The sequence below is a fragment of the Pseudomonas sp. URMO17WK12:I11 genome, from assembly GCF_007677725.1.
Classification (GTDB): domain Bacteria; phylum Pseudomonadota; class Gammaproteobacteria; order Pseudomonadales; family Pseudomonadaceae; genus Aquipseudomonas.
Genome location: NZ_VEDF01000008.1, coordinates 223,756 through 281,426, shown reverse-complemented (window position 1 = coordinate 281,426; position 57,671 = coordinate 223,756). Strand labels below are relative to the sequence as shown.

The window sequence follows — 57,671 nt, the reverse complement described above, 5'->3', positions numbered from 1 at the left end:
CAGGCACGCGAAGGCCAGCAGCAGATCGATGCCGCGGTCCACAGCGTCGATCGGCTGAGCCAGGAGATCGAGCAGTCGGCGCAGTCGATCCAGCAGCTGGAGCGTGACAGCAACGCCATCCAGTCGATTCTCGGCACCATTCGCTCGATCGCCGAGCAGACCAACCTGCTGGCGCTCAACGCGGCCATCGAAGCGGCCCGCGCCGGGGAGCAAGGCCGCGGCTTCGCCGTGGTGGCCGATGAAGTCCGCGCGCTGGCCAAGCGCACGGCCGACTCCACGGCCGAAATCGACGGTTTGCTAGGCAACCTCGCCAGCCGCACCGCCGAGGTGGCCGAGCAGATGCATGCCAGCCTGGAGGTCTCTCAACAGTCGGTCAGCCGCATTGGCCTGGCGCGCGACAGCTTCGGGCAGATTCGTGAGTCGGTGGACGTCATTCGCGACATGAACACCCAGATCGCCACCGCCGCCGAGGAGCAACACCAAGTCGCCGAGGATATCAACCGCCACATCAGCCAGATCCATGGCGATGCGCAACTGGTGGCCGAGCTGGCCCAGGCCGCGCGCCAGGATTCCGAGAGCCTGGCCGGGCTGTCCAACGAGCTGGATGCGCTGGTACGGCGTTTTCGCACCTGAGCAGTGATCCGCTACTGGCCGTCGTCGGTAGCGGATCGCTACAGTTTCAGTTCGCCGGGCGTGGCACCGAACAGCTGCTTGAACGCCGCGATGTAAGCCGAGGTGGAGTCATAGCCGCAGGCCAGAGCCGCCTCGGTCACGCTCTGCCCCGCCTCCAATGACGCCAGCGACGACAACAGCCGCATGCGCTGGCGCCAATGGCGAAAGCTCAAGCCAGTCTCACGCTGGAACAAGCGCATCAGGGTCTTTTCCGAGCAGCTCAGCTGCGTGGCCCAGGCCTGCAGGGTCTGCGCCCGCTCCGGTTCGGCAATCAAGCCGTTACACAAGGCCAGCAGGCCTGGATGACGCGGCAGCGGCAGGGAAAACCCCACTTCGGGCAAGGTCCGCAACTGATCGAGCAGCACCGCCACCAGGCGCGCCTCGGCGCTGTCACCTTCGGCGTATTCGGCAGGCAAACGGCAGAACGCCTTGATCAGCTCACGGGCCAGCGGCGTGACTTCGAGCACTCGACAATGCGCCGGTGCCCACACGCAGGCATCGCAGCGGATGTACAAACTGCGCATCTCCGCCTGACCTGAGGTGACCACCTCATGCTCGGCATCAGCCGGAATCCAAACGCCCCACTGCGGCGGTGCGAAGTAACTGCCGTCTGCGGTGTAGACCCCCAGGACGCCACTGATGGCGTAGGAAAACTGCACCCAGGAATGGCGGTGCCGCGTCGTCCACGATCCGGCGCCAAGGCTTTCGGCGCGGGCGTACAACGGCCGCGGCAATTGCGCCAGGCTAGGAAGGGCACGCGGCTGTCCGGTGGTGTGCATGGCGGTGTCGGGTAGTGGCGAGCAGACAAGCCTATCAGAGATCGACAGCCGCTCAGCGTTCGACGATCACCGTCACCCCTTGCCCACCGGCGGCACAGATCGAAATCAGCCCGCGGCCCTTGCCCGCCTGCGCCAGCAACTTGGCAAGGTTGGCCAGAATGCGCGCCCCGGTTGCGGCAAACGGGTGGCCAGCGGCCAGGGAGCTGCCTTTGACGTTGAGCTTGCTGCGGTCAATGGCGCCCAGAGGCGCATCCAGGCCCAGGCGATCGCGGCAGAAATCAGGGTCTTGCCACGCTTTCAGGGTGCACAGCACCTGAGCTGCGAACGCCTCGTGAATCTCGTAGTAGTCGAAATCCTGCAGGCTCAGGCCGTTGCGTGCCAGCAGGCGCGGCACCGCGTAGGCCGGGGCCATCAGCAGACCTTCATGACCACTGACGAAGTCCACCGCAGCGGTTTCGCCATCGACCAGGTAGGCCAGCACCGGTAAACCTTGTTGCGCGGCCCACTGCTCCGAGCCCAGCAACACCACCGAGGCGCCATCGGTCAGGGGCGTGGAGTTGCCCGCGGTGAGCGTGCCCTGGCCTGAGCGATCGAAGGCGGGCTTGAGTTTGGCCAACTGCTCCAGGGTCAGCTCAGGCCTTAAGTTGTTGTCGCGCACCAGGCCCATGAACGGCGTCAGCAAATCATCCTGCCAACCCTCGGCATACGCTGCGGCCAGCTGCCGGTGGCTGTGCAGCGCCAAGGCATCCTGCTCGGCGCGCTCGATCGCCCAGGTCTGGGCCATGCGCTCGCAGTGCTCGCCCATCGACAGGCCGGTGCGCGGCTCGCCGTTGCGCGGCAGCTCGGGCTTGATATGGCCGGGGCGTAACTGCAGAAAGGGTTTGAGCCGCTCGCCGAGGGTCTTGCCGCGCCCGGCCTGCAACAAGAGGCGGCGCAGCCCTTCATTGACCCCGATCGGCGCATCGGAGGTGGTGTCGACCCCGCCCGCCACGCCACTGTCGATCTGTCCGAGGGCGATCTTGTTGGCCACCAGCAGCGCCGCTTCAAGGCCCGTGCCACAGGCCTGCTGGATATCGTAGGCCGGCGTCGCCGGCGAGAGGCGCGAGCCCAGCACGCATTCGCGGCTCAGGTTCATGTCCCGTGAGTGCTTGAGCACCGCGCCCGCCACCACTTCGCCAAGGCGCAGGCCGTGCAGGCGGTAACGTTCGACAAGTCCTTCCAGGGCGGTGGTCAGCATCGTCTGATTGCTGGCCGTCGCATAGGCACCGTTCGAGCGTGCGAAAGGAATTCGGTTGCCGCCCAAGATGGCGACCCGGCGAGTGGAACCCATGCGTTTTTTCCTCCTGAAACAAATTGTTCGGTACAGCCTAGGCGTTTTTGCCCCATTCGAACGACCCTGCCTGAAAGTTGGTCCACACTTGCAAGCTTGCTTTCAGGAGACCCGCACATGAGCGATCGCTATCTCGGCTTTGCCAACTCCAACCTCGGGCGCCGCCTGGTCGACGCGCTCGGCCTGCCCAGCCCGGCTCCGCTGGAGCGCTGGCAGGCCGGGCGCCTGCGCCCGGTCGACGGCGCCCTGGTAGTGGGCGGCGGAGCGCTGGCCGGTCAGGTCGAAGCGATCGCCCCGCGCCTGACCGACACCGTGTACAGCTTCGCTGGCAGCGGCCTGCAGGCACCGGCCTGGGTCGCCGGGCTCGGCCCGAAGATCAAGGCGCTGGTGTTCGATGCCAGCCATTTGTCCGACACCGACGCGCTCAAGCAGTTGCGCGAATTCTTCCAGCCCCTGCTGCGCAGCCTCGACCGCTGTGCCCACGTGGTGATTCTGGGCCGCGCGCCGGAGACCCTCGACGACCCGCTGGCGAGCGTGGCCCAGCGCGCCCTCGAAGGCTTCAGCCGCTCGCTGGCCAAAGAACTGCGCAATGGCGCCACCGCGCAATTGCTGTACGTCGAGCCAGGTGCGGATGCTCAGCTCGAAGGCGCCTTGCGCTTTTTCCTGTCACCGAAAAGCGCGTTCATCTCCGGTCAGGTCCTGCGCCTGCAAGCGTGCGCCGCGCAGGTCGAAGACTGGACGCGTCCTCTGGGCGGGCGCCGCGCCCTGGTCACGGGTGCCGCCCGCGGCATCGGTGCGGCCATCGCCGAAACCCTCGCGCGCGACGGCGCCCAGGTGCTGCTGCTGGACGTGCCGCAAGCCCAGCAGGAGCTCGATGCCCTCGCCGCACGCCTGGGCGGTAAAGCCCTGGCGCTGGACATCTGCGCCAGCGATGCACCTGCTCGTCTGCTCGAGGCCCTGCCCGATGGCATCGACATCGTCGTGCACAACGCCGGCATCACCCGCGACAAGACCTTGGCCAACATGACTCCGGAGTACTGGGACGCGGTCATGGCGGTCAACCTGAAAGCTCCGCAGCTACTGACCCAGGCGCTGTTCGATGCCGGGGCGCTGGGCGAACACGCGCGCATTACCCTGCTGGCCTCGGTCAGCGGCATTGCCGGCAATCGCGGCCAGGCCAACTATGCCGCGAGCAAGGCCGGCCTGGTCGGCTTCGCCCAGGCCTGGGCAAGCAAGCTCGCCGAGCGTGGCGCCAGCATCAATGCCGTGGCGCCCGGGTTCATCGAAACGCACATGACCGCCGCGATGCCCGTGGGCCTGCGCGAAGCCGGGCGACGGCTCAGTTCGCTTGGCCAAGGTGGGCGCCCCCAGGATGTCGCCGAGGCCGTAGCCTGGCTCAGCCAACCGGGTTCGGGGGCGGTCAACGGTCAGGTCCTGCGGGTGTGCGGCCAAGCGTTGATGGGAGCCTGAACATGAACCGTCAATGGCAAGATCTGCATAGCCCCGACTCGCGCGCCAGCCTGTACCTGCGTGCGGCCAGCAAGCGCAAGATCAGCGGCGCGAGCCTGCCTACACGCGGCTTGCGCAGCATGATTCGCGTGCAGCCGGACAACCTGGCCGCCTACCGCCGGCTTTGCCACTTCCCCGATGATGGCCGGCTGCCCTGCAGCTACCCGCATGTCATGGCGTTCAACCTGCAGTTGCAGTTGCTGACCGCGCAGGATTTCCCCTTCCCGCTGCTGGGGCTGGTGCACCTGCACAACCGTATCGACGTCGTGCGCCCGCTGGGCGGGATCGACGCCTTGCAGTTCGCCGTCTACGCCGACAATCTCCAGGCCCATGCCAAAGGCGGTACGTTTGACCTGGTCACCGAAGCCGAAGACGGTCTTGGCGTGCTCTGGCGGGAGACCAGTCGCATGCTGGTGCGCGGTCTCAAGGTTGACGACCAGGCGCCGCCAAACGACGAGCCTGAGCCTGATGGCCTTGCGCAGGTGACCCGTTGGTATGCCGACAGCGATATCGGTCGGCGCTACGCCAAGGTTTGCGGCGACTACAACCCGATCCACCTAAGCGCAGCCAGTGCCCGCCTGTTTGGGTTTCCCACCGCCATCGCCCATGGCATGTGGAGCACTGCCATGGCATTGGCCGCCCTGCGCGGGCACATGCCCAACAGCGGTTACCGCTTCGAGGTGGCGTTTCGCAAACCGGTGCGCTTGCCCTCGGAGGTGCTCCTCAGCGCCAGCGAGGCTGGCCCGGCTGGCAGTTTACGCCTGCAAGGCCAAGGCGATCTGGAGCATATGGTGGGGCGCTGGGCAGTGCTCTAGCACGTTGATTTGCGCTTGCTTTGCAGCGGGCCTGGGCAGAAGCTATGCGGCATTTGGAGAGCCCCGATGAACCTGCAAGAACTCACCCAACGCCTGCACCGAATCCGCGACGCCAATGATTGGCGAGGCTTTCACAGCCCCAAGAACCTGGCCATGGCTGCCAGCGTCGAGATGGCCGAACTGGTGGAGATCTTCCAGTGGCTCACCGAGGAGCAGTCGCGCCAGTTGCCAGCCGACCAGCTTACCCACGCAGGCCAGGAAGTGGGCGACATCGTGCTGTACCTGTTGCTGTTGTGCAGCGAGCTGGGACTGGACCTGGAGCAGGTGGTCAAGGCCAAGCTGGCCGACAGCGAACGGCGCTTCGCCCGATGAACGACCGTCATTTCGATGAGCTGGCCACGCGCTTTGCCGAAAAAATCTACGGCGGCGCCAAAGGTGCGATCCGCCTGGCCGTGTTGCAGGCGGACCTGGCCGAGGCCCTGCCCGATCGCCCGCTGCGTGTGCTGGATATTGGTGCAGGCCTTGGCCACATGGCCCTGTGGCTGGCGCAACGCGGGCATCAGGTCACGTTGGCAGATCCCGCCGCGCCGATGCTCGAAGGGGCCCGGGCGCGTTTTGCACAAGCCGGTCAACAGGCGACGTTCATCCAGGCGCCCTGGCAAGACCTGCTGGGCCAGCTCACCGAACCTTATGACCTGGTGCTGTGCCATGCAGTGCTGGAATGGCTGGCCGAACCGCCGAGCATCCTGCCTGTGCTGCATCAGCTCACCGCCGCGGATGGCTGGCTGTCACTGGCGTTCTACAACCGCGACGCGCTGGTCTATCGCAATCTGCTCAAGGGGCATTTCCGCAAGCTGCGCAGCAATCGCCTGGAAGGCGAGAAACAGAGCCTCACGCCGCAAAAACCGCTTGATCCGCGGCAGCTGCAGGCGCAACTTGAACCGTTGTGGCAGGTCGAAAGCGAAAGTGGCGTGCGGGTCTTCCACGACTACATGCCCAAGGAATTCCAGGACAAGGCCGAGCTGCTCGACCTGCTGGAAATGGAGCTGGCCCACCGCCGTCACCCAAGCTTCGCCGGCCTTGGCCGCTACCTGCATTGGATGTGCCGCCCTCGCTGACTCATTCCTGAGGAGCAACCCATGCTGTACCGCGCTTTTTGCCTGGCCCTTGTCGCGTTCGCCCTGGCGGGCTGCCAGGGCAGCAACCCCTATGTCGCCAGCAGCCGGCCGCTGCCGCCGGCACCGGCGCAAGCGGCACATACCTTCGATGCCAGCGCCTACCCGGCCGCACCGCGCGACTATGGCCGCTACCGCAGTTGGAGCTGGCGGGCCGGTCAGTCGCCCAGCGGCGTGGCAGGTGGCGACCCGGGGCAGCTCGCCGATGCAGTCAGCGGCGCCCTTGACCAGCACGGTCTACGCCCGGCTCGCGGCGGCCGTGGCGACGTGCTGGTCAGTGCCGACATGCGTGTAGAGCGGCGTTTGCGCCAGGTGCGCGACTACGACAGTTACGACCCCTACTACGGTCCCTACCCATACGGCGGCGTCGGCGTTGGTGGCTATCGCAATGGCTACGGCGCCTACGGCAGCGTTCCGGTGGTGCGTACCTATGAAGTAGAGGTACTGGTGGTGCGCATTGACCTGTTCGACGCCGCTACTGGCCAGCCGGTATGGAGCGCCAGCGCCGAAACCTCCGGTGACAAAAGCTCGCCGCGGGCGCGTGAAAGGGCCCTGCGTGAGTCGGTCGACAAAGCGCTCAGCGGCTATCCTCCCAGTTGATCCCTAACGGAGAACCATCATGTGGCATCGTCTCGTTCTAGTGACGGCCGTGTTGTTGCTCGCGGCCTGTTCGAGCACTAACGTGCAGCAGGATTTCGACGCCAGCCGCGACTTTGCCGCCTATCGCAGCTGGGCCTGGCAGGAGCCGGCGCTGCAGTACCGCCCGGATGACCCACGCATCAAGAGCGACCTGACCGAACAACGCATCCGCACGGCGGTGGCGCAACAGCTCGATCAACGCGGACTGCGCCCGGCCCAGGGCACGGTCAAGGCGGATGTGAAAGTGCGCGCCTACCTGATCGTCGAGCAGCGTCAGCAACAGATCACCACCAATTACGGCGGCGCCTGGGGCGGCTACTGGAACGGTTACTGGGGCGGCCCGATGTACAACGAGACGCGCAGCGTCGATTACAAGGTCGCGACCATTCAGGTCGACCTGTTCGATGGCCGTGATGGCAAGTTGGTGTGGCGCGGCAGTGCCGAACAGATCATGAACAGCTACCCGCCGAGCCCCGACGAGCGCAACAGCGCCATTCAGAAAACCGTCGCGCAAGTGCTCGGCAACTACCCCCCAGGCCGAGCGAAGTAGACCGCTCGTCAGCTGCTGCCGGGCCTGTTGCGACGCCGAATCGCCCCTGCAGCGACGCTTTTTGCCATCCCGACCTGTCCGTTCGTCAGATCGCGTCTACCCTGATTAGGAAACCTGACCGATCGGGTAGACGTGTTCAATGATTAGGATGGCGGGCTGCCGATGCAAAGCATGGTCCTTCTGATGTGGCTTGCCTTGTGCACCGAACAAGATCTGCGCCAGCGTCAGATCGCCAACATGCTGACCGTGGGTGCCGCCACTGGCGCCCTGGTCTGGCTTTTCGCAACCGGCCACAGCTGGATCGGCGCCGAGGCCAGCGACGCCGGCTGGGCCTTGGCCATCGTGATGTTGCTGACCTTGCCAGGCTACATGCTCGGGCGCCTGGCAGCCGACGACGTCAAGCTGATGGGCGCCCTGGCCTTGGCCACCAGTCCGCATTATGTCCTCGGCACGTTTATCGGCGCCGGGGTCAGCGTGGTGCTCTGGCTGCTGTTGCGCAGGCGGCTGTGGAAACTGCTCAACCCAAAACTGAAAAAACACCTGACCGCCCTCACCGAACAGATGGGCGACAGGCAGGCGTTCGTTCCGTACGTGCTCACCGGCTTTCTCCTGACAGCCGTATGGATCCAATAACCCCCCCTGTTGTCGGATGACTTGTAGGATGTTTTGCAGATTCGCTGACAGCGGCTACCGTTAAGCTGCCAGAGCGTCTGGCCCGGGAGCAGGGCCGCTTGAGAACATGGAGGTGGGGTGTGAGCAAGTCTTACAGCGAGGTAAAAGTGCTGGTCGTCGATGACCAGCCAGTCATTGTCGAACAGTTGTGTGAGTATCTCGGCATCAAGGGCTACCAGTGCGCTGCGGCCCATTCCAGCGATGAAGCCATCGAGCAGTTCATCGCCGACGAGACCATTGGCTTGGTGCTGTGCGACCTGCATATGCCCGAGCGCGATGGCGTCGAGTTGGTGCGCGCGCTCAAGGCACTGGGCGGGCGTGAGCGGCTGTTCGAAGCCATCATGCTCACCGGGCGCGCAGAGAAGCAGGATGTGATCCGCGCCCTCCGCGAAGGCTTCGCTGATTATTATCAAAAGCCCATGGACCTCGACGAGCTCCTTGAGGGCGTGCGCCGGCAAGAGCAAGTGCTGCTTGAACGCAAGGCCAATCTTCAGCACCTGGGCAATCTCAACCAGCGCCTGCAGGATCTGGCAGGCTCCATCGATGAGCTTTACCAGGACCTGGAGAAAGCCCGTGGCCAAGGTGTGCATCGTCGCTCCAGCGACGTGCTGGAAAGCGACGCCGAGCTGCCTGCAGCCTTCGAGAAGCTGTCGCCTCGACAGATGGAGGTTGCGCGCCTGGTCAGCAAGGGCAAGACCAACTATCAGATCGCCTGTGAACTGGGTATTACCGAGAATACGGTGAAGTTGTATGTGTCGCAGGTGTTGCGGCTCACGCACATGCATAACCGCACCCAATTGGCTTTGGCGCTGACGCCGAGCTCTTCACCGGTGTTCCAGCGCTTCACCACCCATTGAGGCGCGTTGCGGCGCGCCTCAATCGTTGACCTGAAACGCCACCCGGGCCGTCTCGCCGCTCTCGTCCAGGGCGCTGAGCTCGAATTGCCCGGCGTGATCGAAGCGCACCGACAGGTTCTGCTGGCCGTCGCTCTGCCCCACCGGTTGGCCATTGAGGAACCACCAGCGCCGACAGCCGCCGCCCAATGCCGAGACCTGAACCTGCAACACCTCGCTGCTGGTGGCCGGGCGACGCAGGTGATCGCCTGCCCGAACCCCGACGATCGCCAGCGGCGGCGCGCTGGCCGGCACCTGCGGCGGGCAAAGCGGATCGATCCCCGGCAGGCGCGCTGCGCGCCGCTCGACTTTCGGCAGCCAGGGTTCCAGGGGCGCCGGCCACAGGGCGATGTCGTGGGACGTGGCGCCTGGGCAACTGCTGTCGACGCGCAGCCCCTGGGTGTTGGTCCAGACGGTTTCATGCAGCCCTAGCCCCAGGGGTTGGTCGGCCGCCTGCAAGGTCGGTGGCGTGGTGCCATCGAGGGTCCAGGCAAAGCGCTGACGCCGACAGTTCGGGTCTTGCCGGCTCATCGGCTGGCCCAGGGGCCAACAGATCGCAGCCACGCCCACGCTGGCCGGCACGCGCTCCACGGGTAACCGGATACCGCGCTGGCTGTCGCGGTTGCTCAGCAGATCATGCACCTGCAGCATCAGCGGCGCCGCCGAGGCCAGGCCGAATTGCCCTGGCACCGGCGTGCCGTCCGGGCGGCCGATCCATACGCCGATCAGATAACGCGGGCCCACGCCGATCGACCAGGCATCACGAAAGCCGTAACTGGTGCCGGTTTTCCACGCCAGCTGCGGGCGCTGCACCAACTCGGCATGCGGATCGCGGTCCGGCCGGGCCTGTCCGCTGAGGATGCGCCGGACAATCCAGGCAGCGCCGGCTGACATCAGCCTGCGCTCGAGCAGCGGGTCCTGCGGTTGCAGGCGCATCCGCGCGCTGTTGCCGCCGCGGGCCAGCGCCGCGTAACCGCCGACCAGATCCTCCAGGCGGCTGCCGGCACCGCCGAGAATCAGCGACAGGTTCGGTTCGGCAAGCGGTGGCAGCGCCAACGGCACCCCAGCCATGCGCAGCTGCCCGGCAAAGCGCTTGGGGCCATAAGCCTCGAGCAACTGCACCGCTGGCAAATTGAGCGACAGCGCCAGCGCCGAGCTTGCCGATACCGGCCCACTGAAGCCCATCGAAAAGTTGCCAGGACGGTAGTCGCCGTAGCGCCGCGGTACATCCTGCAACAACGATTCGGAATGGATCAGCCCGTCATCCAAGGCCAAGCCGTACAGAAACGGCTTGAGCGTGGAGCCCGGCGAGCGCAGCGCACGGACCATGTCGACATGGCCGAAGCGGCGTTCATCGGCCATGTCCACCGAGCCCAGGTAAGCCCGCACTGCCATGCTTTGCGCCTCGACCACCAGGATCGCCGCCGACGTGCGTTCCGGCAGGCGCGCACGCCAACCCAGCAACAGGTCTTCGAGGCGCCGTTGCAACGAGGCGTCGAGGGTGGTGTGGATCAGCGTCGGGCTGTCAGGGCTGTTGAGCCGCCGTGCCAGCAAGGGCGCAAGCGCCGGCTCCTGTCGCGGGGCCAGCAGCAGCGGCTCTTCGGCAGCTTCCTTGAGCACCTGGGCCGGCCACACCTGGTATTCGCCCAGGCGCTCGAGCACCTTGTCGCGGGCGTGCTGGGCACGGGCCGGGTGACGGTCCGGGCGCAGCCGGCTGGGGGCCTGGGGCAACACCGCCAACAACGCCGCCTCGGCGTGGGTCAGGTGCTGCGGCGATTTGCCCAGATATGCCCAGCTGGCTGCGGCCACCCCTTGCAAGGTGCCACCGAAGGGCGCGCGATTGAGGTACAGCTGCAAAATCTCACGCTTGGACAGGTGCCACTCCAGCTGCAGGGTGCGCCACAGTTGTCGCAGTTTGCCGGTGAAGGTGCGGTCATGCGGATCGAGCAGGCGCGCCACCTGCATCGACAACGTGCTGCCGCCCGACACCACCCGCCCTGCGCGCAGGTTGAGCCAGGCTGCGCGGACCATGGCCATCGGGTTGACCCCCGGATGCTGGTAGAACCAGCGGTCCTCGTAGGTCAGCAAGGCCTGCAGGTACAGCGGCGACACTTGCTCGGGGCTGACCGGGTAGCGCCACACGCCATCGGCATCGGCAAAGCGCCACAGCGGCGTGCCGTCTTCGGCCAGCACTACCCGGGCCAGGTCGTTGCCCGGCATCGGCAACGGCCATAGGCGATCGGCCAGCCACAGCAGGCCCAGGGCAATCAGCACCACGATCACAATGCTGCGTACATGCCTCGCGCCACGGGTGTGGGGCCGGGCTAAGCTTGGCATCGGGAACCGACCCTGGCAGATAATGGCCAAAGGCTTGAAAGCGGCAAACTCGCCGATTCGTTGATCAGGAAGCAACTATGCATGTAGAAGGTTTTTTCGAATGGCTGGGTCAGGCCCTGGGGTCGGTGATCAGGATCATCGTCGACGCCCTGAGCGGTCTGTTCAACGTACTGGCCAATGCCGGCGGCAACTTCATCGATGGCCTGGCCCGCACGCTGGGCATGGACACCTCCCTGGTGAGCATCCTGGCCCTGATCGTCGGCTTGCTGCTGTTGTACTCGGCCATCCGCGCCTTCATGCGCGCATCCATCATCCTCGGCATCATCTGGTTGGCCCTGGGGCTCTGGGTCATGAGCTGGGTCGTGCATTGAGCGCTGCGAGCCGCAAGCTGCAAGCAGAAGCAGATCTGCTTTTACCTGCAGCTTGCGGCTTGAAGCGCGTCAGCGCGCCCTGACCGTGAGGTCCCCCGTCGTTTCGCCCAGGGCCTGGAGGTTGGGACGGTACATCGACTCGACCTGGGGCGGCGGTACTCGGTAGGTGCCTGGGGTAACGGCGCGGGCCAGGTACAGCAGGTGCGTGGTGGCGTAGCCGTCCAGTTGCACGGCCGCCACGTAGCGGTCGTCGCGGTATTCCTGGTGCACGATGCTGGCATTCTGCATCGACTCGCGCCATTGCTTCACGGCGCTGCTGGCGTTGTCCAGGCTCGCGGCGCTTTGCGCCAGGTTCTGGTTTTCCAGTTCAAGGCCTGCCGGAAGCAGATCGACCACCAGAGCATCGGGCACGCGCTCGGCAGACTTGACCGCCAGGTGCACCAGCACCAGCTCGCCACTGCGCAGGTTCTGCAGGTTCAGCGCCTGGCCGTTCATGCCCAGATACTCGCGGCGGATCTCCATGCCAGTGCCGCCTGCAGCCGGCGCCTGACGCGGGTAGCCGGACAGCGTCAGTTGCTGATAGAGGGTTTCGCTGCCCTGGTTCTGCACGCTCAGCGGCGAGGCCAGCAAGGGGCCTTCGAGCTTCATGCCCGCTTCGCCATCGCTCAATTCGCGCACTTCCCCAGCGCTGTCCAGCCGTGCCTTCCAGGGTGCCTGCGGTTTACCCAGCAGGCCGCGGCCGGCCAGGTACAGGGCGTTGCGTTCCTGAGTCGACAGCCAGCGGTTGGCAGCCAGTTCGTCCGACAGTGCGAACAGGCGTTGATCGACCTGATCGCTGGCCAGCTGGCTTTCCTGCAACAGCGCCAGAATCAACGCCTGGTCCCGCAGGCTGCTGCCGTAATCGGCCATCCAGCCCTTGCTGCGGCTGATCCCAAGCCCGGCTTGCAGGACCTGCTGCGAGCGCGGTTTGTCGCCCATCTTGTCCAGGGCCACTGCCAGTTGCACCAACGGCAGGCCGGAGCGGGCATCGGCGCGGCGCTCGAACAAGCTGCGCAATGCGCCCAACGGTGCCTGCTGGCTGCGCGATAACACCAGGGCCGCGTAGGCCTGCACGGCAAAGCGGGTGTGCTCGGCATTTTCGCTGTAATCGACTTCGATCAGGTTGCGCTCCTGCACGTAGCGCAGCAGGCGCTCATTGGCCTTCTTCAAGGCCTCGGCGGGCACGCCATAGCCTTGGTCGCGGGCGCGCAACAGGAAGTCGGTGACATAGGCGGTGAGCCAGTACTCTTCCTCGCTGTCCGAGCTCCACAGACCAAAGCTGCCGTTGTAGCGCTGCATGCCCAGCAGGTGTTCGATGCCCATTTCGATCTTGCGCTTGCGTACGGCGCCCGGCTCGCCCTTGATGCCCAAACGCTTGAGGCTGGCCTCATCGGCGTACAACGAGGGATAAAGCCCGCTCGCGGTTTGCTCGAGGCAGCCGTAAGGGTAGGCCTCCAGGGCACGGATCTGCTCGGCAAGGTTCAGCGGCGGCCGGCTCGACAAGGCCAGGCTGGCCTCAAGGCCAGCTGGCTCGAACGCCGCCAGGTCGCCCTCGGGCAGGAACCAAGGCTGATCGTTCAGGGCAACCCGGTAGTGCTTGAGCATGGCCGGATAAGCCGGACGCACGCCCAGCGTCCATTCCCGCTCGAAAGCTCCGCCAGGCTCGCCGGGCAGTTTCAGGCCATTGACGCGGACTTGCACCTTGCCCTGGCCCAGGCCACCTGCGGCCACCACCGGGACCAGCAGGGTAGTGCGCTGGTCTTCGGCCAGGGCGATGTTCTGCTGGGCGCTGCCGGCCAGACTCAGCTGCCCGTCGGTGCTGATCTCGACCTGCAATTGCTGGGCACGCCCGGACAGGTTGGCCAGGTCCAGGGCCAGGCTGGTACGGTCGCCCCCGGCCAGGAAACGTGGCGCAGACAGCTCGGCGACCAGCGGCGCGGCCACCACGGTCTTGCCTTCGGCGACACCGAAGTGCTCATCGGTCCAGGCCTGGGCCATCAGGCGCAGTTCGCCGTTGAAGTCCGGGATGTCCACCGTCGCCTGCCCCTGCCCTTGCTCATCGAGGGTCACGGGTAGGCTTTGCTGGGCAACGATGGTGACGGTGGTGTTGGGGCGCTTGCCACCTTTGGCCATCGCCGCGTCGCCACCGAAGGCCAGGCTGGCCAAGCGGCCCTGCCCGGCCTCGATCAGCTGGCCGTAGATGTCCAGCTGATCGGCGCCATAGGCTTTGCGCCCGAACAGGCTGGCGAACGGGTCAGGGGTCTTGAAGTCGGTGATGTTGAGAATGCCCACATCCACCGCAGACACCAGCACATGCGCCTGCTTGGGCACGCTGCCATCAGCGTTGGCAGCCTTGATCTTCACCGTCAGCGGCTGCTTGGGGCGGATTTTTTCCGGCGCCTGCAAGCTCAGCGCCAGCTTGCGCTCGGCGCGGGCCAGCGGCAGGTGCAGTACGCCGACGGCGCGCTTGGGCGTGGCGTTGGCCTTGCGCTCACCGGGGCGAATCACCAGGGCGCTGATGTACAGGTCGTGACGCGCCCACTTCTTGTCCAGTTCGACCGCGAAGGTCTTGCCCTCGGCCGGCACCTGGATTTCCTGCCACCACAGCGGGCCGTCGCTGGATTCGATCATGAGGTAGCCGCTGCCGGCGGCAGGCGGGGTCACAGTGACCTGGGCGGTGGCGCCGTCGGCGTAGGCCGGCTTGTCCAGCGCCAGCTTGACCTGATCGGGCCGTACCGCGCCGCCCTCGGCGTTATCCTGGGCGCGGTAGCCGGCCCAGAAGCGCGCGCTGGAAATCAGGCCCGTCTGCGGGTCTTCGACCTCGACGCGGTACGGCCCCCACTCGACCTGGAAGCTGAGCTTGGCGGTCGAGCCGGCCTTGATGCTCAAGGTCTGCTCACTTTCGGTGAGGAATTTCTCGTTGTAGTTGTAGCTCCAGCCGTCGCTCTGCGAGTAGTTCCAGTAGTAGTCGCGCCGCTCGCGCACCAGCCGCACCTTGAGGTCGTCGCCGGCAAGCTTGTGGCCGTCGCGATCGGCCAGCAGGAACTCGAACTCGACCGGGGCGTCGCCGTCGGTTTCTTCACCGTCGAACAGACCGCGCAGGCCCGGCAAGCGCTCGGCCGGCCAGATCGGCTGCTCCAGGCGCCGGGTGATCGGGCGCCCACCCGATTCCTGCAGGCTGGCCTGCACGGTCAACTGCAGCGGTGAGCGCGCCTCGCTCCAGCGGCTCGGGATATCGACGAGCGCCTTGCCGGCCTGATCGAGGGTAACCTCGTCCAGTTCCAGGTCCTGGGTCAGCTCGCCTTCGGTGACCGAGCCAAACTGATAGCCTGGCAGCGCCGGCACCGCCTCGCGCAGCGGGCGTACGTAGGCTTGGCCGCTCAGGCGATTGCCGGCGGCCGGGGCGCCGTAGAGGTAGCGCCCATTGACCTGGATGCGTGCATCCTGCTCGGGCGCAAGCGGCGTGGCGCTGCCCTTGAGCTCCAGCGCCAGGCGCTCAGGCAGGAAGTCTTCGACCAGGAATTCGTACACCTGCTTGCGCCCACCGCCAAGGTCCAGCAGCAGCTGCCAGCGCCCAGTGGGCGCTTCGCCGGCCAGTTGCAGCTGGTATTGGTACAGGCCATTGGCGTCGGCCTCCCAGACGAACTTGCGGCTGACTTGTTCATCGGGACGACGCACCTCGACGCTGACCGGCTGAGCCTTGACCGGCTTGCCGTCCTGATCGCGCAGCAGGCCGTTGAGCAGCACTGTCTCGCCCGGGCGATAGAGATCGCGCGGGCCGAAGATGAAGAATTGCAGGGGATTGGACTGCGGGCCGGTGATATCGAACTCGGCCAGATCCAGCGCAGCGGTATTCAGGCGCAGCAACGTGGTATGCACGCCCTGCGTGGCGATCAGGGTATCGGCCTTGGCCGTGATCGGCAGCTCGGCGTGGCCGGCGCCGTCAGTCTTGGCCTGGGCCAGCAGCTTGCCCTTGTCGTCGTGGACCTCGAGGTTGACCTCGCTCAAGGCCTTGCCACCCTCCAGCGCCTGCGCGAATACGTCCAGGCGGTCACGGTAGCGGTGGGCGGAGACGCCGATGTCGCTGAGGGTGAACAGGGTCGCCGGTTGCGAATAATCATAGGTGCCCGAAGCACGCATCACCGCCAGGTAGACCCCCGGCTCTTGCAGCGGCTTGATCCCGGCCAGCGGCAGCAGCACGGTCTCACGGGTATTGCGCGCCGGGTTGAGGTCGAAGCGGCCGCTGTAGACCAGCTCGGCCATGTCCAGGGTTTCCTTGGACTGGTAGTAGTACAGGCTGCTGTTGCGCCCCCAGTTGACGAGAAACGCCGAAAGCATCTCGGGTTTGACCCGGAAGAACTCGACATCGACCTTGGCCACGTTCAACGCGATCACCGGCAAGCCTTCGGCCAGGCGCGTAGGCAGCAGCGAGCCACGGCTGGCGAAGCCCACGGTGGGCTGCATGTCGCGGGTTTCCAGGCGGCTCACCGCCTCGCTTTCGAGCTGTTGGCCATTGACCGCCAGCAGGCCCTTGTCGAGGGTCAGCACCAGCTTGCGCTGTGGCTCCAGATGACGCAGGCGCAGTTCCATCTGGTTGTCGGACAGTTCCCAGGCGCCGTCGACCTTGCCATTGACGGTATCGACCAGGTGCACCTTGCTGGCGAAGTCCTGCTGGGCGTCCAGCGGCGCCGAGAAGCTCACCGACAACGTGCTGGCACCGTCGAGCTGGACCTCGGAGACGTCCAGCACGCTGAGGGCGCGACCTTCGTAGCGCTTGGCCAGCACCGCCGGGTCTTCGCGCTTGGCCGGTGCCGCTTGCGGCGTGCTCGCAGGCGCTTGAGCGGAGGCCGCTGGGGCCTCGGGCGTCGAGGAATCACAGGCACTGAGCAGGGCCAGCGCGCAGGCCAGCAACAATCCTTTGTTGAACATGGAAGAAACTCTTCGGCAGCGTGTACGTGAGGGCAGCAACTATAGCGCAACGGCGCTGGCAGTACTTGCGCCGTTGCGTGCTTCAGGCCGCGGTGGCGCGCTCTGCCTGCCTTGGCGCTACAATGCCGCGCAATCGATCAGCGCGGATGCCACGCGGCCCTCCCGATCCAGGTATTTGAATGTCGCAACTGTCCACCGACTGGCAGCACCGGCCGACCCACCGCAAGGTCTGGGCGCTGGCCGCGCCGATGATCCTTTCCAATGTATCGGTGCCACTGGTGGCCCTGGTCGACAGCACCGTGATCGGCCACCTGCCCCATGCCCACCAACTGGGCGCGGTGGCCGTGGGCGCTACCTTGTTCACCTTCATGGTCGGGCTGATGGGCTTTCTGCGCATGGGTTCCACCGGCTTCGCCGCCCAGGCCGCCGGGCGGGCCGACGGCGCCGCGCTGCGCCAGGTGCTGCTGCAAGGCCTGCTGCTGGCAGTGGCCTTTGCGTTGCTGATCGGCGCGCTGGCCGTGCCCTTCAGCCAGCTGGCCCTGCATGCGATGCAGCCGAGCGCGGCACTGCAGCAAGCCACTGAAGATTTCTTCCATACCCGCCTGCTCGGCCTGCCCGCCGCGTTGGCCAGCTACGCGCTGGTCGGCTGGTTCCTCGGCACCCAGAACGCGCGGGCACCGTTGGCGATTCTGTTGACCACCAACCTGCTCAATATCGTCCTGAATCTGTGGTTCGTCGTGGGCCTGGACTGGGGCGTGCTGGGTTCGGCGCGGGCCTCGGTGATCGCCGAATGGAGCGCAGCGCTGCTGGGCCTGGCCCTGACCCGTCCGGCCCTGCGCGCCTATCCAGGGCGCATGGCCTGGCCGGCGCTGCGGCGCTGGCAGGCCTGGCGTCCGTTGCTGGCGGTGAATCGGGACATCTTTCTGCGCAGCCTGGCGCTGCAACTGGTGTTTCTGCTGATCACCGTGCAAGGCGCGCGCTTGGGTGAGGCGACGGTCGCGGCCAACGCGCTGTTGCTCAACGGCCTGCTGCTGACCGCTTACGCGCTGGATGGCTTGGCCCATGCCGTGGAAGCCCTGTGCGGGCATGCCATCGGTGCCCGCGATGGCACCACCTTGCGCCGTGCGCTGGTGGTGGCCAGCGGTTGGTCGCTGATCACCAGCGTCGTATTCGCCGGCCTGTTCCTGGCGGGCGGCCACCTGTTCATCGACCTGCAGACCGATATCCCGAGCGTGCGCGCGGCGGCCTATCCCTACCTGCCCTACCTGGCCGTGCTGCCGCTGATCGCGGTGTGGAGTTACCTGCTCGACGGCCTGTTCATCGGCGCCACCCGCGCCCGCGAGATGCGTAACGCCATGCTGGTTTCGGTGTTGCTCGCGCTGCCGGTGGCGGCGCTGCTCGGTGGCCTGGGCAATCACGGCCTGTGGCTGGCGTTTCTGGGCTTCATGGCAGTGCGTGCAGTGACCTTGGGCTGGGTCGCCTGGCGCTTGCAGGCGCGCGGCCAGTGGCTCGCCTGAGCCAGCCCGGACCAACGCTGCAAAATCCGCCGCCAGGCCCATTCCCTGCAGCCCGGCTATGCCTATAATGATCGCCGCCTGAACCTGGCAAAACCTGCCGAGTCGAAGGCAGATCACGCAGCTGTTGTCGCTGCGCTACAGCAAGGAATTTCGTGCAATGGCGTATTACCGTACACCCCACGATGTGACGGCCCTGCCCGCTTGGCAGGCCCTGCAGAAACACCGCGACGCCATGCAAGGCTTCAGCATGCGTGAAGCCTTTGCCGAAAACGGCAAACGCTTCGATCAGTTTTCCCTGAGCAGCTGCGGCCTGTTCCTCGATTACTCGAAGAACCTGATCACGGACGAAACCCGCACGCTGCTGGTCGAGCTCGCCGAACAAGTCGGCCTGAGCGATGCGATCAAGGCGATGTTCAGCGGCGAGATCATCAACGCCTCCGAAGGCCGCCCGGTGCTGCACACCGCGCTGCGCCGCCCGGTGGGTGACAAGCTCAGCGTCAACGGTGTCAACGTGATGCCTGAAGTGCACAAGGTGCTGAACCAGATCACCGAGCTGGTCGGTCGTATTCACGATGGCCTGTGGCGCGGCTACAGCGAAAAGCCAATCACCGACGTGGTCAACATCGGCATCGGCGGCTCGTTCCTCGGCCCCGAGCTGGTCTCCGAGGCCCTGATGCCCTACGCCCAGCGTGGCGTGCGCTGCCATTACCTGGCCAATATCGACGGCAGTGAATTCCATGAGCTATCGGCCAAATTGCGCGCCGAAACCACCCTGTTCATCGTCTCGTCGAAGTCGTTCAACACCCTCGAGACCCTGAAGAACGCCATGGCCGCGCGTACCTGGTACCTGGCCCAGGGCGGCTCGGAGGCCGAGCTGTACCGCCACTTCATCGCGGTATCGAGCAACAAGGCGGCGGCCGTGGCCTTCGGTATTCGTGAAGAAAACATCTTCCCGATGTGGGACTGGGTAGGTGGGCGCTACTCGCTGTGGTCGGCCATCGGTTTGCCGATCGCCCTGGCCATCGGCACCGCCAACTTCAAGGAGCTGCTCTCTGGCGCCTACACCATGGACCAGCACTTCCAGAGCGCGCCGTTCGAGCAGAACATGCCGGTGCTGCTGGCCTTGCTAGGCGTGTGGTATGGCAACTTCTGGGGCGCCAGCAGCCATGCGATCCTGCCCTACGACCACTACCTGCGCAACATCACCAAGCACTTGCAGCAGCTGGACATGGAGTCCAACGGCAAGAGCGTTCTGCAGGACGGCACCCCGGTCAAGACCGATACCGGCCCGGTGATCTGGGGCGGCGTCGGCTGCAACGGCCAGCACGCTTATCATCAGCTGCTGCACCAAGGCACCCAGCTGATTCCAGCTGACTTCATCGTGCCGGTGGTGAGCTTCAATCCGGTGGCAGACCACCATCAGTGGCTGTATGCCAACTGCCTGTCGCAGAGCCAGGCACTAATGCTGGGCAAGACCCGTGCAGAAGCCGAAGCAGAGCTGCGCGAGAAAGGCCTGAGCGAGGCGGACGTCGCCAAGCTGGCGCCACACAAGGTGATCCCGGGCAACCGCCCGAGCAACACCCTGGTGGTCGAACGGATCAGCCCCCGGCGTCTGGGCGCGCTGGTGGCGATGTACGAGCACAAGGTGTTCGTGCAGAGCGTGGTCTGGGGCATCAATGCCTTCGACCAATGGGGCGTGGAGCTGGGCAAGGAACTGGGCAAAGGTGTCTACCAGCGCCTTGTCGGCAGCCAGGAAGACAGCGCCGAAGATGGCTCCACCCAAGGCCTGATCAACTACTTCCGCGGTCGCCACCGCGGTTGATCGCGCCGCCGGGGACGGCGTCATCGCACAAGCGACTGCGGTGACGCCGGCCCAGGTTGAACAGCCCTGCCAGCTACACTGTCCACCGAATAGCCGTTGCAGTCCCTCCGACCCGAGCAGGACCACCGCCATGTTCGATATCCGACAGTATCCCCAGGCCCTGGCCGTCAGCCAGTCCGCCGCCTTGAGCGCCGACGATTATCAGCGCCTCTACCGCAAGTCGATCGACGACCCGGATGCCTTCTGGGCCGAGCAGGCCAAACGCCTGGACTGGATCACCCCCTGGTCCACCGTACAGCGCAGCGACCTCAGCACCGGCGAGGCGCGTTGGTTCGACGGTGGCCAGCTGAACGTCAGCTACAACTGCATCGACCGCCACCTGGCCCAGCGCGGCGAGCAGACTGCCCTGCTCTGGGAAGGCGACGACCCCAAGGACTCGAGCGCCATCAGCTACCGAGAACTGCACCGTCAGGTCTGCCGCCTGGCCAACGCACTCAAGGCGCGTGGGGTGAGAAAAGGCGACCGGGTGTGCATCTACATGCCGATGATTCCCGAGGCCGCCTACGCCATGCTCGCCTGCACGCGTATCGGCGCCATTCATTCGGTGGTGTTCGGCGGCTTTTCGCCGGACGCCCTGCGTGACCGTATCCTCGACGCCGACTGCCGCACGGTGATCACAGCCGACGAGGGCGTGCGCGGCGGCAAACGCATACCCCTCAAGCACAACGTCGACAAGGCCCTGGCCAGTTGTCCTGCGGTCAGCAGCGTATTCGTGGTGCGCCGCACCGGCGCCGAGGTAGTCTGGAGCGAAGGGCGCGACCTCTGCTACGCACAAGCCACCGAACAGGCCGGTGACGAGTGCCCGGTCGAGCCGATGCACGCCGAGGATCCGCTGTTCATCCTCTACACCTCGGGCAGCACCGGCAAACCCAAGGGTGTGTTGCACAGCACCGCCGGCTACCTGCTGCAAGCCGCAATGACCTTCGACGTGGTATTCGACTACCGCGAGGGTGAGGTGTTCTGGTGCACCGCCGACGTTGGCTGGGTCACCGGTCACAGCTACATCGTCTATGGGCCGCTGGCCAATGGAGCGATTTCGCTGATGTTCGAAGGGGTGCCCAATTATCCCGACAGCTCACGGTTCTGGCAGGTGGTGGACAAGCATCAGGTGAATGTCTTCTATACCGCGCCCACGGCGTTGCGGGCCTTGATGCGTGAAGGTTCGGCGCCTCTGCAAGGCACCTCGCGGGCCAGCCTGCGCCTGCTCGGCAGTGTTGGTGAACCGATCAACCCGGAGGCCTGGGAATGGTACTTCAATGAGGTCGGGCAACAGCGTTGCCCAATCGTCGATACCTGGTGGCAGACCGAGACCGGCGGCATCATGCTGACGCCACTGCCGGGATCGCAGACGCTCAAGCCAGGCTGCGCCACTCAGCCGATGTTCGGTGTGCAGCCAGTACTGCTTGACGAGCAAGGCAAGGTGATCGACGGCCCGGGCGCTGGCCTGCTGGCGATCAAGGCCAGTTGGCCAGGGCAGATTCGCAGCGTCTACGGTGATCACCAGCGCATGGTCGATACCTACTTCAAGCCCATGCCCGGTTATTACTTCACCGGCGACGGCGCCCGCCGCGATGCCGATGGCGACTACTGGATCACCGGCCGCATCGATGACGTGCTCAATGTCTCCGGCCACCGCATCGGCACCGCCGAGGTGGAGAGCGCGCTGGTGCTGCATGACAGCGTCGCCGAGGCGGCCGTGGTCGGCTACCCCCATGACCTCAAAGGACAAGGCGTGTATGCCTTCGTCACCACCATGAATGACGTCACCCCCGACGAGACACTCAAGGCGCAATTGCTGGCCTTGGTCAGCAAGGAGATCGGCAGCTTCGCCAAGCCGGAGCTGATCCAGTGGGCACCGGCCCTGCCCAAGACCCGCTCGGGCAAGATCATGCGGCGTATACTGCGCAAGATTGCCTGCAACGAACTGGAAAACCTGGGCGATACCTCGACCCTGGCCGACCCGAGCGTGGTGCAGGGCCTGATCGACACGCGCCTCAATCGATAACCGGCGGCCCGTTTGCATGGCCGCCTACAGCCGTAGGTGGCCATGGAAGCTTTACGCCGTCGCATCGAAACCCAAGTCATGAGCCTTACCGGGCTTGCGCTAGGGCAACTGGATCTGGAATCGCCCAAAGGCGACCCTGGGCTGTTCGGCCCGCACAGCGTCAGCTGGCAGGTGCATGGCGATTTTCCGAGCATGCTGGTCGGCGGCATCAGCGCCCTGATGCTGCAACTGCTGCACCCCCTGGCCCTGGCCGGGGTCTGGGACCACTCCAATTTCCGCGAAGACCTGCTTGGCCGCCTGCGCCGCACCAGCCAGTTCATTTCCGGCACCACCTTCGGCGCGACCCGCGATGCCGAATGGCTGATCGACAAAGTGCGTACCATTCACCTGCAAGTCACTGGCACGGCGCCCGACGGGCGCGCCTACGCGGCCAGCGACCCGCAATTGCTGACCTGGGTGCACGTGGCCGAGGTCAGCAGCTTCCTCGCCGCCCACCTGCGTTACTGCAATCCACACCTGCCGGTAGCCGATCAGGACGCCTACTATGCCGAGATCGCCCTGATCGCCGAGCGCCTGGGCGCCGCCGACGTGCCGCGTTCCTGCCAGCAGGTCGAGGCTTACCTGCAACGCATGCGTGGCCAGCTGCAGTGCAGCGCACGCAGCCTCGAAGTGGTGGGGATATTGCTCGACGCGCCGGCCCCCAGCAGGTTGGCGCAGCCGGTGGGCAAGTTGATGCTGCAGGCCGGCGTCGACCTGTTGCCGGACTGGGCCAGGCGCATGCTCGGGCTGCATCAGGGCCCGCTGCAGCAACGCATGATCCGCCTTGGCCTACAACGCACCGCGCCGATCCTGCGCTGGGCGATGCGCGATGGCTCGGCGCACCGCGCCAAACGCAGAATGGGCATCGAGTGAGGGTAAAGTGCCCAGCGCAGCGGAACCGATTTAACCTGCCATACTCCAACCACCCCTGCTCCGACAGACGAAGCGACACATGTACAAAGGATTGACCCGCGCCCTGGGCGCCTTGTTGACTCTGGTAGCCCTCTACAGCCTGTTGGGCTTTCTCATCGTTCCGGGTATCGCCCTGCGTGTCGCCAACCAGCAACTGGCGCAGTACGCCAGCCTGCCTGCGCACTTGCAGCGTATCGAGTTCAACCCGTTCAGCCTCGAGCTGACCCTGTGGGGCCTGCAGGTCGGTGAGCCCGGCAAGGAACAGCTTGGCTTTGAACGCCTCTACGCCAACCTGGCGCTCGACAGCCTGTGGAGCGGCGCTCTGCACCTGCAGGCCGTCGAGCTGGAAAAACCACGCACCGAGGTACTGTTCGCCAAGGACGGCAAGCTCAACCTGAGCCAGCTGTTCAAGCTGCCGCCCAGCCAGGCCAAAGCCGACGAGCCCGCCAGCGACCCATTCCCGCTACGCATTGGCAGCATCAAGCTGGCCGGCGGCTACCTGCGCTTCGCAGACCTGCGCCCGAGTGAGCCGATCGAGTTCCTTTACGATGACATGAATCTGGAGCTCAAGAACCTCAGCACGCTGCCCGACGACAACGCCGACATGACCCTGGTCGCCTTGAGCCCGAACGGTGGCCGAGTCGACTGGAGCGGTACGCTGAGCCTGACGCCGATCGCCTCGCAAGGCACCTTGAAGATCACCGACGCCAAGATGAAGCTGTTCTGGCCCTACGTGCGCGACGCCGTGCCGCTGGTGCTCGAAGACGGGCTGATCAACCTCGATACCCACTACAGCCTGAATCTGTCGAAACAGACCGAGCTGCGCCTCGAACAGGCCTCGGTGAAGGTCGCACCGTTCGCCATCAAGGCGCCTGACGGGCGGCAATTGGCGCGCCTGGCCAGTTTGCAGGTCAGCGACACCACGCTCGACCTCGCCAGGCAACAGGTCACCGTCGGCAAGGTACGCAGCGAAAAACTGGAAACCTGGGCGGCCTTGGAAGCCGACGGCCAGCTCGACTGGCAGAAGCTGTTCGCCAGCCAGCCGAGCAAAGCCAGCGCCAAGGAGAAAGCCGCGCCGGCCACCGCCGCGCCGAGCGCCGAAGAACAGGCAGCTAGCCAGCCAAGCAAGCCATGGCAGGTGTTGCTCAAGGATGTGCAACTGCGCAACTACCAGGTCCACCTCGCCGACCGCAGCCAGCAAGAGCCGGTGGCGCTGGACATCGGCCCGCTGAATGTCGACATGCAAGGCTACGACAGCCTCAACAAGTCGCCCTTCACCGTCAAGCTCGACACCGGCGTCGGACGCCAGGGCACGCTGCAGGCAGCCGGGCAAGTCAACCTGGCGCCGGTGACCGCCCAGCTCGCTGTCAGCACACGCGACGTCGACCTGCGGATTGCCCAGGCCTACCTCAGCCCATACATTCGCCTTGAACTGCGCAGCGGCATGCTCGCCAGCGACCTGCAGGTCAACCTGAGCAATACCAGCCCGCTCGCCTTCACCGTAGCCGGCAAGGCCCAGGTCAATCAGCTGCACACGCTGGACACCATCAAGGGCCGCGATTTCGTCAAATGGCAGCAGGTCAGCCTCGACGGTCTGTCTTATGTACACGGCGATGCCCTGTCGATCGACAAGGTGACGTTGCTGCAGCCCTACGCCCGCTTCATCATCAACGAGGACCGCAGCACCAGCGTCGACGACTTGCTGATTGCGCAAGCGCCCGAAGCGCCGGCCAGCAGCCCTGCTCAATCGCGCACCGCTGCCGCGAGCAAGCCATTGGGCATTCGCATCGGCCAGATTGCCATCAATGACGGCTCGGCCAATTTCGCCGACCTGACCCTGACGCCGAACTTCGCCACCGCCGTACAGCAGCTCAACGGCCAGATCGGCACCATCGACAATCGCCAGGCAGCGCCGGCCAAGGTCGATGTCAAAGGCAAGGTCGACCGTTACGCGCCGGTAACCATCAAAGGCGCGCTCAATCCGTTCAACCCCCTGGCCAGCCTGGATATCGCCACCAGTTTCAAGCGCGTCGAGCTCACCACCCTGACGCCCTACTCGGGCAAGTTCGCCGGTTATCGCATTCGCAAGGGCCGGCTCAACCTCGACCTGCACTACCTGATCAGCAACGGCCAACTCAAGGCCGAAAACAAAGTGGTGATCGAGCAGCTGCAGTTGGGCGAGAAGGTCGACAGCCCCGATGCGGTGGACCTGCCGGTGCGCCTGGCAGTCGCCCTGCTCAAGGACACGCAAGGCAAGATTTCCATCGAGCTGCCGGTAAGCGGCGACCTCAACAACCCGCAGTTCAGCGTCATGCCGATCGTTTGGCAAACCCTGCGCAACCTGGTGCTGCGCGCCGCTCAGGCACCGTTCAAGTTCATCGGTGGCCTGATTGCCGGGGGTGGTTCGCAAGACCTCGGCACGGTAGCGTTCGCGCCCGGCTCCAGCGACCTCAGTGCCGAGGCGCAGGCGGCCCTGGACAAGCTTGGCGCAGCGCTCAAGGAGCGCCCGCAATTGCGCCTGGAGATCGAAGGGACCAGCGCACAGAGCAGTGACGGCCCGCTGATCGCCGAGCAACGGCTTGAACGCGAGTATCAGGCGATCTGGTACAAGATCCTGCAGCGTCGCGGTGACAAGGTGCCGGCCAATGCTTCACTGCTGGTCGTCGATGACAGCGACAAGCCGGCGATGCTCGAAGGCATCTACCGCACTCGCCTCAAGCAGCAACCGCCCGCTGAGTGGGAACAACTGGACCGCGATGCACGCACCACGCGCTTGCGCGAGGCCGTGCTCAAGTCCTGGGCTGAAAGCACCGCGCTGCTGCGCACGCTCGGCCAGGATCGGGCCAGCAGCATCAAGGACTATCTGGTCGACAAGGGCAAGCTGGAAGACGACCGGGTGTACTTCATCGACACCCATCTGGGCCAGGCCGAGCCTGATGGTCGGGTGATCACCCCGATGCATCTGGATGCTGAGTAAGCAGCGACTTAAATAGAAAAACCCCGGCGATTGCCGGGGTTCTTCGATGCAAGTAGCCAAATCCGTTTGGCCGACGGGACAATCCTTATTCGGCTTTCAGGCCGTCAGCCATTACGCTCTTGACGCCTTTGATGTTCTTGGTGATGCGCACAGCTTCAGTTTTTTGCGACTCGGTGACTTTTACGTCAGAAGACAGCGACACAACGCCGTGGCTGGTTTCTACTTTGATGTCGCTGCCTGGAACGCCTTTTTCAGTCATCAGGTCAGCTTTCACCTTGGTGGTGATCCAGGTGTCAGAACCTTCCTGCTTGGCGTTGTCCACGGTGTTGGCGGCCAGCATCACTGGAGCTTGGGTAGCTTCAGCGGCGAAAGCGCCGTTAGCCATGGTCAGGGTCAGAGCGGTAGCAGTAGCGGCAGCAATGGCGAACATCTTCATTTGGGTCACTCCTGTTTATTCGAAAGGTCTGCGCCGGATGCCCTGGCGTCAGATACAAGAGATATTGCAGGTGCTGTGCCAGCTTTTCCGCTTCGCTTGTTTCCTTTTAAATCAATGACTTACGCATATCAAGACGATGGCGTCATCGTGCATTTTGCAATTGGCAGCTGAAACCTGCATGCAAGATGCAAGTCCGCAAAAGGTTCCGATGCAGGCATAAAAAAAGGGCTCCCGCAGGAGCCCTTCTTTACTGTCGCAGTTCGGTCGCTTACACGCCCGAGGCCTTGGCGGCAGCTACGTCCTTGATCGACAGTTTGATACGACCGCGGTTGTCCACGTCCAGTACCAGCACTTCGACTTCCTGACCTTCTTTGAGCACGTCGGTGACTTTCTCGACACGCGCGTCGCTCAGCATCGAGATGTGCACCAGGCCGTCCTTGCCAGGCAGGATGTTGACGAAGGCGCCGAAGTCGACAATACGCTCGACCTTGCCCACGTAGATCTTGCCGATCTCGGCTTCGGCGGTGATGCCCAGGATGCGCTGCTTGGCAGCTTCAGCGGCGTCCTTGGTTTCGCCGAAGATCTTGATCGAGCCGTCGTCTTCGATGTCGATCGACGCCTTGGTTTCTTCGCAGATGGCGCGGATGGTGGCGCCGCCCTTGCCGATGACGTCACGGATCTTGTCGGTGTCGATCTTCATCGCGATCATGGTCGGTGCGTTGGCCGACAGCTCGGTACGCGACTGGCCGATGATCTGGTTCATCTGCCCGAGGATGTTCAGGCGCGCTTCCAGGGCCTGGCCCAGGGCGATTTCCATGATCTCTTCGGTGATGCCGTTGATCTTGATGTCCATCTGCAGCGCGGTCACACCCTTGGCGGTACCGGCAACCTTGAAGTCCATGTCGCCCAGGTGGTCTTCGTCACCGAGGATGTCGGTCAGAACGGCGAACTTCTCACCTTCCTTGACCAGGCCCATGGCGATACCGGCGACCGGTGCCTTCATCGGCACACCGGCGTCCATCAGTGCCAGCGAGGCGCCGCAGACCGAAGCCATCGAGCTCGAACCGTTGGATTCGGTGATCTCCGACACCACGCGAATGGTGTACGGGAACACATCGGCCGCTGGCAGCATGGCCTGTACCGAACGACGGGCCAGACGGCCGTGGCCGATCTCGCGGCGACCGGCGCCACCCATGCGACCACATTCGCCGACCGAGAACGGTGGGAAGTTGTAGTGCAGCATGAACGGGTCTTTCTTCTCGCCTTCGAGGGTGTCGAGCAGTTGGGCGTCACGTGCAGTACCCAGGGTCGCAACGACCAGGGCCTGGGTTTCGCCGCGGGTGAACAAGGCCGAACCGTGGGTCTTGGGCAGAACGCCGACTTCGATGCTCAGCGGACGCACGGTTTTGGTGTCACGACCGTCGATACGTGGCTTGCCGTTGACGATGTTTTCGCGAACGGTGCGGTATTCGATTTCGCCGAAGATCTCTTTGACCTCGGCAGCCGAAGGCTGGCCTTCTTCGCCGGAGAACTTGGCGATGGCCTGGTCGCGCAGCTCGCCAAGACGGGCGTAGCGGTCAGCCTTGACGGTGATGGTGTAGCCCTGCGAAACGGCTTCGCCGAACTCGGCGCGAATGGCGTTGAGCAGTTCGGTGTTGGCAACGGCAGGCTTCCAGTCCCACGTCGGCTTGCCCGCTTCGGCGGCCAGCTCTTTGACGGCCTGGATGACGGCTTGGAATTCGTCGTGGGCGAACAATACGGCGCCCAGCATCTGGTCTTCGGTCAGCTCTTGCGCTTCGGATTCAACCATCAGCACGGCGTCGGAAGTACCGGCGACGACCATGTCCAGGCTCGAGGCAGCCAGTTGCTCGTAGGTCGGGTTCAGCAGGTAGCCGGTGCTTTCGTGGAAGGCCACGCGGGCGGCGCCGATCGGGCCTTCGAACGGGATGCCGGAGATCGCCAGGGCAGCCGAGGTACCGATCATCGCCGCGATGTCCGGGTCGGTCTTCTTGCTGGTGGAGACCACGGTGCAGACGACCTGCACTTCGTTCATGAAGCCTTCTGGGAACAGCGGGCGGATCGGACGATCGATCAGGCGCGAGGTCAGCGTCTCTTTCTCGGAAGGACGGCCTTCACGCTTGAAGAAGCCACCCGGGATCTTGCCGGCAGCGTAGGTTTTTTCCTGGTAGTGGACCGACAGCGGGAAGAAGCCCTTGCCTGGATCTGCCTGCTTGGCACCCACTACGGTCACCAGCACGGTGACGTCGTTGTCGACGGTAACCAGCACGGCGCCGGTTGCCTGGCGGGCGATGCGGCCCGTTTCGAGGGTAACGGTCGATTGACCGAACTGGAACTTCTTGATTACCGGGTTCACGGTTTCCTACCTTTTTCAGTGGCTCTTGGGGGAACTGGTTTCTTGCGAATTCTTGGGCAGAACGGGGAATCGGCCCCATTGACCGTCCAGATACAACACGAGGTTGGGAGCCTGGCTGCCGAGCGGTAAACCGCTCAGCGAATCCAGGCTGCCAACCTCGTAGATACGCGTGGCGTGTCCGACGACGATGCTGCGAAGCAGCATAGCCGAAGCTTGCGACACGCCATGCACACCACTGACCAGGCCGCTATTAGCGACGCAGGCCCAGGCGACCGATCAGGGCGCTGTAACGAGTGGTGTCTTTACCCTTCAGGTAATCCAGCAGCTTACGACGCTGGTTGACCATACGGATCAGACCACGACGGGAGTGGTGGTCTTTATCGTTGGCCTTGAAGTGGCCTTGCAGCTTGTTGATGTTGGCGGTCAGCAGAGCAACCTGCACTTCCGGGCTACCGGTATCGCCGGCGGCTTGCTGGTAATCGGCAACGATCTGAGCTTTTTCTTCAACGCTGAGGGCCATGAGGCTTCTCCTGATAAACGAACCCTTTGACAGGTCCAATAGGCCAGGGACAAATCCCTGTATTAATAAAATGAGCTGTGACCGTGCCTACTGACAGCCACCCTCGGTTCCACCGGCTCGAGCCGAAGCCCTCGCCCGTGGTTTCGGTCATTCCGACCGAATCAGTCGACGCGGCGCAATGCGCCCGTCTTCGCTCACTTCACCGATACCGATGAAGCGTGCATTGTGATCCTGTACGCGGACCATGCCGAACTGCGGTGCATCCGGTGCACGCACTGCCTGGCCGTGCAGCCAGTAGAACGCGCTGTGCTCGGACAGGCACACCAGTGGCCAGTCCTGCAAACCGCTGTCCGCGGGCATGAGGAAGCGATCGAGCGCTTCGTTACCACCGTCGGCGTGGGCCTGTTCGAGTTCCTCGAGGGTCACCGTCTGGGCCAGGACGAAAGGCCCAGCCTGGGTACGGCGCAACTCGGCGACGTAGGCACCGCAGCCCAGGGCTTCGCCGATATCCTCCACCAGGGTGCGGATATAGGTGCCTTTGCTGCAGCCGACCGACAGTCGCGCACGGGTGCCTTCGCACTCGAGCAACTCTAACCGGCCAATAGTAACAGAACGCGCCTCGCGCTCCACTACCTCTCCTGCACGCGCCAGCTTGTACAGCGGCTGGCCATCACGCTTGAGTGCCGAGTACATCGGCGGCACCTGCTGGATTTGACCGCGAAAACGCGGAATGACCGCCTCGATATCGGCGCGACCAACGGTCACCTCGCGCGTCTGCAGCACTTCGCCTTCGGCGTCCGCGGTGGTGGTGGTCTGGCCCAGCTGCATGACCGTCTCGTAACCCTTGTCGGAGTCGAGCAGGTACTGGGAAAACTTGGTCGCCTCACCGAAACACAGCGGCAGGACGCCGGTGGCCAGGGGGTCGAGGCTACCGGTGTGGCCGGCCTTCTCGGCATTGAGCAACCAGCGGACTTTCTGCAGCGCCGCATTGGAAGTGAACCCCAGCGGCTTGTCGAGCAGGATGATGCCGCTGACATTGCGGCGGATACGTTTGACCTGGGCCACCGCTTACTCCTCGGTGTCCGGCTTGGAATCCTGGTGCAGACGGTCTTCGGCGACCGCGCGCTCGATCAGTGCCGACAGGTGGGCACCACGGCTGACGCTCTCGTCGAAGTGGAAGTGCAGTTGCGGCACGCTGCGCAATTGCATCGAGCGCCCCAGGTGCAAGCGCAGGAAGCTGGCGGCACTGTTGAGCGCCTTGAGCGACTGCTGCACGGCGTCCGGGGTTTCCTCGCCCATGACGGTGATGAACACCTTGGCATGGCCCAGGTCACGGCTGACATCGACCGCGGTGATGGTCACCAGGCCGACGCGCGGGTCTTTGACTTCACGGCGGATCAGTTCCGACAGCTCACGCTGCATCTGATCGCCGATGCGTTGGGTACGGCTGTATTCTTTGGCCATTCTTGCTACCTGTAACTTAAAGCGGCAAACGCCCGGTCAGGCTGAGGCCTGACCGGGCGCTACCTACCGAGGCGCAGCCCACCGCCCTGCGGCGGGGGCTGGCGCCCTGCTCACCCTTAGAGGGTACGAGCAACCTGGACTTTCTCGAAGACTTCGATCTTGTCGCCGACCTTGACGTCGTTGTAGCTCTTGACGCCAATACCGCACTCCATGCCGGCACGGACTTCGGCAGCGTCGTCCTTGAAGCGACGCAGCGACTCCAGCTCGCCTTCGAAGATCACCACGTCGTCGCGCAGTACGCGGATCGGACGGTTGCGGTGCACGGTACCTTCGATGACCATACAGCCAGCGATGGCGCCGAACTTCGGCGAACGGAACACGTCACGCACTTCGGCGACGCCCAGGATGTTCTCGCGAACATCGCTGCCGAGCATGCCGGTCAGGGCTTTCTTGACGTCTTCGATGATGTCGTAGATCACGTTGTAGTAACGCATATCCAGACCTTCCTGCTCGACGATCTTGCGCGCACCGGCATCGGCACGCACGTTGAAGCCGAACAGCACCGCGTTCGAAGCCAGCGCCAGGTTGGCGTCGCTTTCGGTGATACCACCGACGCCGCCACCGATCACGCGGACCTGAACTTCGTCGTTGCCCAGACCGCCCAGCGAACCCTGCAGTGCTTCCAGGGAACCACGCACGTCGGTCTTGAGGACGATGTTGAGGGTCTTCTTCTCTTCCTGACCCATGGTCTCGAAGATGTTTTCCAGCTTGCCGGCGTGAGCACGGGCCAGCTTGACCTCGCGGTACTTGCCTTGACGGAACATGGCAACTTCGCGGGCTTTCTTCTCGTCGGCAACCACCGACAGCTCGTCACCGGCTTCCGGCGTGCCATCCAGACCGAGGATCTCGACCGGGATCGACGGGCCAGCTTCCTTCACCGGCTTGCCGTTCTCGTCGAGCATGGCGCGCACGCGGCCATAGTTGGAGCCGCACAGCACCATGTCGCCCTGACGCAGGGTACCGTCCTGAACCAGGATGGTCGCCACTGGGCCACGGCCCTTGTCCAGGCGCGATTCGACGACCACGCCACGACCTGGAGCGGTCGGAGTGGCGGTCAGCTCGAGGATCTCGGCCTGCAGCAGCACCGCTTCGAGCAGCTCGTCGACACCGGTACCCATCTTCGCCGAAACCTTGACGAATGGCGTGTCGCCACCCCAGTCCTCGGAGGTCACACCTTCGACGGCCAGTTCGTTACGGATGCGATCGAGGTCGGCACCCGGCTTGTCGATCTTGTTCACCGCGACCACCAGCGGCACGCCAGCTGCCTTGGCATGCTGGACCGCTTCGCGGGTTTGCGGCATCACGCCGTCGTCCGCCGCCACCACCAGGATGACGATGTCGGTCGCCTTGGCACCACGGGCACGCATCTGGGTAAACGCAGCGTGGCCAGGGGTGTCGAGGAAGGTGACCATGCCGCGGTCGGTTTCCACGTGGTAGGCACCGATGTGCTGGGTGATACCACCGGCTTCGCCAGCGGCAACCTTGGCGCGACGGATGTAGTCGAGCAGCGAGGTCTTGCCATGGTCAACGTGACCCATGACGGTAACCACCGGCGCGCGCGACTCGGTCTGACCTTCGAACTTCAGCGATTCGGCCAGGGAGTCTTCCAGGGCGCTGTCGCTGATCAAGGTGACCTTGTGGCCCAGCTCTTCGGCGATCAGCTGCGCGGTTTCCTGGTCGAGCACCTGGTTGATGGTGACCGGAGTGCCCATCTTGAACATGAACTTGACCACTTCGGCGCCCTTGACGGACATCTGCTGGGCCAGTTCCGAGACGGTGATGGTCTCGCCGATGGTCACGTCACGGATGACGGGGCCGGTCGGGTTCTGGAAGCCGTGCTGGTTACGCTTCTTCAGCTTGCTCTTGCCACCACGACCACGACGATTGCCATCGCTCTCTTCGTCGGTGGTACGCGGAGCGGCACGTGGGGTCGGTGCCTTTTCTTTCTCTTTGACCTTGACCTTGATCGACACACGAGGGGCTTCGCCACGACGACGGTCGTCATCACGGGTGCGGCTTTCGTTGCGACGGGTCTCGTCTTTCTTGCGCTCGGCAGCGCGGGCTGCGGCGTCTTCGGACGCCGGGGCGTCGGCAACTACCGGAGCCTGGGCAGCGGCAGGTGCCGGTGCCGGCTTGGCGGCAGGCGCAGGGGCCGCTGGAGCCTCGGCAGCCTGACGGCGCGCTTGCTCTTCGTTGCGCTGGCGAACTTCGGCCTCGACCTTGTCGCGGGCAGCGTTTTCAGCCGCACGGCGCTCTTCCAGCTCACGCTTCTGCTCAGCCTGGATTTCTTCAGGGCTGCGCTGCACGAAGACTTTCTTCTTGCGTACTTCTACGCTGATGCTTTTGCTACCGGCGACACGCAGGGTGCTGGTGGTCTTGCGCTGCAAGGTAATCTTGCGCGGCTCTTCCGCCTTGCTCTTGTGGCTGCTCTTCAAATGAGTCAGCAGGGTCTGCTTCTCATTGTCGGTCACTACCTGACCGGCGTCGGTGTGCGGCAGACCTGCCTCACGCATCTGCTGCAGCAGGCGCTCTACCGGTGCCTCGACCTCTTGGGCCAGTTCTTTCACCGTGACTTGCGTCATGCACTTCTCTCCTCAGGCCGCGCCTAATTACTCGAACCAGTGGGCTCGGGCGGCCATGATCAACTTGCCGGCACGCTCTTCGTCGATGCCGTCGATGTCGAGCAGGTCGTCAATCGACTGCTCGGCCAGGTCTTCGCGGTTAACCACGCCGCGCACCGCCAGTTCCGCCGCCAGGTCCTTGTCCATGCCCTCGAGGGAGAGCAGGTCTTCGGCCGGATGGGCGTCTGCCAGTTTTTCTTCGGTAGCGATGGCCTTGGTCAACAAACGGTCCTTGGCACGAGCGCGCAGCTCATTGACGATTTCTTCGTCAAAGCCATCGATGTTGAGCATTTCTTCCAACGGTACGTAGGCAATTTCTTCGAGGCTGGTGAAGCCTTCGTCGACCAGCACTTGGGCCAGCTCCTCGTCGACTTCCAGTTCCTCGATGAAGTTACGCAGGATATCGCCGGTTTCAGCCTGTTGCTTGGCCTGGATGTCCTTCTCGGTCATCACGTTCAGGGTCCAGCCGGTCAACTGACTGGCCAGGCGAACGTTCTGGCCACCACGGCCAATGGCTTGCGCCAGGTTGTCTTCGCCAACTGCGATGTCCATGGCATGGGCATCTTCATCAACGATGATCGCCGCGACTTCGGCCGGCGACATGGCATTGATGACGAATTGCGCCGGGTTCTCGTCCCACAGGACGATATCCACACGCTCACCGCCCAACTCGCCGGAGACAGCTTGCACGCGCGAACCGCGCATGCCGATGCAGGCACCTTGCGGGTCGATGCGCTTGTCTTTGGAGCGGACGGCGATCTTGGCACGCGAACCCGGATCACGGGAGGCGGCCATGACTTCGATGAGGCCTTCGGCGATTTCCGGCACTTCGATGCGGAACAGTTCGATCAGCATCTGCGGCGCGGTGCGCGACAGGATCAGCTGAGGACCGCGGTTCTCGGTGCGGATTTCCTTGAGCAGCGCACGCAGGCGCACGCCAACACGGAAAGTCTCGCGTGGGATGATGTCTTCGCGAGCCAGCAAGGCCTCGGCGTTGTTGCCCAGGTCAACGATGACGTTGTCGCGGGTAACTTTCTTGACGGTACCAGAGATGATCTCGTTGACCCGTTCGCGGTAGGCGTCGACCACCTGGGCGCGCTCGGCTTCACGGACCTTCTGCACGATGACCTGCTTGGCAGTCTGCGCGGCGATACGACCGAATTCGATGGACTCGATCTTTTCCTCGATCACGTCGCCAATCTTGGCTTCGGGATGAGTGTCCTTGATCTTGTCCAGCCAGGTTTCGATCGCCGGGTCGTCCAGGTCGTTTTCGTCGACCACGGTCCAGCGACGGAACGTCTCGTAGCTACCGGTGTGGCGGTTGATTTCCACACGCAGGTCGACTTCGTCTTCAAAACGTTTTTTGGTTGCAGTAGCCAGGGCCACTTCCAGCGCTTCGAAAATGACGCCGGGCGGTACACCTTTTTCGTTGGATACCGATTCAACAACCAGCAGTACTTCTTTGCTCATCGTACGCCTCGCCTTGCGCAAGCCATTGGGCCCGGATCGTCCGCCGGGCCCGGCACGTCTCAGTCAAAACTGGGAATAATATTGGCCTTGTCGATCGAGTCGATCGGCAGCAGGAACTCTTGGTTGTCCACCTGGACCACCACATCCTGATCCTCCACACCGCGGAGGAGACCCTGGAAGTTACGACGACCCTCGAAGGGTGAACGCAGCTTGATCTTCACTTGTTCGCCGGCATGCGAGGCAAACTGTTCCAGCGTGAACAGCGGGCGATCCATGCCTGGAGAGGAAACCTCAAGGGTATATTCGCTGCTGATCGGATCTTCCACATCGAGGATCGCGCTGGCCTGTCGGCTGACCGCTTCGCAGTCGTCCACCAGGATGCCGTCTTCCTTGTCGATATAGATGCGCAGTACCGAATGCTTACCCTGGGAAACGTATTCGATCCCCCAGCATTGATAGCCCAGACCCTCGACCACCGGGGCCAACAAGGCCTGCAACTGTTCTAGCTTGCTCGACACCTGAACCCCCTCGTGCATGCTGTGCAAATAAAAAATGGGCGAAGCGCCCATCCCTGAAAGCGCCGTAGGACAACGACGCCGTAAATTGTTCGGCTAGCAAAAAGCCCCTGAAAAGGGGCTCCGCTGAAGCTGGTTGCGGGGGCTGGATTTGAACCAACGACCTTCGGGTTATGAGCCCGACGAGCTACCAAGCTGCTCCACCCCGCGACAAAGCTGGGGCGAAAGTATAAGACCTAACCCGCTTGAGGGTCAAACCCAAACCTTCACCTGCAAGAAAGCCCGCTAAAGCGGGCTCTCAAGCTTCAATTGGTACCGAGAAGGGGACTCGAACCCCTACACCCTATGGGCACAACCACCTCAAGGTTGCGTGTCTACCAATTCCACCACCTCGGCAATACTACTACTTGAAACCCGTTACTTCTGCTCTTCGGCGGGAGGAGGTACATCACCGGTTGGGGTGGTTTCGCTCTTCTGCTCTTGGAGCACCGGTACATCATCATTAACTGCCGGCTTCTTCTGCTCTTGCACTTCAAGCACTGCTGGATCTGGAAGACCCGCTTGGCTCAGCTGGTGAGCTTGTTGCTTCGCGAAGTATCCTAACCCAAGTGCTGTCAAAAAGAAAGTGGCAGCGAGTATTGCAGTTAATTTACTTAGGAACGTTGCAGAACCTTGACTCCCGAACACAGTGTTAGAAGCACCTGCGCCGAAAGATGCACCTGCTTCCGCACCTTTACCCTGTTGCAGCAGAACCAGCACTACAAGCGACAGCGCTGCCAACAGATGAAAAACAACGATAACTGTTTCCAGCATTTGTTCAGTTTCCTGCGGCGCGACAAATTGCACCGAATTCGTCTGCGTTCAGGGACGCTCCACCAATGAGCCCCCCATCGATATCCGGCATGCCGAACAGTTCGGCCGCATTGGCCGCCTTCACGCTGCCGCCGTAGAGAAGCTGCACGTTAGCGGCAACTTCGGCGTCTTCGGCCGCCAACTGGGCCCGGATGGCAGCATGCACATCCTGAGCTTGTTGTGGCGAAGCCGTCAAACCTGTGCCAATGGCCCATACCGGCTCATAGGCGATAACTGCATTGGCAAAAGCCTTAACACCGAACGCGTCGATGATACTGCTTAGTTGACGCCCTACAACTTCGAGCGTCTTGCCTGCCTCACGCTCCTCGAGGGTTTCCCCTACGCAGAGCACCGGCATTAAACCACTAAGTTGAGCGGCTGCAAACTTGTCTTTCAACACTTCTTCGCTTTCGCCAATGATCTGGCGGCGCTCGGAATGGCCAATCAACACCAACTTGCAACCCGCTTCAACCAACTGACTCGGTGCAACTTCACCTGTCAGCGCGCCCTGCTCGGGCTTTACTGCGGAATTCTGTGCGCCAACGGTGATTCCTTTGCCGGCCAAGCCATCGACAACCTGATGGATGAACAACGACGGTGGAAACACCGCGACTTCGACACCGTTCGGCACGGACAAATTGCCCAGGCCCAGGATCAGCTCAGCGACGCTGGCGCGGGTACCGTGCATCTTCCAGTTACCAGCTACCATGGGGCGACGCATGCTTTACCTCGTCGGTCAAAGTGGGCGCAGATCTTACCCAACCCGATCTGCGCTGGCAAGCCTCTTTCAGGCACAAACTTCCGTTACCAGCTTGGCCAGAGCCTCCGCGTGGCCGCGAACCTGGGTTTCATCGTCGCCTTCGACCATGACCCGCACCAGCGGCTCGGTACCGGACTTGCGCAACAGCACCCGCCCGCGACCAGCCATGGCTTCGGTGGCCTTGGCGCTGGCTTCCTTGACCGCAGGATGTTCCAGCGGATCGACCTGGCTGGCGCCGAAGCGCACATTGATCAACACCTGCGGGCACTTGCGCAAGGCCTGACGCGCCTGCGCCAGGGTTTCCCCGCGGCGCTTGAGCGCCATCAGCACCTGCAGCGCCGCGATGATCGCATCCCCCGTGGTGGTGTGGTTGCAGCACACCACGTGACCCGAATTTTCGCCACCAAGCAGCCAATTGCGTTCGAGCAGCTCGGCCATCACGTAGCGGTCACCGACCTTGGCCCGCACGAACGGCACGTCCAGATCCTTGAGCGCCAGCTCCAGGCCCAGGTTGCTCATCAGGGTACCGACAACCCCACCCTGCAGCTTGCCGCGTTCCTGCAAGTCTCGGGCGATGACGTACAACAGTTCGTCACCATCGACGATGGCCCCGGTGTGATCGACCATCAACACCCGGTCGCCATCGCCATCGAAGGCAATGCCCAGGTCAGCATGGCCGACCAACACTGCGGCCTGCAGTGATTCGATATGGGTCGAGCCACAACCTTCGTTGATGTTCAGTCCGTCCGGCTGCGCATGCAGCACCGTGACATCGGCACCCAACTCGCGGAACACGCTGGGCGCGACCTTGTAGGTGGCGCCGTGGGCGCAGTCGACCACCAGCTTGAGGCCGTCGAAACTGGTGCTGCTGGGCACGCTGCTCTTGCAGAACTCGATGTAACGGCCGGCGGCGTCGTTGATGCGCGAGACCTTGCCCAGCTTGCCGGACTCGACCACGGTCATCGGCTGGTCGAGCAGCTCTTCGATCATCAGCTCGACCTCGTCGGGCAACTTGGTGCCTTGGCCGGAGAAGAACTTGATGCCGTTATCGTCATGGGGGTTGTGCGAGGCGCTGATGACGATGCCGGCTTCGGCGTGGAACGTACGCGTCAGGTAGGCGATCGCCGGAGTCGGCATCGGCCCGAGCAGCATGACGTCGGCACCAGCAGCGGACAAGCCGGCTTCGAGTGCGGACTCGAACATGTAGCCGGAAATACGCGTGTCCTTGCCCACCAGCACGCGGCAATGCCCCTGCTTGCGGAAGGCCATGCCGGCCGCCCAACCCAGTTTCAACATGAAATCCGGGGTGATCGGGTATTCGCCGACGCGGCCACGAATGCCGTCGGTACCAAAGTATTTTCTGCTCATAGGGACTCCAATGTTTTTATTCGGCGTGCTGTACCGCGGCAATCATGCGCACCACGTCGACGGTCTCGGCCACATCATGGACGCGCAGGATACTGGCCCCCTTGGTCATGGCCAGAGCCGCCAGCGCGAGGCTGCCGTACAGTCGCTCACCGACCGGACGATCCAGCGTCAGGCCGATCATGCTCTTGCGCGAAACACCCACCAGCAGCGGGCGCTGCAAACGATAGAGCGCTTCCATGTGTTTGAACAGGCTCAGGTTATGCGCCAGCGTCTTGGCGAAACCGAAACCTGGATCAAGGATGACTCGTTCGCCAGGAATGCCTGCGGCCGCGCAGGCGGCCATGCGCTGTTCAAGATAGCGCGTTACTTCGGCGCTGACATCGTCGTAATGCGGGTCGTCCTGCATGGTGCCGGGCTCGCCGCGCATGTGCATCAGGCACACCGGCAGGCCGGTGTCGGCGGCCGCATCCAGGGCGCCATCGCGCTCCAGGGCACGCACGTCGTTGATCAGACCGGCGCCAAGGCGGGCCGCTTCCCGCATCACGGCTGGAGTCGAGGTATCGACTGAAATGACCACGTCCAGGCGCTGGTTGATCGCCTCGACCATCGGCGCCACGCGCTCGAGCTCTTCGGTCACCGAGACCGCGCGCGCACCCGGCCGGGTCGACTCGCCGCCAATGTCGATCAAGCTGGCACCTGCCGCGACCATCGCCTCGGCATGGCGCAAGGCCTGATCCATGTGGCTGAAGCGACCGCCATCGGAGAAGGAATCGGGCGTGACGTTGAGGATGCCCATGACGTGCGTCCGGGACAAATCAAGAACCCGGTTGCCGCAAGGCAACCGGGTCGGGTACAGCTGTGAGCTCATAACTGCCCTTAGTGTTGAGCCGCAGGGCCGCCGATCGGCGATTCCGGGCGATCGCCCTGGGTCGCGGAATTGCCCGACGCCGAGTCGTCATCCCAGTCGCGTGGCTCGCGTGGCGTGCGACCGGCCATGATGTCGTCGATCTGCTCGGCGTCGATGGTCTCGTACTTCATCAAGGCATCAGCCATGGCATCGAGCTTGTCGCGGTTGTCGGTGAGCAGCTGCTTGGCCGTGGCATAGCACTGGTCGATGATGCTGCGCACTTCGGAGTCGATCAGCTTGGCCGTCTCGCCAGAAACGCTGGCGTGCTGGCTGCCGGCGCTGCGACCGAGGAACACTTCGCCCTCTTCTTCAGCGTACATCAGCGGGCCGAGCTTCTCGGACAGGCCCCACTTGGTCACCATGTTCCGCGCGATCTGGCTGGCACGCATGATGTCGTTGGAGGCACCGGTGGTGACGCCGTCGAAGCCCAAGGTCATCTCTTCAGCGATACGACCACCGTACAGCGAGCAGATCTGGCTGATCAATGCGCGCTTGGACAGGCTGTAGCGGTCTTCCTCGGGCAGGAACATGGTCACGCCCAAGGCACGACCACGCGGGATGATCGAGACCTTGTAGACCGGGTCATGCTCCGGCACCAGACGGCCGACGATGGCGTGACCGGCTTCGTGGTAGGCGGTGTTCTGCTTTTCTTTCTCGGACATGACCATGGTCTTGCGCTCGGCGCCCATCATGATCTTGTCCTTGGCCAGTTCGAACTCTTTCATTTCGACCAGGCGCTTGTTCGAGCGTGCAGCGAACAGCGAAGCCTCGTTGACCAGGTTGGCCAGGTCGGCGCCAGAGAAGCCAGGGGTACCACGGGCGATGACTGCAGCGTTGACATTGTCACCCACGGGTACCTTGCGCATGTGGACCTTGAGGATCTGCTCACGGCCACGGATATCCGGCAGACCGACCACCACCTGACGGTCGAAGCGACCAGGACGCAGCAGCGCCGGGTCGAGCACGTCCGGACGGTTGGTGGCGGCGATCACGATGATGCCGTCGTTCATTTCGAAGCCGTCCATCTCGACCAGCAACTGGTTGAGGGTCTGCTCGCGCTCGTCATGACCGCCGCCCATGCCGGCGCCACGGTGACGACCCACCGCGTCGATCTCGTCGATGAAGATGATGCACGGGGCGTGCTTCTTGGCCTGCTCGAACATGTCGCGAACACGGCTGGCACCGACACCGACGAACATCTCGACGAAGTCGGAACCGGAGATGGTGAAGAACGGCACTTTAGCTTCACCGGCGATGGCCTTGGCCAGCAAGGTCTTACCGGTACCCGGTGGGCCGACCATCAGCACGCCGCGCGGGATGCGCCCACCCAGGCGCTGGAACTTGCCCGGATCGCGCAGGAACTCGACCAGCTCGCCGACCTCTTCCTTGGCCTCGTCGCAACCGGCGACGTCAGCCAGGGTGGTCTTGACCTGATCTTCGGACAGCAAGCGAGCCTTGCTCTTGCCGAAGCTCATCGGCCCGCCCTTGCCCCCTGCGCCACCCTGCATCTGGCGCATGAAGAACATGAAGACGGCGATGATCACCAGGATCGGGAAGCTCGCCACCAGCAATTGCGTCCAGATGCTCTGCTGCTCTGGCTGCTTGCCTTCGACGGTAACGTGGTTGTCGACCAGGTCGCCGATCAGGCCGTTGTCGGTAATGGCCGGGCGCACGGTCTTGAAGCTGTCGCCGTCGGCGCGCTTGCCGGTGATGATGTAGCCGTCGACGGTCACGCGCTCGACCTTGCCATCCTTGACCTGCTGGATGAAGTCGGAATAGTTGAGGGTCTGCGGCTCGTTAGGGCTGGAGAAGTTGTTCATCACCGTCACCAGGACAGCTGCGATGATCAACCAGAGGATCAGATTCTTTGCCATGTCGTTCAATTCGCTACCCTCTGAGGCCGGCGCACGACGCAGCCGTGCCTCGCATGATATTCATCGCCCTAACTTACTACATTACCTACGCATCCGCAGGCACCGTCTGTAACCCTTTGTGAAAGCTAGACTACACGAAGTTCGGACAATCCAGACGGGGCGGCCGATTGGAAATAACTATCGGTTACCCCGCATAACGCCTCATGCCCCTTTGAAACCCTTGCCCAGCAGGTACTGTTCGCGGGAACGGTCGCGCGACGACGACGGCTTGCGCATCTGCACCTTGTCGAACTTGCTGCGCACGTCCTTGAGGTACATGTCGAAACCTTCGCCCTGGAAAATCTTGATCAGGAAATCGCCGCCTGGTCGTAGCACGCGCGTCGCCAGATCCAGGGCCAGCTCGCAAAGGAACATGGCTCGCGGCATGTCGACCGCAGGCGTACCACTCATATTGGGGGCCATGTCGGAAATCACAAGGTCTACGTGCGAATCGCCGACCGCCTGCAGGATCTGCTGCAGCACTTCATCCTGGGTGAAGTCACCCTGGATGAAGGTCACGTCGGGGATCGAGTCCATCTCCAGGATGTCCGAGGCGATCAAGCGCCCCTGACCGCCAATCAGACGACTGGTCACCTGCGACCAGCCGCCAGGCGCGGCGCCGAGGTCGATGACGCTCATGCCGGGACGGATCAGGCGGTCCTTTTCCTGGATCTCAAGCAGTTTGTAGCTGGCACGCGAACGGTAGCCGTCCTTCTGTGCCTGCTTCACGAAAGGGTCGTTGAAATGCTCGCGCAGCCAGTTTGCGCTGCTTTTGGAACGTTGTACCACGGGGCACCTCGATGATATGCGTCGTGTATGACTGGGCGGAGCCACAGGCCCTCGGGTAAAATGCCCGTCAATTTTACAGAATCAGACGAAAAGGGTCAGATTATGCCGCTCAATAACGAGCAGAAGAAACAGTACAAATCCATTGGTCATGACCTGAAGCCGGTTCTGATCGTTGCCGGCAACGGCTTGAACGAAGGCGTGATCGCCGAGCTTGAGCGTGCGCTGGTCGATCACGAACTGATCAAGGTCGAAATTCGCTCGGAAGATCGCGAAGAGCGCGCGACGGTCATCGCCGAGCTGTGCAAGGCCGGGCGTGCCGAGCTGGTGCAGACCATCGGCAAGAAGGCGCTGATCTACCGCAAGAACCCGCAGCCGAACAAGCAGCTGTCGAACATCCACCGCTACAAGTAACGGCCCGGGCTGCTAGCCCGATGCTGCAGTTGTGGGAGCGACCTTGGCCGGACGCTCTCACAAGAGATCGCAACTGACGGGGTTAGCGGCGAGCCTTGACCGGCACCGGCTGGGCCACCAGCACGATGCCGGAAAAGCCCAGCACCAGGAAGCAGAACATCTGCCAGCGCTCGCCGACCGAGATGCCGTAGCGCAAGGTGTAGTACCCCACGCAAGCCGCCAGGCCCATCAGCAACATCTGCCCACGAAACTGCCGCCACCAGGCCGCCAGGCCATCGACCCGCGCCAGCACCGCCAGCTGGGTCAACAAGCCAAGCAACGCCACGCCGATCAACCAGCGGTCGATCTGCCCGGCGATGTCCTGCACCAGCAGCGGCGCTAGGCCGCTGACCTTGAGCGCCGGCACCAGCCCTACATGGAACACCCACAGGCCACCGACCCAGAAAACCTGGGCCAGCTGCCAGAGGATCCCTTCCAGGGATGGCGCGCGCAGGCGCCGATCAGATGTGTTTGACTTCGACAATCTCGTACTCGACCGTACCGCTCGGTGTCTTCACCACGACGGTGTCACCTTCTTCCTTGCCGATAATGGCACGGGCGATGGGTGCGCTGCTCGAAAGCTTGCCTTGTTTCACGTCGGCTTCATCTTCGCCGACGATCTGATAGGTCACTTCGTCATCGGTTTCAGTGTTGGCCAGCACCACGGTGGTGCCGAAAATCACCTTGCCGGTGTGCGCGATGGTCGTGACGTCGATCACCACCGAGTTCTGCAGACGGCCTTCGATGTCGCGGATACGCGCCTCGACCATGCCCTGCTCTTCACGGGCAGCATGGTATTCGGCGTTTTCCTTGAGGTCGCCCAGCTCGCGCGCTTCGCCAATCGCCTGACTCAGGCGCGGGCGCTCGGTCTTGCTCAGGAACGTCAGCTCCTCTTCCAGGGCGCGCGCGCCCTGGACGGTCATTGGGTACTTGGTCATGCTCATGCTTTGAGTCCTGCATGCAGATCCTGCAGGCGACGAACAGTCTTCTCGGGACCGAATTTCAGCGCCTCGCAGATGGCTTCACCGGCCGCAATGGTCGTGGTGCAGTAGATCTTGTGCTGCAGCGCGTTGCGGCGAATCGAGTAAGAGTCGGCAATCGACTGGCGCCCTTCGGTGGTGTTGATGATCAGCGACACTTCGTCGTTCTTGATCATGTCGACCACGTGTGGACGGCCTTCGGTCACCTTGTTGACGCGGCGCACTTTCAGGCCCGCCGCTTCGATGACCTTGGCGGTGCCTGCGGTTGCGACCACTTCGAAGCCCAGGGCGATCAGGTCGCGAGCGACACCGGCCACTTGCGGCTTGTCGTCGTCACGCACGCTGATGAAGGCGGTGCCGCCGGTAGGCAGCACTTCGCTGGCGCCCATCTGGGCCTTGGCGAAGGCTTCACCGAAGCTGTCACCGACACCCATGACTTCGCCGGTGGATTTCATCTCAGGGCCAAGGATCGGGTCAACCCCTGGGAACTTGGCGAACGGGAAGACGGCTTCCTTGACGCTGTAGAAGTTCGGGATGATTTCCTGGGTGAAGCCCAGCTCCTTGAGGGTCTTACCGGCCATGACGCGGGCGGCGATCATGGCCAGCGAGGTGCCGATGCACTTGGACACGAACGGCACGGTACGCGATGCGCGCGGGTTGACCTCGATCACGTAGATCTTCTCGCCCTGCAGCGCCAGCTGCACGTTCATCAGGCCGACGACGCCCAGCTCCAGGGCCATCTTCTTGACCTGCTCGCGGACTTGATCCTGCACGTGCTGGCTCAGCGAGTACGGCGGCAGCGAGCATGCCGAGTCGCCGGAGTGAACGCCGGCCTGCTCGATGTGCTGCATGATCGCGCCGATGACCACGTCAGTGCCGTCGCACACCGCATCCACGTCCATCTCGATGGCGCAGTTGAGGAAGTGGTCGAGCAGTACCGGGCTGTCGTTGGACACCTGGACGGCTTCGCGCAGGTAGCGCTTGAGTTCGTCCAGTTCGTAGACGATCTCCATGGCGCGGCCACCCAGTACGTAGGATGGGCGCACGACCAGCGGGTAACCGATGCCGCCAGCAGCGCTGATGGCTTCTTCTTCACTGCGCACGGTAGCGTTTGGCGGCTGCAGCAGGTTCAGGCGCTGCACCATCTGCTGGAAGCGCTCACGGTCTTCGGCGCGGTCGATGGCGTCTGGGCTGGTACCGATGATCGGTACGCCAGCTTCTTCCAGGGCGCGCGCCAGTTTCAGCGGGGTCTGGCCACCGTAGTGGACGATGACGCCCTTGGGCTTCTCGACGCGGCAGACTTCCAGCACGTCTTCCAGGGTCAACGGCTCGAAGTACAGGCGGTCGGAGGTGTCGTAGTCGGTGGAGACGGTTTCCGGGTTGCAGTTGACCATGATGGTCTCGTAACCGTCTTCACGCAGCGCGAGGGCCGCGTGCACGCAGCAGTAGTCGAACTCGATACCCTGGCCGATACGGTTCGGGCCGCCACCGAGGATCATGATCTTGTCGCGGGTCGACGGGTTGGCCTCGCACTCTTCCTCATAGGTGGAATAGAGGTAGGCGGTGTCGGTGGCGAATTCGGCGGCGCAGGTGTCGACGCGCTTGTAGACCGGGAACACTTCCAGCTTGTGGCGGTGACGACGCAGGTTCTTGTCGGTGATACCAAGCAGCTTGGCCAGGCGCTGGTCAGAGAAGCCCTTGCGCTTGAGGCGCAGCATGTAGTCCTTGTCGATCGACGACAGGGCCAGGGTCTTGACCTTCTCTTCTTCCTTGATCAGGTCTTCCATCTGCACCAGGAACCACATGTCGATGCCGGTGAGCTCGAAGATCTGCTCGCAGGTCATGCCCGAACGCATGGCGTCGGCGACGTACCAGATACGCTCGGCGCCAGGCACGGTCAGCTCGCGCTTGAGGATGCTGGCGGCTTCCGGGTTGCCCAGGTCGACTTTCGGGTCGAGGCCACAGGCGCCGACTTCCAGGCCGCGCAAGGCTTTCTGCAAGGACTCCTGGAAAGTCCGGCCGATGGCCATGACTTCACCCACGGATTTCATCTGGGTGGTCAGGCGGGCGTCGGCCTTGGGGAATTTCTCGAAGGCGAAGCGTGGCAGCTTGGTCACCACGTAGTCGATCGACGGCTCGAAGGATGCCGGGGTACGACCGCCCGTGATGTCGTTCTGCAGCTCGTCGAGGGTGTAACCGATGGCCAGCTTGGCAGCGATCTTGGCGATCGGGAAGCCGGTGGCTTTCGAGGCCAGCGCCGAGGAACGCGAAACCCGCGGGTTCATCTCGATGACGACCATGCGCCCGGTGTTCGGGCAGATGCCGAACTGCACGTTGGAACCGCCGGTTTCGACACCGATTTCACGCAGCACCGCCAGCGAGGCGTTGCGCATGATCTGGTATTCCTTGTCGGTCAGGGTTTGTGCTGGCGCCACGGTGATCGAGTCGCCGGTGTGCACACCCATCGGGTCGAAGTTCTCGATCGAGCAGACGATGATGCAGTTGTCCTTCTTGTCGCGGACCACCTCCATCTCGTATTCCTTCCAGCCGATCAGCGATTCGTCGATCAGCAGTTCCTTGGTCGGCGACAGGTCCAGGCCACGGGTGCAGATTTCTTCGAACTCTTCACGGTTGTAGGCGATGCCGCCGCCGGTGCCGCCCATGGTGAACGAGGGGCGAATGATGCACGGGAAGCCGAGCTTCTCCAGTACCGCATTGGCCTCTTCCATGCTGTGGGCGATGCCGGAGCGTGGGCACTCCAGGCCGATGTCCTTCATGGCCTTGTCGAAACGCGAACGGTCTTCGGCCTTGTCGATGGTGTCGGCATTGGCACCGATCATCTCGACGCCGAACTTTTCCAGGACGCCGTGGCGCTCCAGGTCCAGGGCGCAGTTCAGCGCGGTCTGGCCGCCCATGGTCGGCAGCACTGCGTCTGGGCGCTCTTTTTCGATGATCTTGGCCACCGACTGCCACTTGATCGGCTCGATGTAGGTGGCATCGGCCATGGCCGGGTCGGTCATGATGGTGGCCGGGTTGGAGTTCACCAGGATGACCCGGAAACCTTCTTCGCGCAGGGCTTTACAGGCCTGGGCGCCGGAATAGTCGAACTCGCAGGCCTGGCCGATCACGATCGGGCCAGCGCCGAGAATCAGGATGCTTTTAATGTCTGTACGTTTTGGCATGGTGGTCACTCAAATCCGCGGGTCAGTCGGCAAGCCGTCTTGAACAATCTGGGTCAGGCGCTGCCGGGCGCGGCGCGAGCCGGCCCGGGGCCTTGATGCAGGATGCTCAGCGGCGCTTGGCCATGGCATCGGTGAAACGATCGAACAGTGGCGCGACGTCGGTCGGGCCTGGGCTCGCCTCAGGGTGGCCCTGGAAGCTGAACGCGCTCTTGTCGGTACGCTCGATCCCCTGCAGGGTGCCGTCGAACAGCGACTTGTGGATGGCGCGCACGTTGCCTGGCAGGGTTGCCTCGTCAACGGCGAAACCGTGGTTCTGGCTGGTGATCATGACCACGCCGGTGTCCAGGTCCTGGACGGGGTGGTTGGCACCGTGGTGGCCATGGCCCATCTTCACGGTCTTGGCGCCGGACGCCAGGGCGAGCAACTGGTGGCCGAGGCAGATGCCGAACACCGGAATCTCGGTTTCGAGGATTTCCTTGATCGCCTGGATCGCGTAGTCGCAAGGCTCCGGATCGCCTGGGCCGTTGGACAGGAACACGCCATCGGGGTTGAGCGCCAGCACTTCGCTGGCTGGGGTCTGGGCCGGCACCACGGTCACACGGCAGCCGCGGGCGACCAGCATGCGCAGGATGTTCAGCTTGACGCCGTAGTCGAAGGCGACCACGTGGTACGGCAGGTCGGCAGCGTCGAGGGTCGGGTGGCTGTCGGTTTTCAGCTCCCACACGCTGGAGCGCCATTCGTAGCGCTCCTTGGTGGAAACGACCTTGGCCAGGTCCATGCCCTTGAGGCCCGGGAAACCGCGCGCGGCAGCGATGGCGGCTTCTTCGCTGATGTTGTCACCGGCCAGGATGCAGCCGTTCTGGGCGCCCTTTTCACGCAGGATTCGGGTCAGGCGACGGGTGTCGATGCCAGCGATGGCGACGACGTTGTTGGCCTTGAGGTAGTCCGGCAGCGACTGGGTGTTACGCCAGTTGCTGGCCAGCAGCGGCAGGTCGCGGATGACCAGGCCAGCAGACCAGACACGGTTGGACTCGGCATCTTCCGGGGTGGTACCGGTGTTGCCGATGTGCGGGTAGGTCAGGGTAACGATTTGCTGCGCGTAGGAAGGGTCTGTAAGGATTTCCTGGTAGCCGGTCATAGCGGTATTGAACACCACCTCACCAACGGTCTGACCGTCGGCACCGATGGCTTCACCGCGAAAAATACTGCCGTCGGCAAGGGCGAGTATGGCTGGCTTTGTCAAGAAGACCTCCCGTAGATCAAGCATGAAAGGGCGATCGCAGGTTGCAAAAAAGCGGAGTGACGTATGGACACGTCACCCCGCTTTTATGTGCTGAATTCAATTCGCTGCGCGCTTTTAGTGGACACACTAAAGCTGTAGCTTACAGAAAAGTGCGTTTTCGGTCTACCGTATATGTGTCTCTAAAACACACCATTGCGACAGACTGCCATCGATGCTGGCCTCCTCGCAGGCACGCCCACAAGAAAACCAGCATCTGCCGCGCGTGTTCAGCGCAGGTCTAGCACGTCCTGCATGTCGTACAAGCCCGGCGTGCGGCCATCGAGCCACAGCGCGGCACGTACTGCACCTTTGGCGAAGGTCATGCGGCTCGAGGCTTTGTGCGTGATCTCCAGGCGCTCGCCCTCGGCGGCGAACAGCACGGTGTGGTCACCCACCACGTCGCCGGCGCGCACCGTGGCAAAGCCGATGGTCTTGCGATCACGGGCGCCGGTCTGGCCTTCACGGCCATACACCGCCACTTCCTGCAAATCGCGGCCCAGGGCATTGGCAACCACCTCACCCATGCGCAGTGCCGTGCCCGACGGGGCATCGACCTTGTGCCGGTGATGCGCCTCGATGATCTCGATGTCGACATCATCACCCAACACGCGGGCGGCCATGTCGAGCAGCTTGAGGCTCAAGTTGACGCCCACGCTGAAGTTGGCGGCGAACACGATGGGAATGTCCTTGCCCGCGTCGGCCAGCAGCTGTTTTTCCTCGACGCTGAAGCCGGTGGTGCCGATGACCATGGCCTTGCCGTGCTTGCGGCAGAAGGCCAGGTTTTTCAGGGTCACCGAAGGGTGGGTGAAGTCGATCAGCACATCGAACTCATCCGCCACCTTCGCCAGGTCATCCGACAGCAGCACGCCGATGCGGCCCAGGGCTGCCAGCTCACCAGCGTCGGCGCCGACCAGCGAGCTGTCCGGCCGATCGACCGCCGCCGTTAGCCCGGCACCGGGGTTTTGCTGCACGGCTTCGATCAGCGTCTTGCCCATCCGCCCTGCCGCGCCCATCACTGCAATACGTCGCATAGCTAATTCCTTGTCAGAGATCGCCGAAGAAGCGCTTTACGCCGTCGAACCAGCCGTTGGCCTTGGGCGAATGGGAACTGTCGCCTTCCAGCGAGCTGCGCAGCTCTTCGAGCAGCTCACGCTGACGGCGGCTGAGGTTGACCGGGGTTTCCACCGCCACACGGCACAGCAGGTCACCAGCGCCACCGCCGCGTACCGGCGCAACGCCCTTGCCGCGCAAGCGGAACTGCTTGCCGGTTTGCGTGCCTTCGGGGATTTTCAGCTTGACCCGGCCGTCGAGGGTCGGCACTTCCAGCTCGCCGCCCAGGGCAGCGTCGGTGTAGCTGATCGGCACTTCGCAGTACAGGTGCTTGCCATCCCGCTGGAAGATCTCGTGCTCGCGCACACTGATCACCACGTACAGATCGCCCGTCGGGCCACCGTGGGTGCCGGCTTCGCCTTCGCCAGACAGGCGAATGCGGTCACCAGTATCGACACCGGCCGGCACCTTGACCGACAGCGTCTTGGACTCTTCGACACGGCCTTCGCCATGACACGAGGAGCACGGGTCGGTGATGATCTTGCCTTGGCCATGGCAACGCGGGCAGGTCTGCTGCACCGAGAAGAAGCCCTGCTGCATGCGCACCTGACCGATACCGCCGCAGGTTGGGCAGGTAGACGGCGTGGAGCCTTTCTTGGCGCCGGAACCGTCGCACGGCGTGCAATTGACCAGGGTCGGCACGCGGATGCTGACGGTGGTGCCGCGCACGGCTTCTTCAAGGTTCAGCTCCAGGGTGTAGCGCAGGTCGCTGCCGCGCTGGGCGCCGCCTCGACCGCCACCGCGGCCGCCACCGAAGAAGTCGCTGAATACGTCGCCGAAGATATCGGAGAAGTTGGCGCCGCCGAAGCCGGCACCGCCACCCCCCATGCTTGGGTCGACGCCGGCGTGGCCGTATTGGTCGAACGCCGCGCGCTTGCTTGCGTCAGACAGCACTTCGTAGGCCTCGTTGGCCTCCTTGAACTTGTCTTCGGACTCCTTATCGCCCGGGTTGCGGTCCGGGTGGTACTTCATTGCCAGACGGCGGTAAGCCTTCTTGAGGTCAGCTTCGCTGGCGCCGCGCTCGACACCTAGGACCTCATAATAATCACGCTTGGACATAGGTCATTTGCACCTTGTTGGGCGTACGGCATCTGCGCCGCGCCATCAGCACCTGCCTGCGCGCCGTCAATGGCGCGGACAAATGCTGTAAAAAATCTCGAATTCCAGATACGCCAACGCGGGAGCAAGCCCCCGCGCGGCGACATCCTACCAGCTCGACGGCCTAAGCCGGTGAACGGGTCGACAACATGCAGCGATTACTTCTTGTCGTCGCCTTTGACTTCTTCGAACTCGGCGTCAACCACGTCATCCTGCTTGGCTTCAGGCTCAGCCTGCTGAGCACCGCCCTGAGGCTGCTCGGCTTGCTGCTCGGCGTACATCTTCTGAGCAACGGGCGCGGAGACCTTGGACAGCTCTTCGACCTTGGCATCGATCGCCGCCTTGTCGTCGCCTTTGACAGCGGCTTCCAGGGCAACCACGGCCGCTTCGATGGCGGTTTTTTCTTCCGCGGTGACCTTGTCACCCGCGTCAGCGACCATCTTGCGGGTCGAGTGAACCAGTGCATCACCCTGGTTACGGGCGGCAGCCAGCTCTTCGAACTTGCGGTCTTCCTCGGCGTTGGCCTCGGCGTCACGCACCATGCGCTCGATCTCTTCATCCGACAGGCCGGAGTTGGCCTTGATCACGATGGACTGGGTCTTGCCAGTGGCCTTGTCCTTGGCGCCGACGTGCAGAATGCCGTTGGCGTCGATGTCGAAGGTCACTTCGATCTGTGGCACGCCACGTGGCGCAGGTGGGATGTCGGCCAGGTCGAACTTGCCCAGGGACTTGTTCTGCGCAGCCTGCTTACGCTCACCTTGCAGCACGTGGATGGTCACGGCGCTCTGGTTGTCGTCGGCCGTCGAGAACACCTGCGACTTCTTGGTCGGAATGGTGGTGTTCTTCTCGATCAGCGCGGTCATCACGCCGCCCATGGTTTCGATACCCAGGGTCAGTGGGCTGACGTCCAGCAGCAGCACGTCCTTGACGTCACCGGCCAGTACCGCGCCCTGGATGGCAGCGCCCATGGCCACTGCTTCGTCCGGGTTGACGTCCTTGCGCGCTTCTTTACCGAAGAAGTCGGCAACGGCTTTCTGCACCATCGGCATACGGGTCTGGCCACCGACCAGGATCACGTCGTCGATCTTGCTGGCGTCGATGCCGGCATCTTTCAGGGCGATGCGGCAAGGCTCGATGGTACGGCTGACCAGGTCTTCGACCAGCGACTCCAGCTTGGCGCGGGAGATCTTCACGTTCAGGTGCTTCGGACCGGTGGCGTCTGCAGTGATGTACGGCAGGTTGACATCGGTCGACTGCGCCGAAGACAGCTCGATCTTGGCTTTTTCAGCGGCTTCTTTCAGGCGCTGCAGAGCCAGAGGATCGTTCTTCAGGTCCATGCCGGACTCTTTCTTGAACTCGTCGACGAGGTAGTCGATCAGGCGCATGTCGAAGTCTTCGCCACCCAGGAAGGTGTCGCCGTTGGTAGCCAGCACTTCGAACTGGTGCTCGCCATCGACTTCGGCGATTTCGATGACCGAAACGTCGAAGGTACCACCACCGAGGTCATAAACGATGACGGTGTGGTCGCCCTTGGCCTTGTCCATGCCATACGCCAGTGCAGCGGCGGTTGGCTCGTTGATGATGCGCTTGACGTCCAGACCGGCAATACGGCCGGCGTCTTTGGTGGCCTGGCGCTGGCTGTCGTTGAAGTAGGCCGGAACGGTGATGACCGCTTCGGTGACTGGTTCGCCGAGGTAGTCTTCGGCGGTCTTCTTCATTTTCTTCAGGACTTCGGCGCTGATCTGTGGGGGCGCCATTTCCTTGCCACTGGCTTCTACCCAGGCGTCGCCGTTACCGGCCTTGACGATCTTGTAGGGCACCAGCTTGATGTCTTTCTGCACGACGTCTTCTTCGAAGCGGCGACCGATCAGGCGCTTGACGGCGAACAGGGTGTTGTGTGGGTTGGTGACGGCTTGACGCTTGGCCGACTGACCGACCAGGATTTCGCCATCGTTGGCGTAGGCCACGATCGAAGGGGTAGTACGCGCGCCTTCGGCGTTTTCGATGACCTTGACGTTACCGTTTTCCAGAATGGAGACGCACGAGTTGGTGGTCCCCAGGTCGATACCGATGATTTTGCCCATGTTAACTCTCCCGAAACTTGAATTTGGTGGCAGTTACCCTGCTTGGCTAACTGCGGTAATACTTGAACGCTTGACACCTAGATGGGGGTGGCCCGGAAGATTTCAAGCCTTCTCATCGATAGAAGGTTGCGGCGCAGCCGGCGCCTTGCTCACCACCACCATGGCTGGGCGCAGCAGGCGGCCATTGAGCAGGTAGCCCTTCTGGAAAACGTTGAGCACGCTGTTCGGCTCGACCTCGGCGTTCTCCTGCATGGCCATCGCCTGGTGATGCTCGGGGTTGAACGGCTGCCCGTGCGGATCGACCGCTTCGAGGTTGTAGCGCTTGAGGGTGTCCTGGAACATCTTCAGGGTCAGCTCGACGCCTTCGCGGATCTGCTTGACGTGCTCGTCGTCGGCGCTCGAGTGGGCCAGGGCCAGTTCCAGGCTGTCGATCACCGGCAGCAGGTCGGCAGAGAATTTCTCGAGGGCGAACTTGTGTGCCTTCTCGACATCCTGCTCGGCGCGGCGACGGATGTTCTGCACTTCGGCAGCGGTACGCAGGGACTGGTCCTTGGCGGCGGCCAGCTGCTCCTCGAGCACCTGAACGCGGGTGCCCAGATCGTCGGCACCTGCCGCTTCGGCGTTTAGGTTTTCTTGATCCAGCTGTTCATCAGCCATGGGTTATCTCCTCCGCAATGTCTGTTGGACGAGCAAAGCTCGCCTGTCTGCCGGCTATATGGGGCCGGAAAACCCAGGTTCAAGGGGCAAGGTGGTTTTCCGGGCGAAGAGAAAATCCGCCGAGGGGCATTGGCAGGGCTGAAAAAAGTACTGTATAAATAACCAGACCTGAACTTCGGGAGCCGCCCCCATGCTGGTGCACCTGTCCATTCACAACTACGCCATCGTCGAGCACCTGGATCTGGAAATCGCCCGTGGCATGTCCGTCATCACCGGTGAAACCGGTGCGGGTAAATCGATCATGCTCGACGCCCTGGGCCTGGCCCTGGGCGACCGCGCCGACAGTGGCGTGGTGCGCCCAGGCACCGACAAGGCGGACATCCTCGCCACCTTCGACCTGGTGGACATTCCCGAAGCCCATGCCTGGCTGGCCGAGCGCGACCTGAGCGACGAGGGCCCGTGCATTCTGCGCCGGGTCATCACCGCCGAGGGGCGCAGCCGCGGCTACATCAATGGCACGCCCTGCCCGCTTGGCGACCTGAAGGCGCTCGGCGAGCTGTTGATCGACATCCACAGCCAGCACGAACACCAGTCCCTGCTCAAGACCGACACCCATCGCCGCCTGCTGGACGAGTACGCCGGCGCGATCGATCTGTCGCGCCAGGTGCAGCTGGCCTCCAAGCGCTGGAACCAGACGCGCCTGGAGCTCGAGCGGCTGAGCAACTCGGGCGATGAACAGCGCGCCCGTCATCAGTTGCTCAGCTATCAGCTCGAAGAGCTCGACAACCTGGGCCTGGGCGAAAACGAGCTGGAACAGCTCGAGCAGGAACACAAGAACCTGACCAACGCCGAAGCCCTGTTCGGCATCTGCCGTCAGGTCATCGACCAGTGCAGCGAAAGCGACTCGGGCAACGTGCTCAGCGCGCTGACCGCCAGCCTCAATCGCCTGGGCGCGGCGGCCAATGCCCCGCGCGCGCTGAACGAAGCGGCGACCATGATCGCCAGCGCGCAGATCCAGGTCGAAGAAGCCGTGGGCGAACTCAATCGCTTCCTCGACAACTTCGACGCCGACCCCATGCGCCTGCAGGCACTGGAAGAGCGCCTCGACACCATCTATACCCTGGCGCGCAAACACCGCGTGCACCCCACCGAGCTGCCGCGCCTGCAGCAGCAGCTGATGGACGAGCTCGAAGGCCTCAACGCCAGTGATGAATCAGTCGAACGCCTGGGTGAAGAACTCGGCGCCTTTGCTCAGCACTATAAAGAGAAGGCCAAAGAGCTGAGCGCCTTGCGCCAGCAAGCGGCCAAGCAACTGGCCGTTGCCGTGGAACAGGAAATCCAGCGCCTGGGCATGCCTGGCGGGCGGTTCTGCATTCAGCTGACACCGGTCGAGGGTAACGACTTGTCGCCCCACGGCCTGGAGCAGATCGAGCTGCTGGTCAGCGCCAACCCAGGCCAGCCACTCAAAGGCCTGGCCAAGGTAGCGTCCGGTGGCGAGCTGTCGCGTATCAGCCTGGCGATCCAGGTGATCACCGCGCAGACCTCACGCATCCCGACCCTGGTGTTCGACGAAGTGGACGTGGGCATCGGTGGCCCCACGGCGGAAATCGTCGGCCAATTGCTGCGCCGCCTGGGCGAGCGCGGCCAGGTGCTGACCGTGACCCACCTGCCGCAGGTGGCCGCACAAGGGCATCATCACCTTTATGTGCACAAGGTGCGCAACAGTGAGACCACCCACACAGCGGTGGCGAGCCTGGGTAAGCGCGAGCGGGTCGAAGAGGTGGCGCGCATGCTGGGTGGCATCGACCTGACCAAGGAGTCGCTGGCCCATGCGCGCAAGATGGTCGTGTCGGGCAAGGCTTGATTCCCACTTTTTTTCACGCTGTAGAAAGCAAAAAGGCGACCCTGGGGTCGCCTTTGCTATTTCTAGCGAGCTAAATCGTTACTTTTTCTTACGCACATAGAGGACCAGATTGTGGTCCACCAGCTCGTAGCCATGCTCGGCCACGATCTCCTTCTGGCGGCGCTCGATTTCTGCGTCCATGAACTCGATTACTTCACTGGTCTCCACGTTGACCATATGGTCGTGGTGACCGCCGTCAGCCAGCTCGAACACCGCGTGGCCGCCGTCGAAGTTGTGGCGTACCACCAGACCCGCTGCTTCGAACTGGGTCAGTACGCGATAGACGGTTGCCAGACCGACGTCCTCGCCAGCCTCCATCAGTGCCTTGTAAACATCTTCGGCACTCATGTGACGTTGCTCGGCAGAATCGAGCATTTGAAGGATCTTGACTCGAGGCAGGGTTACCTTGAGACCGGCTTTGCGCAATTCGCTATTTTCAACCATGGTCAGCTTTCTCGCCGATGCTGCTTCGCAGCTTCTCTTAATACGGGTATGATCGGGGTTTACGTTGTCCAGCCAAGATAGTGGAAGTCGCCCACCGATGCAAAACACCAAGCTCTTGCTAACCAGCCTCACCTTCGTGGGACTGCTCGCACTCGCCGGTTGCTCGTTTCCCGGGGTTTACAAAATCGACATCCAGCAGGGCAATGTCGTCACGCAGGACATGATAGACCAATTGCGGCCGGGAATGACCCGCCGGCAAGTAAGGTTTATCATGGGCAACCCCCTGCTGCAGGACACGTTCAACACCAATCGGTGGGACTACCTGTACAGCCTTCAGCCTGGTGGCGGTCAGCGCCAGCAGGAGCGGATGAGCATCTTCTTCAACGACAGCGACCAACTGGTCAGCCTGTCTGGCGACTTCATGCCAGGCGTCAGCCGCGACCAGGAAATCCTCGGTGGCAGCAGCGACACCACGGTCAGCCCGGCCAACCAGCCGCAGCAGGGCACCTCGCAGCCAGAAGAGACGCCGGCCAAGCCAGGCTCGGTGGAAGAATCCATCCAGCGCGAGATCGACACCATCGAAACCACGCCAGTGCCGACCCCGGCACCGCTGGAAACCTCGCCGCAGTAATTATCGGCCAGATGAAAAAGCCCGGACCATGGTCCGGGCTTTTTATTGCCTGTTCGAGCCGCCAGGCGCTGCCAGGCGCTTAGCCGTTGAGTTGCTTGGCACGCTGGCAGAACGCGTCGACCAAGGTGTTGGCAGCCTGGTTGAACAGCGGCCCCAGGGTCGCGCGCACGATCGCGCCGGCGTAGTCGAAGGTCAGGTCCAGGCTGATCTTGCAGGCCTTGTCGCCCAGCGGCTTGAACACCCACAGGCCGTGCAGCTGAGTGAACGGCCCTTCCTCCAGGTTCATCTCGATGGAGCGCCCCGGCACCAGCACGTTACGCGTGACGAAGTGCTGGCTGATGCCGCCCTTGGCCACTTCCAACTTGGCGCGCATCAGGGTTTCACTGGCCTCGATCACCGTGGAGGCCGAGCACCAGGGCAGGAATTCGGGATAGCTGGCCACGTCGTTGACCAGGTCGTACAGCGCCTGGGCCGGATACGGCAGCAGGGCGGAACGTTGAATATGAGTAGTCATCCAGGCGTCATTTCCAATGCTGGTGGGCGGCGCTTCGCAGCGGGGCGAAAACGGGTTCTGTACAAAGAACAGGCCTTGCATTGTCCGGTATTCATTGCAGTGGCTCAAGCATACCGAAATCCCGTAGCCGACCGCGCAATGACTTGCCTATAATGCCGGCCCTATGGCTAAACAAAAGAAACATCCGACCGGGACCATCGCGCAAAACAAAAAGGCGCGACACGATTACTTCATCGAACACAAGTTCGAGGCCGGACTGGTCCTGTCCGGTTGGGAAGTAAAAAGCCTGCGGGCCGGCAAGGCGCACCTGACCGACAGCTACGTGCTGCTCAAGGATGGCGAAGCCTGGCTGTTCGGCAGCCACATCACCCCGCTGAATACCGCCAGCACCCACGTCATCGCCGACCCGATGCGCACGCGCAAGCTGCTGCTGAACAAACGCGAGCTCGAGCGCGTGGAAGCGGCCGTGGCGCAAAAGGGTTACACCTGCGTGGCCCTGGCGCTGTACTGGAGCAAGCACCTGATCAAGTGCGAGATCGCACTCGGCAAGGGCAAGAAGGAGTTCGACAAGCGCGACACCATGCGCGAGCGCGACTCCAACCGCGAGCTGCAACGGGCGGTGCGCAACAAGGGCAAGGAAGAGTAATTCCTGCCCTGTGCAGCCTCGCCCAGGCGAGGCCGCTCCCACGGCAAATTGCGCCAGGCTTTTAATTGAGCAAGGCGGTGCAGCTCAACAGCCGCCGCGCCGCTCGGCCCGGGCTACCCGCTGCGCTTCGTGTTGCGCCTCTTGCAGCACCTCCTGCACATACAGAATGTGCCGGCTGGACACCTCGCGGGCATCTTCCGCCCTGCCCTCGACAATCGCCTGGTACAACTCGCGGTGCTGACTGATCAGCATGTCGCGGGTTTCACTGCGTTGCTGGTACATGCCGCCGATGTTGGTTACCACGTTACGCTTGAGCAGGTCGAACAAGCCGCGAATGGTGTGCAGCAGCACGGCGTTGTGGCTTGCCTCGGCGATGGCCAGGTGAAAACGCGCATCGGCCGCGCCCTCTTCGGCACGGGTGACTTCATCGACCCGCGCATAGCAGTCCTGCAGCGTATCGAAGGCCGCCTTCAGCCGCGCTCGATCAGGCTCGGTAGCGCGCTGGGCCGCATAGTAGGCGCATGACGCCTCCAGGGTGTGGCGAAATTCGAGCAAGTCACGCTGCGCCTCGGCACTGTGCTCGAGCAGCTGCAGCAGTG

Annotated in this window: 48 protein-coding genes and 2 tRNA genes (2 of these 50 only partly in view); 19 read left to right on the top strand and 31 right to left on the bottom strand. The window is 63.3% G+C overall.

All coding sequences use genetic code 11. The features are described from left to right. Nucleotides 1–633 carry the 3' portion of a methyl-accepting chemotaxis protein gene (locus FS665_RS23965; RefSeq protein WP_371921285.1) on the top strand. It extends 135 nt beyond the left edge of the window, so 633 of the gene's 768 nt are visible here — the last part of the coding sequence; the start codon falls outside the window, past its left edge; it ends in the stop codon at nucleotides 631–633. 38 nt (nucleotides 634–671) lie between these two features. Here the strand turns inward: FS665_RS23965 and FS665_RS17090 are convergent, their stop codons facing one another. Continuing rightward, nucleotides 672–1,451 (bottom strand): helix-turn-helix transcriptional regulator, encoded by a 780-nt coding sequence (locus tag FS665_RS17090; protein ID WP_145190834.1) that lies wholly within the window; start codon nucleotides 1,449–1,451, stop codon nucleotides 672–674. 52 nt (nucleotides 1,452–1,503) lie between these two features. Beyond that, nucleotides 1,504–2,781: an acetyl-CoA C-acetyltransferase gene (locus tag FS665_RS17085; RefSeq protein ID WP_145190831.1), complete on the bottom strand. Its 1,278-nt coding sequence runs from the start codon at nucleotides 2,779–2,781 to the stop codon at nucleotides 1,504–1,506. Between the two features lie 117 nt (nucleotides 2,782–2,898). Between FS665_RS17085 and FS665_RS17080 the strand changes: the two genes are divergently transcribed. From FS665_RS17080 to FS665_RS17045, 8 genes are all read left to right on the top strand, one after another. Beyond that, nucleotides 2,899–4,251: a 3-oxoacyl-ACP reductase gene (locus FS665_RS17080; protein WP_145190828.1), complete on the top strand. Its 1,353-nt coding sequence runs from the start codon at nucleotides 2,899–2,901 to the stop codon at nucleotides 4,249–4,251. Nucleotides 4,252–4,253: 2 nt separating this feature from the next. Then, nucleotides 4,254–5,105, top strand: a complete 852-nt coding sequence (locus FS665_RS17075) for a MaoC/PaaZ C-terminal domain-containing protein (RefSeq protein ID WP_145190825.1) — start codon at nucleotides 4,254–4,256, stop codon at nucleotides 5,103–5,105. A 66-nt stretch (nucleotides 5,106–5,171) separates the two neighbouring features. Beyond that, nucleotides 5,172–5,477, top strand: a complete 306-nt coding sequence (locus FS665_RS17070; RefSeq protein WP_145190821.1) for a MazG-like family protein — start codon at nucleotides 5,172–5,174, stop codon at nucleotides 5,475–5,477. Further along, nucleotides 5,474–6,223: a methyltransferase domain-containing protein gene (locus tag FS665_RS17065; RefSeq protein WP_145190818.1), complete on the top strand. Its 750-nt coding sequence runs from the start codon at nucleotides 5,474–5,476 to the stop codon at nucleotides 6,221–6,223. Before FS665_RS17070 ends, FS665_RS17065 begins: the two co-directional genes overlap by 4 nt. A gap of 21 nt (nucleotides 6,224–6,244) precedes the next feature. Continuing rightward, nucleotides 6,245–6,880 (top strand): DUF4136 domain-containing protein, encoded by a 636-nt coding sequence (locus tag FS665_RS17060; protein ID WP_145190815.1) that lies wholly within the window; start codon nucleotides 6,245–6,247, stop codon nucleotides 6,878–6,880. Nucleotides 6,881–6,899: 19 nt separating this feature from the next. Further along, on the top strand, nucleotides 6,900–7,469 hold the full coding sequence (locus tag FS665_RS17055; protein ID WP_145190812.1) for a DUF4136 domain-containing protein: 570 nt from the start codon (nucleotides 6,900–6,902) through the stop codon (nucleotides 7,467–7,469). 162 nt (nucleotides 7,470–7,631) lie between these two features. Further along, nucleotides 7,632–8,102 (top strand): prepilin peptidase, encoded by a 471-nt coding sequence (locus tag FS665_RS17050; RefSeq protein WP_145190809.1) that lies wholly within the window; start codon nucleotides 7,632–7,634, stop codon nucleotides 8,100–8,102. 119 nt (nucleotides 8,103–8,221) lie between these two features. Continuing rightward, a complete protein-coding gene (locus FS665_RS17045) occupies nucleotides 8,222–8,998 on the top strand; it encodes a response regulator transcription factor (protein WP_145190804.1) in 777 nt (258 codons plus the stop codon). An 18-nt stretch (nucleotides 8,999–9,016) separates the two neighbouring features. On the opposite strand, the gene pbpC is transcribed toward FS665_RS17045, so the two are convergent. Continuing rightward, nucleotides 9,017–11,371 carry a peptidoglycan glycosyltransferase PbpC gene (gene pbpC / locus FS665_RS17040; protein WP_145190801.1) on the bottom strand — a complete coding sequence of 785 codons (2,355 nt, stop codon included), beginning with the start codon at nucleotides 11,369–11,371 and terminating at the stop codon, nucleotides 9,017–9,019. 77 nt (nucleotides 11,372–11,448) lie between these two features. Here pbpC and FS665_RS17035 point away from each other — a divergent pair, with 77 nt between their 5' ends. Continuing rightward, complete coding sequence (locus FS665_RS17035; RefSeq protein ID WP_145190798.1) at nucleotides 11,449–11,742, top strand: hypothetical protein; 294 nt, start codon at nucleotides 11,449–11,451, stop codon at nucleotides 11,740–11,742. Nucleotides 11,743–11,811: 69 nt separating this feature from the next. Here FS665_RS17035 and FS665_RS17030 read toward each other — a convergent pair whose 3' ends face one another. After that, complete coding sequence (locus tag FS665_RS17030; protein ID WP_145190795.1) at nucleotides 11,812–16,710, bottom strand: alpha-2-macroglobulin; 4,899 nt, start codon at nucleotides 16,708–16,710, stop codon at nucleotides 11,812–11,814. 179 nt (nucleotides 16,711–16,889) lie between these two features. Between FS665_RS17030 and FS665_RS17025 the strand changes: the two genes are divergently transcribed. The 5 genes from FS665_RS17025 to FS665_RS17005 all read left to right on the top strand — a co-directional run bounded on the left by FS665_RS17025 (nucleotide 16,890) and on the right by FS665_RS17005 (nucleotide 26,042). After that, nucleotides 16,890–18,227 (top strand): MATE family efflux transporter, encoded by a 1,338-nt coding sequence (locus tag FS665_RS17025; RefSeq protein ID WP_145190792.1) that lies wholly within the window; start codon nucleotides 16,890–16,892, stop codon nucleotides 18,225–18,227. A 157-nt stretch (nucleotides 18,228–18,384) separates the two neighbouring features. Next, nucleotides 18,385–20,049 carry a glucose-6-phosphate isomerase gene (gene pgi, locus FS665_RS17020; RefSeq protein WP_145190790.1) on the top strand — a complete coding sequence of 555 codons (1,665 nt, stop codon included), beginning with the start codon at nucleotides 18,385–18,387 and terminating at the stop codon, nucleotides 20,047–20,049. Between the two features lie 130 nt (nucleotides 20,050–20,179). After that, the gene (gene acs / locus FS665_RS17015) at nucleotides 20,180–22,114 is read left to right on the top strand and encodes an acetate--CoA ligase (RefSeq protein ID WP_145190787.1); all 1,935 of its coding nucleotides are present in this window, start codon (nucleotides 20,180–20,182) and stop codon (nucleotides 22,112–22,114) included. A 42-nt stretch (nucleotides 22,115–22,156) separates the two neighbouring features. Further along, entirely contained in the window at nucleotides 22,157–23,026 is an 870-nt protein-coding gene (locus FS665_RS17010) for an oxygenase MpaB family protein (protein WP_145190784.1), read from the top strand. Between the two features lie 79 nt (nucleotides 23,027–23,105). Then, a complete protein-coding gene (locus FS665_RS17005; RefSeq protein WP_145190781.1) occupies nucleotides 23,106–26,042 on the top strand; it encodes a DUF748 domain-containing protein in 2,937 nt (978 codons plus the stop codon). Between the two features lie 85 nt (nucleotides 26,043–26,127). On the opposite strand, the gene FS665_RS17000 is transcribed toward FS665_RS17005, so the two are convergent. The 16 genes from FS665_RS17000 to rlmE form a co-directional block, all read right to left on the bottom strand. Continuing rightward, a complete protein-coding gene (locus tag FS665_RS17000; RefSeq protein ID WP_145190778.1) occupies nucleotides 26,128–26,478 on the bottom strand; it encodes a BON domain-containing protein in 351 nt (116 codons plus the stop codon). A 268-nt stretch (nucleotides 26,479–26,746) separates the two neighbouring features. Beyond that, nucleotides 26,747–28,852 carry a polyribonucleotide nucleotidyltransferase gene (gene pnp / locus FS665_RS16995; protein WP_145190775.1) on the bottom strand — a complete coding sequence of 702 codons (2,106 nt, stop codon included), beginning with the start codon at nucleotides 28,850–28,852 and terminating at the stop codon, nucleotides 26,747–26,749. A gap of 250 nt (nucleotides 28,853–29,102) precedes the next feature. Further along, on the bottom strand, nucleotides 29,103–29,372 hold the full coding sequence (rpsO, locus tag FS665_RS16985; RefSeq protein ID WP_016391796.1) for a 30S ribosomal protein S15: 270 nt from the start codon (nucleotides 29,370–29,372) through the stop codon (nucleotides 29,103–29,105). Between the two features lie 147 nt (nucleotides 29,373–29,519). Next, complete coding sequence (gene truB / locus FS665_RS16980; RefSeq protein WP_145190772.1) at nucleotides 29,520–30,437, bottom strand: tRNA pseudouridine(55) synthase TruB; 918 nt, start codon at nucleotides 30,435–30,437, stop codon at nucleotides 29,520–29,522. Between the two features lie 3 nt (nucleotides 30,438–30,440). Continuing rightward, nucleotides 30,441–30,836 carry a 30S ribosome-binding factor RbfA gene (rbfA, locus tag FS665_RS16975; protein WP_145190769.1) on the bottom strand — a complete coding sequence of 132 codons (396 nt, stop codon included), beginning with the start codon at nucleotides 30,834–30,836 and terminating at the stop codon, nucleotides 30,441–30,443. Nucleotides 30,837–30,952: 116 nt separating this feature from the next. Beyond that, entirely contained in the window at nucleotides 30,953–33,478 is a 2,526-nt protein-coding gene (gene infB, locus FS665_RS16970; protein ID WP_145190767.1) for a translation initiation factor IF-2, read from the bottom strand. A gap of 27 nt (nucleotides 33,479–33,505) precedes the next feature. Beyond that, on the bottom strand, nucleotides 33,506–34,987 hold the full coding sequence (nusA, locus tag FS665_RS16965) for a transcription termination factor NusA (protein WP_145190764.1): 1,482 nt from the start codon (nucleotides 34,985–34,987) through the stop codon (nucleotides 33,506–33,508). A 59-nt stretch (nucleotides 34,988–35,046) separates the two neighbouring features. Further along, nucleotides 35,047–35,505, bottom strand: a complete 459-nt coding sequence (gene rimP / locus FS665_RS16960) for a ribosome maturation factor RimP (protein WP_033696040.1) — start codon at nucleotides 35,503–35,505, stop codon at nucleotides 35,047–35,049. A 130-nt stretch (nucleotides 35,506–35,635) separates the two neighbouring features. After that, nucleotides 35,636–35,712 (bottom strand) — tRNA-Met (locus FS665_RS16955). Between the two features lie 100 nt (nucleotides 35,713–35,812). After that, nucleotides 35,813–35,898, bottom strand: a tRNA-Leu gene (locus tag FS665_RS16950). Between the two features lie 21 nt (nucleotides 35,899–35,919). After that, on the bottom strand, nucleotides 35,920–36,315 hold the full coding sequence (gene secG / locus FS665_RS16945) for a preprotein translocase subunit SecG (protein WP_145190761.1): 396 nt from the start codon (nucleotides 36,313–36,315) through the stop codon (nucleotides 35,920–35,922). A gap of 4 nt (nucleotides 36,316–36,319) precedes the next feature. Further along, nucleotides 36,320–37,075: a triose-phosphate isomerase gene (gene tpiA, locus FS665_RS16940; protein WP_145190758.1), complete on the bottom strand. Its 756-nt coding sequence runs from the start codon at nucleotides 37,073–37,075 to the stop codon at nucleotides 36,320–36,322. A gap of 66 nt (nucleotides 37,076–37,141) precedes the next feature. After that, nucleotides 37,142–38,482, bottom strand: coding sequence for a phosphoglucosamine mutase (glmM, locus tag FS665_RS16935; RefSeq protein WP_145190755.1), 1,341 nt, complete (start codon nucleotides 38,480–38,482; stop codon nucleotides 37,142–37,144). A gap of 16 nt (nucleotides 38,483–38,498) precedes the next feature. After that, a complete protein-coding gene (gene folP, locus FS665_RS16930) occupies nucleotides 38,499–39,350 on the bottom strand; it encodes a dihydropteroate synthase (protein WP_145190752.1) in 852 nt (283 codons plus the stop codon). An 8-nt stretch (nucleotides 39,351–39,358) separates the two neighbouring features. Then, entirely contained in the window at nucleotides 39,359–41,263 is a 1,905-nt protein-coding gene (gene ftsH / locus FS665_RS16925; protein ID WP_145190749.1) for an ATP-dependent zinc metalloprotease FtsH, read from the bottom strand. A 201-nt stretch (nucleotides 41,264–41,464) separates the two neighbouring features. Then, nucleotides 41,465–42,091 (bottom strand): 23S rRNA (uridine(2552)-2'-O)-methyltransferase RlmE, encoded by a 627-nt coding sequence (rlmE, locus tag FS665_RS16920; RefSeq protein ID WP_145190746.1) that lies wholly within the window; start codon nucleotides 42,089–42,091, stop codon nucleotides 41,465–41,467. A gap of 102 nt (nucleotides 42,092–42,193) precedes the next feature. On the opposite strand from rlmE, the gene yhbY reads away from it, so the two are divergent. Beyond that, nucleotides 42,194–42,502 (top strand): ribosome assembly RNA-binding protein YhbY, encoded by a 309-nt coding sequence (gene yhbY, locus FS665_RS16915; RefSeq protein WP_145190743.1) that lies wholly within the window; start codon nucleotides 42,194–42,196, stop codon nucleotides 42,500–42,502. Nucleotides 42,503–42,584: 82 nt separating this feature from the next. Here the strand turns inward: yhbY and FS665_RS16910 are convergent, their stop codons facing one another. The 8 genes from FS665_RS16910 to grpE form a co-directional block, all read right to left on the bottom strand. Further along, nucleotides 42,585–43,025: an MFS transporter gene (locus FS665_RS16910; protein WP_145190740.1), complete on the bottom strand. Its 441-nt coding sequence runs from the start codon at nucleotides 43,023–43,025 to the stop codon at nucleotides 42,585–42,587. Then, nucleotides 43,003–43,485 (bottom strand): transcription elongation factor GreA, encoded by a 483-nt coding sequence (gene greA, locus FS665_RS16905; protein ID WP_177326679.1) that lies wholly within the window; start codon nucleotides 43,483–43,485, stop codon nucleotides 43,003–43,005. The genes FS665_RS16910 and greA overlap by 23 nt, the downstream gene beginning before the upstream one ends. Continuing rightward, nucleotides 43,482–46,703, bottom strand: a complete 3,222-nt coding sequence (carB, locus tag FS665_RS16900) for a carbamoyl-phosphate synthase large subunit (RefSeq protein WP_145190737.1) — start codon at nucleotides 46,701–46,703, stop codon at nucleotides 43,482–43,484. Before carB ends, greA begins: the two co-directional genes overlap by 4 nt. Nucleotides 46,704–46,809: 106 nt before the next feature. Then, nucleotides 46,810–47,946 (bottom strand): glutamine-hydrolyzing carbamoyl-phosphate synthase small subunit, encoded by a 1,137-nt coding sequence (carA, locus tag FS665_RS16895; RefSeq protein WP_145190734.1) that lies wholly within the window; start codon nucleotides 47,944–47,946, stop codon nucleotides 46,810–46,812. Nucleotides 47,947–48,212: 266 nt separating this feature from the next. Then, a complete protein-coding gene (gene dapB, locus FS665_RS16890; RefSeq protein WP_145190731.1) occupies nucleotides 48,213–49,016 on the bottom strand; it encodes a 4-hydroxy-tetrahydrodipicolinate reductase in 804 nt (267 codons plus the stop codon). A gap of 13 nt (nucleotides 49,017–49,029) precedes the next feature. Then, on the bottom strand, nucleotides 49,030–50,154 hold the full coding sequence (gene dnaJ, locus FS665_RS16885; protein WP_145190729.1) for a molecular chaperone DnaJ: 1,125 nt from the start codon (nucleotides 50,152–50,154) through the stop codon (nucleotides 49,030–49,032). 197 nt (nucleotides 50,155–50,351) lie between these two features. Further along, nucleotides 50,352–52,277 carry a molecular chaperone DnaK gene (dnaK, locus tag FS665_RS16880; RefSeq protein ID WP_145190726.1) on the bottom strand — a complete coding sequence of 642 codons (1,926 nt, stop codon included), beginning with the start codon at nucleotides 52,275–52,277 and terminating at the stop codon, nucleotides 50,352–50,354. A gap of 102 nt (nucleotides 52,278–52,379) precedes the next feature. After that, complete coding sequence (grpE, locus tag FS665_RS16875) at nucleotides 52,380–52,934, bottom strand: nucleotide exchange factor GrpE (RefSeq protein ID WP_145190723.1); 555 nt, start codon at nucleotides 52,932–52,934, stop codon at nucleotides 52,380–52,382. Nucleotides 52,935–53,124: 190 nt separating this feature from the next. Between grpE and recN the strand changes: the two genes are divergently transcribed. Then, nucleotides 53,125–54,798, top strand: coding sequence for a DNA repair protein RecN (gene recN, locus FS665_RS16870; protein WP_145190720.1), 1,674 nt, complete (start codon nucleotides 53,125–53,127; stop codon nucleotides 54,796–54,798). Nucleotides 54,799–54,876: 78 nt separating this feature from the next. On the opposite strand, the gene fur is transcribed toward recN, so the two are convergent. Continuing rightward, complete coding sequence (gene fur, locus FS665_RS16865) at nucleotides 54,877–55,281, bottom strand: ferric iron uptake transcriptional regulator (RefSeq protein WP_145190717.1); 405 nt, start codon at nucleotides 55,279–55,281, stop codon at nucleotides 54,877–54,879. A 97-nt stretch (nucleotides 55,282–55,378) separates the two neighbouring features. Here fur and FS665_RS16860 point away from each other — a divergent pair, with 97 nt between their 5' ends. Continuing rightward, nucleotides 55,379–55,912, top strand: coding sequence for an outer membrane protein assembly factor BamE (locus tag FS665_RS16860; protein WP_145190714.1), 534 nt, complete (start codon nucleotides 55,379–55,381; stop codon nucleotides 55,910–55,912). A gap of 79 nt (nucleotides 55,913–55,991) precedes the next feature. On the opposite strand, the gene FS665_RS16855 is transcribed toward FS665_RS16860, so the two are convergent. Beyond that, nucleotides 55,992–56,426 (bottom strand): type II toxin-antitoxin system RatA family toxin, encoded by a 435-nt coding sequence (locus FS665_RS16855; protein WP_145190711.1) that lies wholly within the window; start codon nucleotides 56,424–56,426, stop codon nucleotides 55,992–55,994. A 163-nt stretch (nucleotides 56,427–56,589) separates the two neighbouring features. On the opposite strand from FS665_RS16855, the gene smpB reads away from it, so the two are divergent. Then, the gene (gene smpB, locus FS665_RS16850) at nucleotides 56,590–57,072 is read left to right on the top strand and encodes an SsrA-binding protein SmpB (RefSeq protein WP_027917703.1); all 483 of its coding nucleotides are present in this window, start codon (nucleotides 56,590–56,592) and stop codon (nucleotides 57,070–57,072) included. 84 nt (nucleotides 57,073–57,156) lie between these two features. Here smpB and FS665_RS16845 read toward each other — a convergent pair whose 3' ends face one another. Further along, nucleotides 57,157–57,671: the 3' portion of an FCD domain-containing protein gene (locus FS665_RS16845; RefSeq protein ID WP_145190708.1), read on the bottom strand. It continues 253 nt past the right edge of the window; only the last 515 of its 768 coding nucleotides appear in the window; its start codon lies beyond the right edge, outside the window — the gene reads right to left on this strand; the stop codon is at nucleotides 57,157–57,159.

Excerpts from the sequence above, each read along its gene's own strand:
- FS665_RS17080 (WP_145190828.1), top strand. The coding sequence starts at position 2,899 with ATGAGCGATCGCTATCTCGGCTTTGCCAACTCCAACCTCGGGCGCCGC.
- ftsH (WP_145190749.1), bottom strand. The coding sequence starts at position 41,263 with ATGGCAAAGAATCTGATCCTCTGGTTGATCATCGCAGCTGTCCTGGTG.
- fur (WP_145190717.1), bottom strand. The coding sequence starts at position 55,281 with ATGGTTGAAAATAGCGAATTGCGCAAAGCCGGTCTCAAGGTAACCCTG.
- FS665_RS17005 (WP_145190781.1), top strand. The coding sequence starts at position 23,106 with ATGTACAAAGGATTGACCCGCGCCCTGGGCGCCTTGTTGACTCTGGTA.
- recN (WP_145190720.1), top strand. The coding sequence starts at position 53,125 with ATGCTGGTGCACCTGTCCATTCACAACTACGCCATCGTCGAGCACCTG.
- dapB (WP_145190731.1), bottom strand. The coding sequence starts at position 49,016 with ATGCGACGTATTGCAGTGATGGGCGCGGCAGGGCGGATGGGCAAGACG.
- secG (WP_145190761.1), bottom strand. The coding sequence starts at position 36,315 with ATGCTGGAAACAGTTATCGTTGTTTTTCATCTGTTGGCAGCGCTGTCG.
- FS665_RS17060 (WP_145190815.1), top strand. The coding sequence starts at position 6,245 with ATGCTGTACCGCGCTTTTTGCCTGGCCCTTGTCGCGTTCGCCCTGGCG.
- FS665_RS17085 (WP_145190831.1), bottom strand. The coding sequence starts at position 2,781 with ATGGGTTCCACTCGCCGGGTCGCCATCTTGGGCGGCAACCGAATTCCT.
- rbfA (WP_145190769.1), bottom strand. The coding sequence starts at position 30,836 with ATGGCCAAAGAATACAGCCGTACCCAACGCATCGGCGATCAGATGCAG.
- glmM (WP_145190755.1), bottom strand. The coding sequence starts at position 38,482 with ATGAGCAGAAAATACTTTGGTACCGACGGCATTCGTGGCCGCGTCGGC.
- smpB (WP_027917703.1), top strand. The coding sequence starts at position 56,590 with ATGGCTAAACAAAAGAAACATCCGACCGGGACCATCGCGCAAAACAAA.
- folP (WP_145190752.1), bottom strand. The coding sequence starts at position 39,350 with ATGAGCTCACAGCTGTACCCGACCCGGTTGCCTTGCGGCAACCGGGTT.
- acs (WP_145190787.1), top strand. The coding sequence starts at position 20,180 with ATGTTCGATATCCGACAGTATCCCCAGGCCCTGGCCGTCAGCCAGTCC.
- FS665_RS17075 (WP_145190825.1), top strand. The coding sequence starts at position 4,254 with ATGAACCGTCAATGGCAAGATCTGCATAGCCCCGACTCGCGCGCCAGC.
- FS665_RS17065 (WP_145190818.1), top strand. The coding sequence starts at position 5,474 with ATGAACGACCGTCATTTCGATGAGCTGGCCACGCGCTTTGCCGAAAAA.
- greA (WP_177326679.1), bottom strand. The coding sequence starts at position 43,485 with ATGAGCATGACCAAGTACCCAATGACCGTCCAGGGCGCGCGCGCCCTG.
- dnaK (WP_145190726.1), bottom strand. The coding sequence starts at position 52,277 with ATGGGCAAAATCATCGGTATCGACCTGGGGACCACCAACTCGTGCGTC.
- FS665_RS16855 (WP_145190711.1), bottom strand. The coding sequence starts at position 56,426 with ATGACTACTCATATTCAACGTTCCGCCCTGCTGCCGTATCCGGCCCAG.
- FS665_RS17010 (WP_145190784.1), top strand. The coding sequence starts at position 22,157 with ATGGAAGCTTTACGCCGTCGCATCGAAACCCAAGTCATGAGCCTTACC.
- yhbY (WP_145190743.1), top strand. The coding sequence starts at position 42,194 with ATGCCGCTCAATAACGAGCAGAAGAAACAGTACAAATCCATTGGTCAT.
- nusA (WP_145190764.1), bottom strand. The coding sequence starts at position 34,987 with ATGAGCAAAGAAGTACTGCTGGTTGTTGAATCGGTATCCAACGAAAAA.
- FS665_RS17055 (WP_145190812.1), top strand. The coding sequence starts at position 6,900 with ATGTGGCATCGTCTCGTTCTAGTGACGGCCGTGTTGTTGCTCGCGGCC.
- FS665_RS17030 (WP_145190795.1), bottom strand. The coding sequence starts at position 16,710 with ATGTTCAACAAAGGATTGTTGCTGGCCTGCGCGCTGGCCCTGCTCAGT.
- infB (WP_145190767.1), bottom strand. The coding sequence starts at position 33,478 with ATGACGCAAGTCACGGTGAAAGAACTGGCCCAAGAGGTCGAGGCACCG.
- FS665_RS17090 (WP_145190834.1), bottom strand. The coding sequence starts at position 1,451 with ATGCACACCACCGGACAGCCGCGTGCCCTTCCTAGCCTGGCGCAATTG.
- pbpC (WP_145190801.1), bottom strand. The coding sequence starts at position 11,371 with ATGCCAAGCTTAGCCCGGCCCCACACCCGTGGCGCGAGGCATGTACGC.
- FS665_RS17050 (WP_145190809.1), top strand. The coding sequence starts at position 7,632 with ATGCAAAGCATGGTCCTTCTGATGTGGCTTGCCTTGTGCACCGAACAA.
- rpsO (WP_016391796.1), bottom strand. The coding sequence starts at position 29,372 with ATGGCCCTCAGCGTTGAAGAAAAAGCTCAGATCGTTGCCGATTACCAG.
- dnaJ (WP_145190729.1), bottom strand. The coding sequence starts at position 50,154 with ATGTCCAAGCGTGATTATTATGAGGTCCTAGGTGTCGAGCGCGGCGCC.
- grpE (WP_145190723.1), bottom strand. The coding sequence starts at position 52,934 with ATGGCTGATGAACAGCTGGATCAAGAAAACCTAAACGCCGAAGCGGCA.
- FS665_RS17035 (WP_145190798.1), top strand. The coding sequence starts at position 11,449 with ATGCATGTAGAAGGTTTTTTCGAATGGCTGGGTCAGGCCCTGGGGTCG.
- FS665_RS16860 (WP_145190714.1), top strand. The coding sequence starts at position 55,379 with ATGCAAAACACCAAGCTCTTGCTAACCAGCCTCACCTTCGTGGGACTG.
- pgi (WP_145190790.1), top strand. The coding sequence starts at position 18,385 with ATGGCGTATTACCGTACACCCCACGATGTGACGGCCCTGCCCGCTTGG.
- carB (WP_145190737.1), bottom strand. The coding sequence starts at position 46,703 with ATGCCAAAACGTACAGACATTAAAAGCATCCTGATTCTCGGCGCTGGC.
- FS665_RS17000 (WP_145190778.1), bottom strand. The coding sequence starts at position 26,478 with ATGAAGATGTTCGCCATTGCTGCCGCTACTGCTACCGCTCTGACCCTG.
- FS665_RS17025 (WP_145190792.1), top strand. The coding sequence starts at position 16,890 with ATGTCGCAACTGTCCACCGACTGGCAGCACCGGCCGACCCACCGCAAG.
- FS665_RS17070 (WP_145190821.1), top strand. The coding sequence starts at position 5,172 with ATGAACCTGCAAGAACTCACCCAACGCCTGCACCGAATCCGCGACGCC.
- tpiA (WP_145190758.1), bottom strand. The coding sequence starts at position 37,075 with ATGCGTCGCCCCATGGTAGCTGGTAACTGGAAGATGCACGGTACCCGC.